This window comes from Aromatoleum tolulyticum, from assembly GCF_900156155.1.
Taxonomy (GTDB): domain Bacteria; phylum Pseudomonadota; class Gammaproteobacteria; order Burkholderiales; family Rhodocyclaceae; genus Aromatoleum; species Aromatoleum tolulyticum.
Genome location: NZ_FTMD01000002.1, coordinates 247152 through 304256, shown reverse-complemented (window position 1 = coordinate 304256; position 57105 = coordinate 247152). Strand labels below are relative to the sequence as shown.

The window sequence follows — 57105 nt, the reverse complement described above, 5'->3', positions numbered from 1 at the left end:
TCAGCTACGACGAAGCCGTCGCGATCACTGCGGAGAAGGTCAAGCATTGCCGGGAAGTCGATCCGGGCGGGCTGGTATTCGCGACTTCGGATTTCACGACGCTGCCGTGGTTCCTCCCTTCGCTGCTGATCTCCTTCGGCAGCTTCAATCACACCTCGGGTGGCCGCGCGTTCTGCGGCAACAACGTGCACCCGGTGCTGCAGCAGGTGCACGGCGGCTTCCACGTCGGCCCGGATTTCCACTTCTGCAACCACCTGATGCTGTTCGGTTCGAACAAGGGGGCGATGTCGAACTGGGCGGCAGTGACGGCGACCCTCGAAATGTCGCGCGCACGCCGGCGCGGCATGAAGCTGGTGGTGGTCGATCCGTGGTGCTCGAATGCGGCGTCGATCGCCGACGAGTGGGTGCCGATCCGTCCCGGCACCGACGGCGCGCTGGTCATGGCGATGATCAACGTCATGGTCAACGAGCTCGGCATGTACGACGTCGAGTTCGTGCGCAAGCTGAGCAACGGCCCCTACCTGATCCGCGACGTCGACGGGCATTACGCACGCGATCCGGCGACGGGCAAGCCGCAGCTGTGGGATACCGCCGACCAGAAGGCCAAGGTGTACGACGATCCGTCGCTCGCGGTACCGGCGCTGGAAGGCAGCTTCGTCGTCGACGGCGAGCCGTGCACGCCGTCCTTCCAGCTACTGAGGAAGCACCTCGTTAAGTTCACGCCGGAGAGCGCCGCCGAGATCACGACCGTGCCGGCGCACACGATCCGCCGGTTGGCGCGCGAGTTCGCGACCGCGGCCTCGGTCGGTTCGACGATCGAGATGGACGGTCACACGCTGCCGCTGCGTCCGGCCTGCGCGCACTGGTACAAGGGCATCAGCCAGCACTCACAGGGCTTCGAGCAGGGCCTGTCGATCGCGATGCTGAACACGATCGTCGGCGCGGTGGACGTGCCGGGCGGGTTGCTCGCCGACACGGTGTATGCGCATCACCCCGAGTTCGCCGAGAACAGCACCTGGATGGGCAACGGCTCGGGCATGCGCGAGCGCGACGGCCTGGTCGCCGCGGGCAAGATCGCGACCTACGGCGACTCGTTCCCGGCGCCTTTCCCGATGAAGGACGTGCCCAACCCGTACAACATGTCGGCGGACTCGCTGGCTGCGGTCGGTTCGTACAACAGCGGCCTGGTGAGCAAGGTCAGCGTGCTGGAGCCGAAGAAGTTCAACGACAAGGTGCCGCACAACCCGATGGTGTATGTGCAGGTGGTGTCGAACGACCTGCTCAACGAGGGCAACCCGAAGCAGCAGGCGGATTTCCACCGGAAATTCGGCTTCCAGCTGTCGATCGTGCCGAACATCGACGAGACCGCCGAGTTCGCGGACATCATCTTCCCGACGCAGACGCAGCTCGAGCGCCTCGACATGGGGGCGAACAACATCCCCGACACGATGGGTTCGACGGCGACCAACGAGTACTGCATCAACCTGCGCCAGCCGGTCGTGCCGACCGACTACAAGCACAACGTCGACATCTGGATCGACATCGCGGAGAAGGCGGGCTTCCTTCCGGCCTTCAACCAGACGGTCAACCAGTTCCTCGAACTGAAGGGCGAGTGGGCACTGGAAGCCGGCAAGAAGTATGACAACAAGGGTCTCATGGAGCGCTGGATCCGCTCGATGACCGCGGGCAAGCTCTCGCTCGAGGACGTCGCCAAGGAAGGGCGCATCCGCTGGGCAAAAACGGTGCAGGAGAAATACCCGCGTCCGTTCTACAAGAGCCGCATTCCCGTGTACTACGAGTACTTCCTCGAGGCGGGTGCGCGCGTCAAGGCGACGACCGACGCGCTCGGCATGGATTGGGACGTGTCGCGCTACAAGCCGCTGGCCGACTGGTATCCGGCACCGGGGCACGGCCGTGCCGAGAACGGCTACGAGCTCTTCGCGGTGAGCTACAAGTGGCCTTTCCTCACCAGCACCTTCTCGAACTTCAACCCTTGGCTCGCGGAGCTGGCGCAGTACCACCCCTACGTCGGCAAGATCATCCTCAACCGCAAGTACGCCGAATCGAAGGGCCTGCGTGACGGCGATCGCGTGGTGGCGGAAAACCTGCGCGGGCGGCGGGTGGAGGGCATCCTGCTGCTCAGCGAGTGCATCCATCCGGAGTGCGTGGGGATGGACCACAACGGCGGGAGCTGGGCGAAGAGCCTGCCGCCGCGGCGCAAGAACACCGGGCCTCACTTCGGCGAGCTGCTCGATTACGACATGAAGAATCTCGACATCATGGACGGCGCTTTCGAGGCCAGTCCGAAACTGCGGGTCACGCGCGTGGGCTGAGGCCCGCTGCGCGGCGACGACGACATAAAGAGATCGAGAAAACTATATCCCCACGGATTGCAGGAGGTTGGTACTGATGGCTCGACTGGGTATGGTCATTGACTTGAAGGTGTGTGTGGGTTGCCATGCGTGCACGGCCGCCTGCAAAGCCACCAACGGCACGCCGCCGGACATCTACTTCGCGCGCGTGCATGAACGGGAGGTCGGCGTCTTTCCGAATGCGCGCCGGGAGTTCCTGCCGGTGCTGTGCAACCACTGCGAAGATCCGCCGTGTGTGCCGGTGTGTCCCACGGGGGCGAGCTACAAGCGCGAGGACGGCATCGTCGCCGTCAAGAGCGACCTCTGCATCGGTTGCCGCAGCTGTGCGACGTCCTGCCCGTACGAGCACCGCCATTACGTGAAGCCGGGCATCCTGGAAACCGGTTACTTCAATGGTGAGCTCACCCTTTACGAAAAGGCGAAGTACAACCGCTGGGACTCAGGCACGGTCATCAAGTGCGACTTCTGCATGGATCGTGTCGACCAGGGCCTGCAGCCGGCGTGCGTCGAAACCTGCCCGGCCGAAGCCCGGATTTTCGGTGACCTCGCGGACCCGGAAAGCGCCCCGAGCAAGCTGCTGAGCGAGCGCGAGTCGTTCACGCTGCTGCCCGATGCCGGCACCAAGCCGAGCGTGCATTACCTCAAGGCCTGATGCGGCCTGCGCCAATCACCTGATCCAAGGGAATCGATGTCATGAGCCTTAAGTACCAGACCGGCGTTCGCTTCAACCATCATCTGGGCCCGCAGGAAACCCTGAGCTTCATGGGCGAGGGGGTCGGCGCGGCGCTGTTCGCGATCGCCTTCTTCACCGGGCAGTGGCTGCTCGCGGGGCCGGGCATCCTGTTCGTGATCGGCGCGGTCGTCGCGCTTCTCGGCCACCTCGGCAACCCGCAGCGCGCATGGCGGGCGGTGACACGGGTGGGCACGTCGTGGGTGAGCCGTGGCACGCTGTTCATCGGCGTCTTCGCCGGGCTCGCGATCCTCTCGGTCGCGGCGGGTTACCTCGGCATGACCGCATTGCAGGGGCCGCTGGCGCTCGCGGCGCTTGTCGTCGCGGTGCCGGTGATGGCCTACGCGGGCATGCTGCTGCGCTCGATGCGGGCGATCCGCCTGTGGCGCGGGCCCTTCGTCCCGCTCGCGTTCGTCGCGCACTCGCTGGCGACGGCGCTGGTTCTCGCGTGGGCAGTGATGCCGCTCCTCGCGGGCGCTGCGGCCGCGCCGTGGCTGCAGCCGGCGGCGATGGTGGCGCTCGTCGCCAGTGCGCTGGTGTCGGTGCTGCACCTCTTGCGCGCGGAACGCAGCGTGGGCGTGCGCGCGTCCTTCGAGCGGATGTTTTCGGGCGACCTGAAGACGAGCTTCCTCGTGGGCGGTTGCATATGCGGCATCGTCGTGCCGCTGGTCGTGATGGCGGTGCTGTCGACGCTTTCCGGCGGTGCGGCGACGGTGCTGATGCTTGCGGTTGCGCTGTGCCGGCTGTACGGCGACTTCGCCTACCGCAACGCGGTGGTGCTGGCCGGCGCCTACGAGCCGGTGATGCCGGACTGGCCGATGCGTTCCTTCACGCCGCCGACGGCGCCTGTCTGCAGCACGGCAGGGCACTGAGCGGCCGCAGACGACTGAATAGGCGGGCGCCGTCCGGCGACCCGCCGCTGTCTTTCGATATGGGTGATCCGGCGGCATCCGGAGGGGGCGGCGTCGTCCGAGGGCGGCGATCGGCTGCTGGCTGCCGCCCGTACGCCCGACAACACCGATGGAGGCATGGATGAAGGCAATTCCCGAAGTGATCGAATCGGCCCGCGTGGCGCATTGGGACGACAGGGCCGACGTGATCGTCGTCGGTTATGGCATCGCCGGCGCGTGCGCCGCCCTGGAGGCGAAGCGCGCGGGTGCGGACGTGCTGGTGGTGGAACGTGCGAGCGGTGGCGGCGGTGCGAGCGCGATGTCGTCGGGCATCTTCTATCTCGGGGGCGGAACGGCGGTGCAGAAGGCGGCCGGCTACGAGGACACGCCCGACGAGATGTACAAGTTCCTGATGGCGAGCACCCGGGCGCCCGACGCGGGGATGGTGCGGCGATTCTGCGACGGGTGCGTCGAGCACTTCGACTGGCTCGAAGCGCAGGGCGTGCAGTTCGAGCGCAGCTACTATCCGGGCAAGTCGGTGTTCCTGAACACGACGGAATGCCTGATGAGCACCGGCAGCGAGAAGGTGTGGCCGTTCCGCGACGTCGCGAAGCCGGCGCCGCGTGGCCACAAGGTTGCGCGGGCCGGTGACGACGCGGGTTCGCAGGCGATGGAGGCGCTGCTTGCGCGCTGCGCGGCGGAAGGGATCCGTGCGGCTTACGACAGCCAGGTCACGGGCCTGGTGATGGATGCGGACGGGCGCGTCGTCGGCGTGCGCGTGAAGCGTTCGGGCGAGGAGATCCACCTGCGCGCACGCCGCGGCGTGATCCTGTCCACCGGCGGCTTCAACCTCAACCGCGACATGCTCGAGGAATACGTGCCGCTGGTGACGGGCAATTCCGAGCCGCTGGGCATTCCCTACAACGACGGCGCCGGGATCAAGCTCGGCGCGTCGGCGGGCGGGGCGACGCAGGCGATGGGCGGGGTGATCGCGACGGCCTCGTTCTATCCGCCGGCGCAGCTGATCAAGGGCATTCTCGTGAATTCGCGCGGCGAGCGCTTCGTGGCCGAGGATTCGTATCACGGCCGCACCGCCGCGCACATCATCGAGCAGCCCGAGTACAAGGCCTACCTGATCCTCGATGCGGAGATCTTCGCCTATCCGGAACTCACCGACTATTCGCACCACACGCTGGTGGACGGCTGGGAGACCGTGGAGGAGATGGAGGTGGGGTTGAAGCTGCCGGAGGGATCGCTGCAGCGCACGCTCGCGGAGTACAACCGCCATGCGGAGAACGGCGAGGATCCGCTGTTCTACAAGCATCCCGAGTGGGTCAAGCCGCTGAACGTCGGCCCGTATGCGGCGTTCGACGTGTCGTTCAACAAGTCGACCTATCTCTTCATCACGCTCGGCGGATTGAAGACGAACGCCGACGGCGAGGTGCTGACGCCGCTCGGCCGGACCGTTGCGGGCCTGTACGCGGCGGGGGCGTGCGTGTCGAGCATTCCACAGGACGGCGAGGGCTACGCGAGCGGGCTGAGCCTTGGGCCCGGGTCGTTCTTCGGTCGCTGCGCCGGACGGCGCGCGGCGGCGGCAACGCCCGTCTGAGTCGCAGCACGGTCGCTCCCTCCCCTTCAAGGGGAGGGTTGGGGTGGGGATGGGTTTAGCAGCTCCGGCAGAAACCCATCCCCCTCCTAACCTCCCCCTTGAAGGGGGAGGAACAATGGACCTTCGGCGGCGGCTGGGGCTGCCCGTGCTTCAGTCGATGATGCGCTGCGGATGCGCGTAGACCATCGCCCGGTCGTCACGGACGAAACCGCACAGCGTGAGGCCGTGGCGCTGCGCGAGTTCGATCGCGAGGGATGAAGGTGCGGAGATCGCGGCCAGCACCTCGAGTCCGGCGCGCACCGCCTTGGCGGCCATCTCGTAGCTCACGCGGCTGGAGATGAAGGCCCCGCAGCCGGCGAAACTCCGCCCGGCGAGGAGGTGGCGGCCGATCACCTTGTCGAGCGCGTTGTGGCGGCCGAGGTCCTCCGCGACTGCGAGCAGCTGCAGGTCCGGCCCGAAGAGGGTCGCACCGTGCGTCCCGCCGGTAGCGCCGAAGACGCGCTGGCGATCCTGCATCGCCGTGCGGATGGTCGCGAGATCTGCGATCCGCAGTCGCAGGTTGCCGACTGGCGGGGCCGTGCAGGTGACGCCATCGAAGAGTTGCTCACGGCCGCCGCACACCCCGCAGGAGCTATTCACGACGACATTGCGGCGGCGCACGTTGGCCTCGTCGGGATGCGTCAGGCGCAGGTTAACGACGTCCGGACGCTCGTGGCAGATCCACATCGCCGCGATGTCGGACAGGCTGTCGATGATCCCCTCGGTGAAGGCGAAGCCCGCGGCCAGTGCCAGCGCCTCGGGGATGTTGCCGTCGGCGAGGACGCCGTCCTGGGCCGTGTAGCCGACGTCGCCCGGGGGTTCGTCGGTCGGCGTCCACATCAGGGAATACGCCCCGATACCCTCGACCTCGATGGTCAGTACATCCTCGCGCACGACCTGGCATTCCGGAATCGTGCGCCGTCCGCCTTCGCCCGAATGGTGCTCGGCAGCCGCAGGGGTGACGCCGAATTGGCGCGGAAGGTGATCTCGCGGGACGTTCATGGGCTCGACTCCAGCGCAATAGATTTGGTGCGTCAATCGCAGCCGGCATGAGGGCGGCTGGTTGAATTCATCTTATCACCAATAGCCGACCGACTGGTCGGGCGCAATGGGTCTTTTTTGTTCGGAGAAATTCGCTCGCGTGCAAAATTGCGGAAAAAACTGCATTGACAACCGACCGGACGGTCGGTACCGTTATCCCCGCTCTGCACAGTCCCATCGGCAGGCAGATTTGCACCGGTACGCAGGGGGCAGGCGGCGCAGGGCTTGCCAATGTCGGGACTCTACAAGAACAGGAGGAGTGACGACAATGGGAGAGTCGGGCGACTGCCTCCGCCATCCGAATGAGGGGATTTCGATGCAATTCGATGATCTGAAGGGCAAGGTGGTCGTCGTGACCGGGGGCAACTCCGGCATGGGGCGTGCGATGGTGATCGGATTCGCGGCGCAGGGCGCCCGGGTCGTGGTTGGGGATCGCGCGGTCGAGCCGGAGCCGTTCAAGGACGCGGCCATCGTGTATCACCAGTGCGATGTGTCGAAGGCGCAGGACGTGAAGGAGCTCGTTGCGGTCGCGACCTCGCGCTTCGGCCGGCTCGACGTCCTCGTCAATAACGCCGGCATCAACGGCCCGCTGATGCCGCTCGCGGAGCTGCAGGACGAGGCCATCGACGCGGTGCTCGGCGTGAATCTCAAGGGCACGCTGTATGGCCTGAGGTACGGCCTGCAGGCGATGGTCGGGCAGGGGGCGGGCGTGATCATCAATATCGCGTCGGTGCAGGGCTTGCGGCCGATCTACGCCGGTGCCGCGATCTACGCCGCGAGCAAGGCGGCGGTGGTGTCGCTGACCCGTTCGGCCGCGCACGAATACGGGCAGTACGGCATCCGTGTGATCGGGGTCGCGCCCGGCCCGATCGATACACCGATGCTGCGCGCGGCCGACGCGACGATGAGCATCGTCAACGCGGTACCGCTGCACCGCATCGGCACGCCGCAGGAGTTGGCCAATGCGGTGCTGTGGCTCGCGAGCGATGCGGCGTCCTATGTGTCGGGCTGCGTGCTGACGGTCGACGGCGCCTTCTTGGCGGCGTAGCGGTATCCGGGGCAGCGGATCGACGGCCGCCCGCAGGGTCGCCTGAAGGCCCATTGATGAATGAGGCGGGCCCGGGATGCGCGCGCCGTTCCACATTTATCCCCTGAAAGCCGTGTCACGCAAGGGTTTCAAGCGTTTTGAAAATCGGTGACAAGATGTTCTTGACACCCGACCGGTCGGTCGATATTCTACTTTCGAACGCGGTCACCCAACTATCCGGAAATGTCACTCCGCCTGGGTGGTGCGGAATCCCCAAGAAGGCGGGTAAGTCTTCGCAAGGCATCGACCGGCCGGTTGGACCGGTCCTCGCGACACCTGCATACCGTGCTCGCGAAGCAAAGCCGGCAAGAGACTTCAGGAGTTGTTGGTTGAAAACAAATGAAGCGCAACTCAAAGGAGGAGTTGGAAGTGAACCGAAATCGCAAATACCGGATCATTCCGCGGCGGATCGCACAGGGGGTGGCTGCCGCGGCCCTGTGCAGCGGCGCCGCGCACGCGTTCGAAATTCCGACCGGAAACGAAAATCTCAACGTTCGCTGGGACAATACCGTCAAGTACAACGCCGGCTGGCGGATCGATGAGCGTGATCGCAAGCTCGGCGATTCCTGGGGCATGCAGGGGGGCGAGCACCGCTTCGACCAGGGCGAGATGGTCACCAATCGTGTCGACCTGCTGTCCGAATTCGACTTCATCTACAACAAGCACCACGGCTTCCGCGTTTCCGGGGCGGCGTGGTACGACGCCGCCTATGACCGCGACGTCGAAGGCAATCCCGCGTATCAGCGCGCGGGCCTCGGTACCGCGTTTCCGCGCAATCGCCTGACCGACTCGGTGGCGCGCCCGTACACCAGTTCGGGTGAGATCCTCGATGCCTTCGTGTTCGGGCGCCTCGAGGTGGGCGGGCGGCCGATCGACATGAAGGCGGGGCGTCACACCGTCTATTGGGGTGAATCCCTGTTCTCGCCGATCCACGGCGTTTCGTACTCCCAGGGGCCGGTCGATTTCCGCAAGGCCCTTGCGACGCCGGGCTCCGAAGCGAAGGAACTGTTCCTCCCGCTCAACCAGCTTTCGTTCGCGGCGCAGGTGACCGACAAGCTGTCGATCGCCGGTCAGTACTTCCTCGAGTGGAAGCCCTACCGGCTGGCCGAGGGCAGCACCTACTTCAACACCTTCGACCCGCTGTTCCAGCGCGGTACCAATTTTCTGGGGATTCCGTACCACGGAAACCTGAAATCCGGTCCGCACGAAATTCCGGACGACACCGGCAGCTGGGGCATCAATGCCAAGCTGGCAACCGATCTCGGCACGTTCGGCGTTTACTATCGCCGCTTCGACGACAAGCTTCCGGCGGTGCTGAGCACCGGGGGAACCTTCGGCGAACTGCACAACGCCTACGCCGAGGACGTCAAGCTGATCGGCGTGAGCATGTCCACACTGGTCGGCGGTACGGCGATCGGCGCGGAAATCGTGCATCGCAAGGATACTGCGCTGAACACCGCCTTCGGTTCGCCGGAAATCGCGCGCGGCGACACGTGGCATGCGCTTGCGAACGCGATCGCGTACATCGGCAAGACATCGGTGTTCGATTCGGCAACCCTGCTGGCGGAACTTACCTACAGCCGTCTTCAGAGCCTCGACAGCAAGACCAAGGCGTTCTACGCCGGTGTCGGCCACGCGTGCGCCGACTCGTTCGGTGGTCGCGGCGGCCGGGACGACGGTTGCTCGACGCGTGATGCCTGGGGCTTCGGCATGACCTTCACGCCGACGTGGTTCTCCGCCCTGCCGCAGACGGACATCACCATGCCGATCCACTTCGACACGGGCATCAGCGGCAACTCGCCCGTTCCGGCCGGGGGTAACGAGGGCAACGGTAGCTGGAGCGTAGGCGTCGGTTTCGATTATCAGGCCCGCTACAAGCTCGATATCGCCTACACGGACTACTTCGGCAGTTACAACAAGGGCCCGAACCCGCTCGCCTTCGTCCCGGGGATCAGCCCCGTCGTGATGGGTACCGCGAGCGGCGGCATGGCGCCGCTGCATGACCGCGGCTGGCTGTCCGTCACGTTCAAGACCACATTCTGAAGATCGACTGGAGATACCTGAAATGATGCTCCGTTCCAAAATTACCTTGCTGGCCGCACTGGTCGCCGCGTACGCCGGCGGGGCCGTCGCTGCCGTAACCGCCGAAGAGGCGAAGCAACTTGGTACCACCCTGCTGCCGTGGGGCGCGGAAAAGGCCGGCAACAAGGACGGCACGATTCCGGAGTGGACCGGCCCGGTAAAGGCCGCCAACTACGACCCGAAGGTGCCCGGCGCGCGTCCCGATCCGTTCGCAAACGAGAAGCCGGTGCTCGTCATCGACGGGAAGAACGTGGACAAGCACGCCGACAAACTCTCCGAAGGCATCAAGGCGATGCTGAAGAAGTACCCCACGTACCGTCTCGACGTCTATCCGACCCACCGTACGGCGAACTACCCGAAGCTCTTCCAGGACAACGCGATCAAGAACGCCACCGCCTGCAAGACGATGGACAAGGAACTCAAGCTCGACGGCTGCTATGCCGGAACGCCGTTCCCGATTCCGAAGACCGGCAACGAGGTGATGTGGAATCGTCTGCTCAAGTACGACAATCATGTGACCGACATCAAGGGTCTTGCCAGCTATCTGGTCGATCCGCAGGGCAACAAGACGGTTGCGGGTGTCTATGACTTCACCGCCTACTATCCGATCTTCGACCCGAAGAAGACGTCCGTGATCGGTCCCAAGGATCCGTACGAGAAGATCCGCATCGACTACTGGAATCCGGCTCGCAAGGCGGGTGAGAAGCTGGTGATTCACGACAATGTGGATATGGTCGACATCGGCCGTCAGGCCTGGTCGTACCTGCCCGGACAGCGGCGCGTGAAGCTGTCGCCCGACGTCGCCTACGACACGCCCAGCCCGACCGGCGGTAGCGCGGCGACGGTGGACGATTCGGCGGTGTTCTACGGCGCGCTCGATCGCTACGACTTCAAGCTGATCGGCAAGAAGGAGATGTACATCCCCTACAACGCCTACAAGGCGCGTGACCTTTCGGTATGCCCGCCGGATACGGTGAACACCAAGCTGCACCTCAATCCGGATTGCATGCGCTGGGAACTGCACCGCGTATGGGTGGTGGAAGCCAACGTCAAGCCGGGCCTGCGCCACATGTATCCGAAGCGCGTCTTCTACTGGGACGAGGATCTGCCGGGGGTCGGCATCGCCGACAACTACGACGTGGCGGGCCAGTTGTACCGGACGACCCACTCCATCCCCATCACCTTCTACGAGGCGCAGGGGCAGGGGCATGCGACCGACCAGTTCGTGACGTATGACCTCACCAACGGGTACTACGGCCACCAGATGTATGCCACCGACGCCAAGGGTTGGGAGGTCGTGGCGCCGAAGCCGGAGCACTTCTTCTCGCCCGAGGCGCTGGCGGGGTCCGGCGTACGATAAGGGCTGTCCGCCGGGCGACGCCTGCAGGGGGCGCCCGGCGGAAGATCGGGACAGGATGGCGGAGACGCAGGTTTTCTCCGTCGATTCATGCGCGATGTAACCGGAAGGGGAAAGCCGTATGGTCAACCGGCGTACTTTCATGCTGCAGGCCCTTGGTACAGCTGCCATGGCTGCAGCGCCACGCTGGGTGGGGGCATTCGTTCACCCGATCGACGAGCCGGCCATGCGCAGCCGTCTGGCGGCGCGCAGCCCGCTGCTGGCGGTGACGGATGCCGGACGGCGTTTCGTCGCCGTCGGTATTCGCGGGCAGGCGGTGCTGTCCGATGACGGCGGGCGCACATGGGCGCAGGCGACGGTTCCCGTCAGCAGCGATCTCGTGGCGGTGTCGTTTCCGACCGAAAAAACCGGCTGGGCCGTCGGTCACGGCGGGGTGGTGCTCAAGTCCACCGATGGCGGAGCGACGTGGGTCAAACAGTTCGACGGCCGGCACGCCTCCGAGGTAGCAGTCGGCTATTTCGAGAAACGCGGTGCTGACGATGCGGCCGCGCAGCAATTGCTCGCCGACGAGAAATCCCTCGTCGATGCGGGCGGCACGCAGCCCTTCCTCGACGTGTACTTCATCAACGAGCAGACCGGCTTCGTCGTCGGCACGTTCAACCGCATCTTCCGCACCGATGACGGCGGCACCACGTGGGTGCCGTGGATGGACCGCACGGATAATCCCAAGGGATTGCACTTCAATGCCATTGCCGGAAGCGGCGGGAACATCTACCTCGCCGGCGAGCAGGGCATGGTGTGGCGCCTCGGACCCGACAGCAAGCGCTTTGTCGCCCTGCCGACACCCTACAGCGGCACGCTGTTCGGTCTGCTGCCGATCTCGCCGACGACGCTGCTGACCTTCGGCATGCGCGGCAGCGTGTTCCGCAGCGAGGATGCGGGGGGGGCGTGGAAGCGCGTCGAGATGGCGAGCCTTGCCGGCGTGACCTCGGGCGCGGTCCTGCCCGACGGCATGGTCGTGCTGGTCACGCAGGCGGGAACGATGGAGGTCAGCCGTGACCAGGGGCGCAAGTTCACGCCGGTCAAACCGGCTCAGCCGATGTCGTATTTCGGTGTGTCGGCCGGCGCCAACGGCCAGGTGATGCTGGCGGGCGCCGAGGGTATGCGTGTCGAGACGGTGCGCTAGACGCCGCCTACGGGCGGAAGAACTGCCATAACAGTACCAGGAAGCGAGGAGTCATGAGCGAGTCGCAAGCACTGCAGGTCATATCCGACCCGAAGGATTTCGACGACAAGTCGGGCAATATCGTCGAACGCCTGATCTTCAACCACCGGCTGGTTCTCGTTGCCATCTGCGTGTTGCTGACAGGATTCTTCGCCTTTCAGATGCGCGGGTTGGTGGTCAGTGCGAGCTTCGACAAGATGCTCCCGCAGAGCCATCCCTATATCAAGAACTACATCGAGAACCGCGGCCAGTTGCGGGGCCTGGGGGATTCGGTGCGGGTCGTCGTGGAGAACACCTCGGGCGACATCTACGATCCCGAATTCCTCGCCACGTTCGCGAAGATCAACGACGAAATCCTCGTCTTGCCGGGGGTGGACCGCGCGTGGATGAAATCGATCTTCACGCCGGTGGTGCGCTGGATCGAAGTCACCGAGGAAGGTTTCAAGGGTGGCCCGGTGCTGCCCACCGATTACAACGGCAGCGTGAAGTCGATCGACGACCTGCGCATCAACGTCGGCCGCGCCGGCGTGGCCGGCACCCTGGTGTCCAACGACTACAGCTCCAGCATGATCGTCGTGCCGCTGCTGCCGGTCGATGCCGCCGGCAACCCGCTCGACTACCACAAGCTGTCGGCCGCGCTGGAAAACATCCGCACCAAGTACACGCAGGCCGCCGACGGCTCCCAGCCGAAGATGCGCATGTACATCATCGGCTTCGCCAAGATGGCCGGCGACCTGATCGACGGTCTGCAGAAGGTGATGACCTTCTTCCTGCTCGCGGCGGCGGTGGCGGCGGTGGTCATCTATATGTTTACCCGCTGCGTGCGCAGCACCGTGCTCGTGCTTGCGTGTTCCCTTATCGCGGTGATCTGGCAGCTGGGCAGCCTGGTGTCGCTCGGCCACGGCCTCGATCCGTTCTCGATCCTCGTGCCATTCCTCGTCTTTGCGATCGGCGTCAGCCACGGCGCGCAGAAGATGAACGGCATCATGCAGGATGTCGGACGCGGCACGCACAAGTGGGTCGCCGCGCGCTACACCTTCCGTCGCCTCTTCATGGCCGGCGTCACCGCGCTGCTCGCGGACGTCGTCGGCTTCGCGGTGCTGATGGTGATCGACATTCCGGTGATCCGCGAACTGGCGATGACCGCAAGCCTGGGCGTCGGCGTGCTGATCTTCACCAACCTGATCCTGCTGCCGGTACTGCTGTCCTACGTCGGCGTCAGCCCCGCCGCGGCGGCGCGCAGCCTTGCCGAGGAGAACGATGAGGAGAAGGGCCGCGGTATCGGTGTCGTCTGGCGGCTGCTCGACAAGTTCACCGAACGTCGCTGGGCGACGGTTGCGGTGGCCGTCAGCGTGGTGCTCGGTGTGCTCGGCTACTACGGCTCGCTCGACCTGAAGGTCGGCGACCTCGATGCCGGCGCGCCGGAACTTCGTCCCGATTCCCGCTACAACCGTGACAACGCCTTCATTACCGGCAATTACCGCATTTCCAGCGACGTGTTCGCCGTGATGGTGAAGACGCCGCCCGACATGTGCCGCGACTGGCAGAACATCGCCGAGATCGACCGCCTGAGCTGGACGCTCGAGCAGGTGCCGGGCGTGCAGCGTTCTACGTCGCTCGCCGACACGGTGCGCTCGTACATCGCCGGTTCGTCGGAAGGCAATCCGAAGTGGTTCACGGTCGCCGACACGCAATCGATCGTCGACGCGCAGATCAACAACGCGCTGGCGTGGAACTCGGAGTTCCTCAACAACCTCTGTTCGCTGAGTCCGGTGCTGGCCTACCTGGCAGACCACAAGGCGGAAACGCTCGACGCGGTGGTGGAGGCGGCGAGTGCATTTGCGGCGAAGCACGACACGGACGAGCGCAAGTTCCTGCTCGCCGCCGGCAGTTCCGGTATCGATGCGGCGACCAACATCGTCGTGCGCGAGGCCAACCGGACGATGCTGCTCTACGTCTATGCGTCGGTGGTGCTGTTGTGCGCAATCGCCTTCCGCAGCTGGCGTGCGGTCGTGGTCGCGGTCCTGCCGCTGATCCTCACCTCGGTGCTGGCGGAGGCTCTGATGGTGAAGCTGGGGATCGGCGTCAAGGTCGCGACCTTGCCGGTGGTGGCGCTGGGCGTGGGCATCGGCGTCGATTACGCGCTCTACCTGCTGAGCGTGCAGCTCGCGCAGCAACGGCTCGGCTACTCGCTGGGCGAAGCCTACCGGCGCGCGGTCGCCTTCACCGGCAAGGTGGTGGCGCTGGTGGGTGTCACGCTCGCCGCAGGGGTCGTCACCTGGGCGTGGTCGCCGATCAAGTTCCAGGCCGACATGGGCATCCTCCTGACCTTCATGTTCCTGTGGAACATGCTCGGCGCGCTGATCCTGATTCCCGCGCTGTCGCACTTCCTGCTGCAGGGCGAGACCCGCGGCAGGGTGACGCGGCCGGACGAGGCGACCCTGCCGGATGAAGCGCCCCTGCGCAAAGAGGCGACCGTGCGCAAAGAGGCGTTGGCCGACGTCTGACGCGATCCATGACGGCCCCGCGGCGGCTCGTGCCGCCCCGGGGCCGCGCCGTCGCGGCAGGTCCTGTCCGCAGGCGCAGGCTGCACAGCCCCGAAAGCAGGCACCGCCGGACCGCGGGTCCGGTGGGCACGACAACGAGAATCATCAAGGAGACCACTGATGGCCGGGCAATTCGAGGGGAAGGTCGTACTGATTACCGGGGCCGGTACCGGCATCGGTTACGCAACGGCGCTGGCGTTCGGGCGCGAGGGCGCACGGGTCGCCGTTGCCGACATCGCGGAAAAGGAAGGCCGTGAAGCCGCGGCGCAGATCGAGGCGGCGGGCGGTGTCGCGCGCTTCTTCAAGGTGGATGTCACCAGTGCGGCCCAGGTTGAAGGCATGATCGCCCAGGTCGTCGAAACCTGGGGGCGCCTCGACGTCATCCACAACAACGCCGGCATCGTGTGCGAGTCCGCGCCGATCACCGAAATGCCGGAGGCCGATTTCGACCGCGTCACCGCGGTCAATCAGAAGGGCGTCTGGTTGTGCATGAAATATGCCATCGCCCAGATGCTGCGGCAGGGCGGCGGCGTGGTGATCAATACCGCGTCGGCGCTGAGCTTCCATGTGCTGGCCGGATCCTCCGCCTACGTCGCGAGCAAGCACGCGGTGGCGGGACTGACCAAGACCTGTGCGGTGGAGTACGGTGGCCGGAATATCCGCATCAACGCGGTTTGCCCGGGTGTCATCAAGACCCCCTTGCTGGAACTCCGTCCCAACGCCGCCGAGCTCGAGCAGAGCCTCCTCGCGCTGCATCCCATCGGTCGTCTCGGCAGCGGCAATGACATCGCCGAGTGCGTGCTGTGGCTCGCCAGCGACAAGGCGGCGTTCGTGCACGGGGCGATGATTTCGGTCGACGGTGGCTGGGGCGCGCTCTAGGCCGCGCCCGACGGGCGGTGTCGGTTCACGGGGCGCCGCAGCCCGCATCGGCCGGAAGGCTTTGCGCCGCGCGCCAGCACGGTTCGCCTTGTCGGACGTCCGCCCGCCACGATTCAATCTTGATGGTTTGCAGACCTTGCGGAGGTAGAGACATGGGCGGCGTTGGCAAGCACGATGTGAGCACATCACCGGCGAGCCGTTCCGTGCCCGCTTGACCGGCCGGGTGTCCCCTCGAGCCGGTATCGGGGGGCTTCCTAGATGGATGCCCCCGATGTGACGGGTCAGTGCACGCGCGCCGCCGGCATCACACTTACCGGCACCGCCGACATCAGCGCGAGCCCGGTCACCGGATCGAAGCGGTAGTCGTCGGCGATCAGGCGCTGCACGTTGATCCCCTTTTCGCGCGCGCCGCCGGGTTCGGATGGATCGCCCCAGCCGTGGGCGATGCCGATCACCCCGCGCGGCAGTTCCGCCGCTGCCGCGACGAGGCCCTCCAGGCTGCCGAAACCGCTCGTCACCACCACCGGATCACCGTCGGCCAGGTCGAGCGCGGTCATGTCTTCGGCGTGCATCAGAACGGGGTTGTAGGGGATGCGGCGGCGCAGGTCGGGCAGGTTCTGCCCCTGGGTGCAGTACACGTCGTCCTCGCGGTAGGTGATCATGCGGAAGGCGTGGTTCTCGCCCGGCTCGTAGCCGCCGCCTTCGCCCCAGAATTCGGCACGTACCTCGCGCAACTCATCGATCACTTCCGGATGGGCGAGCGCGAAGCGCTTGTCGGGGTTGCCTATCATGTTCGGCAGGATGTGCCCGACGCGTGTTTCCCGCTCGCCCCACACGTGCCCTTCGGGATACTTGCGAATCTCGTCGAGGGGGATGCGCGAACCGGCGTTGAGGCCGTTCAACATCTCGTCGGCGGTGGGCTTGCGTTCCATCGAGACGCCGGGGATGCCGAGGTCGACGCCGAGCTGGCGCGCGAGGTCCCAGAAGATCTCGAACTCCTGGAACAAGCCCTCCGGTGGCTGCACCAGCGGCGCCGTGTATTGCGAGAACGGGAAGGGGAAGAAGGCGTCCATCAGGCGCGGCATGTCGGTGCGCTCGTACGGGTGCCGGCAGGCCAGCACGTAATCGGCGAAGCGCGCCGTGGCCGACATGAAGAGCTCGTTGACGACAAGCAGGTCGAGGCTCTTGAGCGCCTTGACGGTTGCATCCTCGTCGGGGAACACCAGCGCCGGATTCCCCCCGTGCACGATCAGGGCGCGAATCTGCCCCTTGCCCGGGGTCAGGATCTCGTCGGTGAGGCAGTTGGCCGGCATCTCCTCGGTGCCCAGCCAGTTGGTCAGGGCGCGGATGCCGCGCACCCGCGAGACGGGGCCGGGGAAGAGCGGCAGGGGGATCGGCTCGGGATTTTCCGGCAACGCCGGCGACAGCACGCCCGGCATCGCGACCATCCCGCCGCGGCGGTCGTAACGCCCGCACAGCGCATTCAGCGTCATCACCAGCTGGGTGGTGAGGTTCTGGTGGCGCGCCATGTGCAGGCCAGTGCCGCTGGTCGCCGCGCCGCTGCCCGCCGAGGCGAAGGTCACGGCCGCTTCCTCGATAAGTTCCGCGGGGACGCCCGTGCGGCGCGCAGCATAGTCCAGGTCGAACGGCGCCACCGCGCGGTGCAGTTCGTCGAGGCCGCTGCCGAAGCGTGCGACGTAGTCCTGGTCATGCAGTTTGCGGTCGAGGATGAGCTTGATCAGCGCGGCGAGCAGCGTGGCGTCCTCGCCCGGCTTGACCTGCAGGTGGATATCGGCCACGCGCGCCACCTCGCAGCGCCGCGGGTCGATCACGATCAGCTTCATGCCGCGCTTGCGCGCGTCGCGCAGCCGCTTCGACGGGTTCGACTGCGGCATCGTCATCAGGTGCGACACCACCGGGTTGGTCGCGACGAACATCGCTACGCCGGCGTGTTCGATGTCGAACAGGCTGAACGGCATCAGCGATCCCCACAGGCGCTGCATCGCGACGACGAGGCTGGGCGAATCCACGGTGTAGGAGGTGTAGAAGCCGCGCGAGCCGATGGCATCGAGCCACTTGCGGATGAACCACGGGCCGGACGCCGACATGCGGTGGCCGGCGTCGCCGGTGTACACCGCGACGGCCTCCGGTCCGTGGCGTGCGATGATGTCGCGCAGCTTCGCCGCAACCTCGTCGAGGGCCTGTTGCGGTGCGATGTCCGCAAAGCCGTCGCCGACCCGTTTCTTGCTGGAGAGCAGCCGCTCGGGGTGATACAGGCGTTCCGCTTCCGCCCGGCCCTTGGGGCAGGTGTAGCCCTGGGAAACGGGATTGTCGCGATCCGGCCGCACCCCGACGACGCGATTCGCATCGGTGTCGACGTCGACCTGGATGCCGCAAAATACATGGCAGAAGCGGCAAAAGGATTTTCGTGTCTCGATCATGCGGCGGTCTCCTTGGGTGGATCGGCGGTGCATGGAGCATCACGGAGCGCAGGCGTTCCGCGCGTTCAGGCCACGTGCGGAGGGAACACCGTCTGCCCCGTCCAGAAGCTGTCTCTGCTGCTCCGAAGGGTTCTCGGAAAGACACGAATCCCAAGTTGCGCTTAAGGGTACAGACCGACCGGTCGGACGTCAAGCTGCCGCGAGGCATTTACAGAAAAAACAGACTATCCCGTTTCTTGTGCACTGCAAAGGCGAATCCTGTGGACGTCCGACCGGACGGTCGGATATTCTGTACATCGAATCCCGGAACCGGGCAGCGTTCGCAATCCGTCGCCGGGCACACGCGAGAAACCACACGGGGGCAGCAAATGGGACGTGTCAGCGGCAAGGTGGCAATCATCACGGGAGGCGCTTCGGGACTGGGCCGGGCGGATGCGGTCGTGCTTGCGCGGGAAGGCGCGAAAGTCGTCGTCACCGATGTCAGCGAGGAAGCCGGGCGCGCACTCGCGCGCGAACTGGACTGCGACTTCCTGCGTCATGACGTGCGCAGCGAGGCCGACTGGCAGGCGGTCGCGGCGCACACCCTCGACCGCTACGGCCACCTCGACATTCTCGTCAACAATGCCGGCATCGTCGTGCCGGCAGACATCGAGACCGCCACGCTGGAGCAGTACCGCCTGCTCAACGCGATCCATGCCGAGGGCACCTTCCTCGGCTGCAAACAGGCCATCGCCGCGATGAAGGCGCGTGGCGGTTCGATCATCAACATCTCGTCGCTGTCGGCCATCCGCGGTTTTCCGGGCGTCATTACCTATGCGGCGGCCAAGGGCGCCATCGCGGCGATGACGCATACCATCGCCGCGCATTGCCGCGACAAGAACTACCCGGTGCGCTGCAACGCGATCCTTCCCGGCATGATCTCCACGCCCCTGCTCGAAGCGGTGACCGGAGCGGGCGTTCCCGGCATCGGTCAGCCCGAGGACGTCGCCAACATGGTGCTGTTCCTCGCCTCCGACGAGTCGCGCCACGTCAATGGCGCCCAGATCGTGCTCGACAACGCGTCGAGCGTCATCGGCGGTGCGGCTTGAGCCGGATCGCGGACCATCGGCCATGCCGCCCAAACCATTCCTGAGGAAGCCGACAACCATGTACAAGATCGCCACGAGTCACGAATTCGATGCCCCCGCCGCGGTGCTGTGGGATTTCCTTCAGGACTTCGCCCACATCGAACGCTGGTGGCCGAGGCACGACCCGGCCGTGCAGATCGATCGGGTGGATATGGAAGGCGAGGGCATCGGCATGATCCGCCACATCTACAACAAGGGCTACGACGCGCCCGTCTCCGAGCGGCTCGATGCCCTCGACCCGCAGAAGCTCACCTACAGCCTCTCGATCGTCGGCAACAAGCCGATGGGGCTCACCCATTATCAGGCCACCGGCCGCGTCGAGGCGCTCCCGGGCGACCGGTCCCGCCTCAACTACGCGAGCGAGTTCATGACCGAATCGGGCAAGCCCGACGATGCCGAGGCGTGGTTGCGCATGGCCTACGAGTTGATGTTCGCGGGCCTTGCGGCCGCCGTGACCCGTCGCGCCGGCCAGTGATCGGCCCGGCGAGGAGACGAACATGAAAGCGCTTCGTTTTGTCGGGGTGGGGCTCCCCCCGGTGGTGGAAGACGTGCCGGTGCCCGTCCCCGGACCGGGTGAGGTCCTGGTCAGGATCGGCGGCGCAGGGGTGTGCCACTCTGACCTGCATGTGCTGGACCATGGCGCGCAGGGCGCGGGCAGCAAGCCCGCGTTCACGCTCGGTCACGAAAATGCCGGCTGGGTGGCGGCGTGGGGATCGGGCGTGCAGGGCCTGCGCGAGGGCGACCCGGTGGCGGTGTATGGCTACTGGGGCTGCGGCCACTGCCGCGCGTGCCAGTCGTCGATGGAGAACTACTGCGAGAACGCCGATGCCGTCCCGCAGGCGGGCGGCGGCTTCGGTCTCGACGGCGGCATGGCGGAATACATGCTCGTGCCCTCGCCGCGGCTGCTGGTGCCGTTGGGCACGCTCGATCCGCGCGAGGCCGCGCCGCTGACCGATGCGGCACTCACGCCGTACCACGCCATCAAACGCGCCCTGCCGCTGTTGACGCCGGACGCCAACGTGGTGGTGATCGGTGTCGGCGGCCTCGGCCACATGGCGGTCCAGTTGTTGCGCGTGATGTGCGGGTCGCGCATCGTCGCGGTGGACCTCGACGACGGGCGCCTCGAACACGCGCGGCAACTCGGCGCCGACCTCGTCGTGAATTCGCGCAACGGCGCGCAGGCGGCCGAGACCATCCGCACCTTCTGCGGGCCGCGACGTGCGGCGCTGGTGCTGGACTTCGTCGGCCTGCAGCCGACGCTCGACCTGGCCGTGCAGCTGGTCGGACGCAACAGCCAGCTCACCGTGGTCGGCGTGGGCGGCGGCGTCCTCCAGTTGAGCCAGATGACCCTGCCTTTCGGCTGCTCGGTAAGCACGCCGTTGTGGGGCTCGCGTGCGGAGCTGCTGGAAGTCATCGCGCTGGCGCAATACGGGCGCATCCACGTCGACGCCCACTATTTCAGCATCGAAGACGGACCGCGCGTGCTGCAGGACATGCGCGCTGGCAAGGTGCACGGGCGCAGCGTGCTGGTGCCCGGCGTGAACTGAGATCCCGCCGGAGCTGCCGTACCGGCCGGATGCCGGACGGCGCCGACCGGGCGCGGAAAATCCATGAACAGCGAGGAGACGACATTGAAACTTCAGAACAAGGTGGCTATCGTGACGGGCGGCGGCTCGGGCCTCGGCCGGGCGATGTGCATCCGCCTCGCCCGCGATGGTGCACGCGTGGTGGTGGCCGACCTCAACCTGGCTGCGGCGCGCGACACGGTGGCCGCCATCGCGGCGGAGCAGGGCGAGGCGGTCGCGATGCAGGCGGACGTGGCGCGGCGCGAGGATGTGGAACGGGTCGCGCGGGACACGGTTGCGCGTTTCGGCGCGATCGACGTGTTGGTGAACAACGCCGGCATCGTCGGTGAGTTCGTCAAGACGGCGGAAGTGAGCGATGAATCCTGGGACCGCGTGCTCAACGTGAACCTCAAGAGCATCTTCTTCTTCTGCCGCCAGGCGATTCCCCAGATGCTCAAGCAGGGCGGCGGCGTGATCATCAACATCGCGTCGACGGCCGGGTTGGTCGCCACGACCGCGGGCATCGAATACACGGCGGCCAAGCACGCGGTCGTGGGGATCACCAAGGAGATCGCCTACGAATACGGCCAGCAGAACATCCGCGCCGTGGCGATCGCCCCGGGCGTGATCATGACGCCGATGATCGAGAATCTGCCGAAGGAATTCCTCGACGCCAGCGCCGACTTTCAGAAGCAGCTGCGCGCGCCTTCCGGGCGGCCGGGCCGTCCCGAGGAGGTGGCCTCCGTGGTCTCCTTCCTCGCCAGCGACGACGCGAGTTTCATCCACGGCAATACCCTCGCCGTGGACGGCGGCTTCACCCTGTTCTGACACCGCGAAAGGGACTTGCAACCATGACAGACGTGACAGTGGAAACCCTGCTCGAAGAGAAGCGCATCGAGCGCGTGCTGGTGCGCTACGCGCTGGCGCTGGACGAGCATGACTGGGCCGGCCTCGACGAGGTTTTCGTGCCCGAGGCGACGGCGTGGTACCAGGGGATCGGCGACTTCTCCAGCCGCGACGCGATTCGCGACATGATCTCCGGCGTGTTGCAGACCTGCGGGCGAACCCAGCACTTGCTGGGGAATTTCCGTATCGCCGTCGATGGCAACAAGGCGACGGCGAAATGCTACCTGCAGGCGATCCATGTCGGCCTGGGGGCGCTGGCAGCGCAGACCATGACCGTGTGGGGGGAGTACAGCGACCGGCTGGAGCGTCGCCCCGAGGGATGGCGCATCGTGCATCGCGAGCTGGCGATGTTCCAGACGGCTGGCGATATCGGACTCGGCGCGACCGGCGCGGACTAGCGGGCGCCTGACGCCGCGGCCCGCAGTGGGTCGCGGCGCCACTTTGGGCGCGATTACAGCTGGACGATGCACTTGCCGCGGCTGGCACCGGAGAGCATGTCGCAAAACGCCTTCGGCGTCTCGGCGATACCGTGGCGGATGTCGACGACGCTCTTCAGCCGGCCGTCGCGCAGCCACTGCGACAGGTCGCGCACCGCCTCCGGGTAGCGCGCGACGTAGTCGGAGAACATGAAGCCGGCGGCACTCGCGCGTTTGACGATGAACTCCCACATGTGGAACATGCCGGATTCGCGGTCGTTGTGGTCGTAGTCGGCGATGGCGCCGCACAGCACGACGCGCGCACCGAGCTTCATGTGGCGGACGGCCTCGTCGAGCATCGCGCCGCCGACGTTGTCGAAATACACGTCGAAACCGTCCGGCATCGTCTCGCGCATGGCGGCGGCGAGACCCGCGGGATCGCGGTGGTTGATGGCGGCGTCGTAGCCGAGCTCGTCGGTGAGCCAGCGGCACTTTTCGGGCGAACTGGTGATGCCGACGGTGCGGCAGCCGAGAATCTTCGCGATCTGGCCGACCACCGAACCGACCGCGCCGCCGGCCGCACTCACCAGCACGGTGTCGCCGGCGCGCGGCCGGCCGACGTCGAGCAGGCCGAAATAGGCGGTCATGCCGGTGGGGCCGAGCGCGGCGACGAATTCGTGCAACGGGAAACTGCCGTCGTGTTCGAGTTTTTGCGCAAAGTCCGAACCGTCCAGCGCGCTGAACTCTTCCCATGACGCGCGCGCCAGTACGAGGCTGCCCACGGGAAAGTCTGCGTGCAGCGACTCCGTGACATGGCCCAGCACGATGCTTTGCACCGGCGCGCCCAGTGCCATCGCGCTGAGGTAGTTGTCGTCGGCGCCTGCGTTCATCCACTTGCGGAAACCCGCGTCGAGCGAAAAGCATGCATTCCTGAGCAGAAACTGACCCGCCCGGATTTCCGGCATGGGGGAGGCGGCGAGCGCGAAATCGCTTTCGCGCAGTGCGCCGTCCGGTCTTCGTTGCAGCAGGATCTGCCTGTTTTCGCCGCGGGTCATGGGGTTTCCTCCTGAAGGGGTGTTCGATGCGTGACGCCGTCGGGGCGTAACGGAAGTCCGTTCTGTTTATGCGCCCGACCGGACGGTCGAGATTATGTCACGAAGCGGCGAAGGCGGGTGTGTTCGCCGCGGGCGAAACGGGTATGTCGGATTTCAGGAGTGTAGCGGGCCCGGTGGCAGGCAGGGCCTTCTGCCGACGCGGGCGGCGGCAGATGCCCCGCCGTCGCGGTAGTTCACGCGAAGCGGGCGCCGCGGGCGTTGAACCAGAAGCGTACCGTGGCAGCGAGGCGCAGCAGGTTGAGGTGGATCATGATCCACGGCGTCTCGGTCGCCGGATAGCGCGCGATCACTTCCTGGTCGAGGAGGTCGATCCAGCGGCTCTTGGCGTGGCTCCAGTACGCGGACGACGGCTCCGGTCCGACGGCGCTGCGCGCTTCGGCGCAGGCCTGTTGCCACAGGGCGAGGGTGCGTTCCTGGCTGACGTCCCACTTGCTTGCCAGCCACGGCAGTATCATCGGTGCATTCATGGCGAAAGTTCCAGTCATCAATGTTTGTATGGTGCGACGCAGCAATCAAATTGTCAACGTAATGCATTGATGTTGAATGGTCTGTGTTCCTTGGCGCAAAGATGATTGGTGCGAGGCCGCAATGAGTTTCCGGCGGACTTCGGAGCCTGCGGCGGGACATTGACAGTCCGTCGGCGGGGGTTATAATTCGTGCATCGACCGACCGGTCGGTTCCATTGTCCGCGGTGCGCTACCATGTCGCTCCGGGGGCGGTGTCGCGATTCGGTTTCGCAGGGGCCTGCGGGGTCGCGGATACCCGGCCGGCCGTCCCGTGTGCAGGCACCGGGCGGGCCTGGCCATTTCGTACGACGACTGGAGGAGTAAGCATGAATGATGCGGTTAGCGGGAAGGTGTCGGTCGGCGATGACGCCCTGTCGCCAAGGACCCGGCGCTTTCTGACGGAAACGCGGCTCGGCCATCTGATCGATGGCGAGCTGGTGCTCTCCGCCGATGGCGCCACGATGCCGGTCATCGATCCCAACACCGGCCGGGAGTTCGTCCGCGTGGCACAGGGCAGTGCCGTGGAGGTGGACCGGGCGGCGCAGGCGGCGCGCAGGGCCTTCGAGGACGGCCGCTGGCGCAACCTGCCGCCGATGAAGAAGGAGGCCGTGCTGCGGCGGCTCGGTGCGCTGCTCGAGGAGCACCGCGAGGTGCTGATGGATCTCGACATGCTCGACGGCGGCATCATCCGCGCGCAGACGCCTTTCTTCGTGCAGTTCGGCATCGACGTCACCAACTACTATGCCGGCTGGCCGAGCAAGATTGAGGGGGCGATGTCGCCCACCGGCTCGAACCTGGTCGTGCAGCAGGTGCGCGAGCCGGTCGGCGTGTGCGGCGTGATCATGCCGTGGAATGCCCCGTCGGCGGTGCCGCTGGGGGTGGTTGCGCCGCTCGCGTGCGGCAACTCGGTGGTGCTCAAACCGGCCGAGCAGACGCCACTGACGGCCTTGCTGTTCGGCATGCTGTGCATGGAGGCGGGCGTGCCGGCGGGCGTGGTGAACGTCGTGCAGGGGCTCGGCCACACCGTCGGCGCTGCGCTGGTGGACCATCCGGAGGTCGATTCGATCAGCTTCACCGGTTCGGTTGCGACCGGCAAGCGCATCCAGGCGGCCGCGGCGGCGCGACTGAAGCGCGTGTCGCTGGAACTCGGCGGCAAGAGTCCGCAGCTGGTCTTCGCGGATGCCGACATCGAACGGGCCTCGATGGCTGCGGCGTGGGCGGTATGGGGCCATTCGGGGCAGATCTGCACGGCGGGATCGCGCGTGCTGGTGCACCGTTCGATCCACGACGAGTTCGTTGCACGCATGGTCGAGGCGTCGCGGGCGCTGAAGGTCGGCTCGTGCTTCGACGCCGACACGCATGTCGGCCCGGTGATCTCGCAACAGCAGCTCGACCAGGTCAGCCGCTACGTGGAGATCGGCAAGACCGAGGGGGCGACGGTCGCGCTCGGCGGCCGGCGGCATGATGCCGACGGGTATTTCTTCCAGCCCACCATCTTCACCGGGGTGCGCAACGACATGACCATCGCGCAGGAAGAGATCTTCGGCCCGGTGATGGCGGTGATTCCCTTCGACTCCGACGACGAGGCCTGGGCGATCGCCAATGCCACCGAGTTCGGCCTGGCTGCGGGCGTGTGGACGCGCGATGTGGTGCGTGCGCACCGGGCCTCGCAGCGCCTCAAGGTCGGCACCGTGTGGGTCAACGCCTACCAGCTCAACGAGACATCGGTTCCTTACGGCGGGGTGAAAGCCTCGGGCTTCGGCCGCAGTCTCGGCGCAGTGTCGATCGAGGAGTTCACGCACGTCAAGAGCGTCTGGTTCAATCTCGACTAGGCGTCCCGGGCCCGTTCGGGCCTTTGCGGGTGCCGGCCTTCACCGCGCGGCACCCGCGTTGAAACTTTTCTTTCGGGGGGATGTTGTGACCACGCAAAACCGGTTGCTGGGTTCGCCGCTGCTCAGGCGCATCGCGCCGCTCACGCTCGGCGGCTACGCGCGCTTCAGGCGGGTGATCGAGGAGGACGGCGCGCTGCCGGCGAGGATCAAGGTGTTGTTCGTCGCGGTGGCGGCGACCACCAAGGGTTACCGCGAAATGGCTTCGCGCGAGCTCGCGCGCGCGAAGGAGCTGGGCCTGACTTTCGAGGAGGCGTCGTCGGCAGCGATCGTGCTCAGCAGCGTGCGCGGCGAGGGCGCGGCGCTGTCCTTCATCGACGCGCTCGAGGCCGTCTATCCCGGCGAGACGGGCGGGGACGAGCCGCTGCGCGAGATCGATGTGGCGCCCGGCGAAGCCGAGAAGAACTTCCTCGCGTATTTCGGTTCGATGCCGCCCTCGCTGGGCAAGCTCGCCAGCCTGCTGCCGCTGGGAGCCGACGCGTATTACCTGATGCGCGAGGGCACCATCAACGGTACGCGACTCGGGCCGAAGTACTCGGAGCTGCTGCTGGTGGCGGTGCTGGTCGCGGACTACAGCCCGCTCGCGGCGGTGCACATCCGGGGGGCGCGCACCGCGGGCGCGAGCGAACAGGAGATCGCCGAGGCGGTCGTGTGCACCGTGGCGACCAGCGGTCTGTCGGGGTGGGTCAGCGGCGCGACCGCAATGGACGCGCCGGCCTGATCAACGCTTGTTGAAGCCGTCGAGGAGAATCTGGCACATCGACTTGGCCATTTTCTCCGGCGGCACCTCGTCCGCCATGCGCGGGTACCATTTGTAGGCCCAGTTGCACATGCCGACGAAGGTGAGGGTGGCCAGCTCGGGATCCATCTCGCGGAAGTGACCCTTTGCGATCCCGTCGCGGATGATGTTGGTGATGCGCGTGAAGTACTCGCGCCGCCGGTGCCGCATCTCGGCGCGCTGCTTGTCCTCCAGTTCGGCGTAGTGGTCCATGAAGGCGCGCACGTAACCGGGGTGCAGCGCGATCTCGCGCAGCGTCGAGGCGCAGGCGCTTTCGAGCAGCTCGACCGGCTGCGCGTCGCCGTGCTGCGCATCCCCCTGCAGGCCGCCGATCATCGCGTCGATGTGCAGCTGGTGCATTTCGTAGAGGATGTCGCCCTTGCTGGCGAAATAGTGGTACAGCGTCGGCTTGCCGAGGCCGACCTCGTCCGCGAGCATCTGCATCGAGGTGCCGTGATAGCCGACGCGGTCGAACAGCGAGGCGCAGGCCGCGATGATCTCGTGGCGCTTTTCGTCATGTGCCGCCGTCGTGGCGCGGGCGCGCTTCTTTTTTGGCGGCTCCGCCGGCTTGACTGGACTTTTCATATGACTCCCGTGAATCCCGTGTGAAGTGTTGCCGCGGGACGGATTCCGGATTTGCCGCCCCGCGCTGCCGATCCGCCTCCTCTGCGGGCTAGCCGCCGAGACCCAGCTCGGATGCGACCATCCTGGACAGGCGTTTCTTGTCGATCTTTCCGGTTGTCGTATACACGAAATCCGGCACCACGAGCAAATGCTCCGGCCATTTCTTCTTCGACAGGCCGATCGTTGCGAGGTGGTCCTTGATCTCCTCCAGCGTGGGCGCCTGATGACCGTCACGGATCGCGCACACCGCGCAGGCCTGCTCGCCGAGGCGTTGTTCGGGCACCGCGACGACGGAGGTCTGGGCGATCGCGGGATGGCGCAGCAGGGCCGCCTCGACCTCGGCGGGGTCGATGTTGTAACCGCCGCGGATGATCTGGTCCTTGATGCGCCCGACGACCTTGAGGTAACCGTCGGCATCGCAGATGATCTCGTCGCCGGTGAGGAAGTAGCCGTCATCGGTGAGGCGGTATTCCTGGTCGCCGAGGCCGCGGCAATAGCCGAGGAACAGCGACGGTCCGCGCACCCCGGCCTGGCCGCGCTGTTCGCGCGGCAACATCCGTTGTTCGCCATCGAAGGCTTCGTCGCGGGTGCCGGGGAAGGGCTTGCCGTCGGAGTGGCACAGGCGCTCTGGCGTGTCGTCGGGCCGCGTCGAGGCATGCCCCATGCATTCCGACATGCCGAACATGCGCAGCGCGCTGATGCCGAGCAGGTCCTTCGCGTCGCGGATCAGCTCGGGCGTCATCGCGCTGCCGCCGACGCCGAGCACCTTGAGCGGACTGGGCCGTGTCCAGCGGCCGCTGCGGGCCACCTCGATCAGGGTTGCGAGGTGCGTGGGCACGCAGATGCCCCAGCGGCAGCCGTATTCCTCGATCCTTTTCAGCGTTTCCAGTGCGTCCCACGGATCCACGATGACCAGCGGGTGGCCGAGGGCCAGCGCGAAATGCGCGGTGAAGGTGAAGCCGGGGGCGCTGCCGAGGGGCACGACGCCGAGGATGGCGTCGTCCGGCGCGAGGCCGGCGATCTGTTCGCAGGCGCGCACCGTGTAGTTCATCGCTGCCGACGAGTGCATCACGCCCTTCGGCACGCCGGTGGTGCCGGAGGTGAAGCCGATCATCGCCGTCCGTGCATCGCGTTCGTCGGCGCCGTGCTGCGCTTGGGGCCCGCGGTACTGCAGGTGCAGACCGGGTACACCGGGGATGGCTTCACCGTCGCTGTCGCGGATCACCGCGACATGACCGAGGCGTTCGTCGAGCACCGCCCGTTCCGCGGCGCCGAGATCGGGCGTGAACGGGCAGATGACCGCCTGCGCGGCCGAGATTCCCAGCGCGGCAGCCAGTACCGGGGCGTTCTTGCGCCCCTGCAGCATGATGCGGTCGTGCGGACGCACGCCGGCCGCGAGCAGGGCCGCGGTGACGGCTTGCGCCATCGTGCGGAGTTCGCCGCGGCTCCAGCGGCGTCCGTCGGCGCCGACCACGGCCAGCGCGTCCGGGGCGGCCTCGGCCAGCGCCGAGAACTGCCGCCACAGCGATGCGTCGGTCCAGGTCAGGCCGTCGGCGGAGAATTGTGCGGGGCTGCGGTTAGGCAATCGACTGCCCTCCATCGACAAGGAAGGTTTGGCCGGTGATGAAGCTCCCGGCGTCGGACACCAGCAACGCCACGGTCGGAGCAACCTCCGCCGGCTTGCCGAAGCGGCGCAGCAGGATGCCGTCGAGCAGCTTCTGCTGGATGGCGTCCGTCAGTGTTTCGGTCATGCCCGTCTCGACCGAGCCCGGCGCGACCGCATTGACGCGGATACCGTGATGCGCCCACTGCGCCGCGAGGTCGCTGGTGAGGTGCACCATGGCGGCCTTGGTCGTCGTGTAGGGCACGACCTGGCCGGCGTCCGGCCGGTAGGAGAGGAAGGCGCCCACCGAGGCGATGTTGACCATGCAGCCGCCGCCGTTGCCGATCATGTGGCGGGCGGCATGGCGGCACGCGAGGAAGGTGCCGGTAAGGTTGACGTCGACGACCTTGCGCCAGCCCGACAGCGGGATTTCCTCGGGCAGCCCCCACCACGAGGCGCCGGCGTTGTTGATCAGGATGTCGAGACCGCCCAGCTGCTCGACCGTCGCCGCGACGGCTGCTTCGACTTCCTCTTCCTTGGCGATGTCGCAGCGCAGGCCGATGGCCTGGGTCGAGAAGCGTTCGGCGATGCTCGCCGCCATGTCGGCGCATTCCTGCTGATGACGCGAGGCCAGCGCGACCTTGCAGCCGAGGTCGGCGAGGGTCGCGGCGATGGCCTCGGCGAGTGCGCCGCGGCCTCCGGTGATGAGTGCGACCTTGCCGTCGAGGCGAAACTGGCGGGCGACGAAGCCCGGGGAGAAGTTTTCGCTCACCTTGTTGTCCTTGCGATGCCGGTTTTTCAGGCGTCCTGTGCGGCGAGGAGATCGAGCTCCTCGGTGATCAGGGCGATCCGTTTTCCTTTCATCTTGCCGACGTGGGCCACCGCGGCGGCCCACTCGGGGGAATGAAGTGCCGCATCGAGCACTTCGCGCGAGGCGAAGGTCAGCACGGCATGGCCATCCCAGGCGGGCCCTTCCGGGTGATCGTAGTCGAACGTCACCTCGCCGTGGCGGTAGGCGGCGAGGCCGGGGAGCTTCTTCGCGTAGTCCGCGTGCTCGCTGCGCCACCAGGTGGTGAATTGCTCGCGCGACCACTCGGGGGGGCGGGTCGCCAGGATGACCAGGCTTGCTGACATGTGCCTATGTGCCTCCGCGGATTAGCGACCGGTCCACTTCGGAGCGCGCTTGTCGAGGAACGCGCGCACGCCTTCCTTGGCGTCTTCCGAGTGATGGACCACGTTGCAGGTCATGGTTTCGAGGGTGATCAGGGAGTCGGTGTCCGCGTCGAGGCCGCGGTTCAGCGCCATCTTGGTCATCCACATGCAGAACGGGCTCTTGTCGATCAGCGGGGCGCAGAAGTCCTGGATCAGCTTGTCGAACTCGGCCTGCGGGGCGGCGGCGTTAACCAGGCCCCAATCGGCGCACTGCACGCCGGTGAGCAGCTTGCCGGTGAGCATCAGTTCCTTCGAGCGGCGCATGCCGATCATGCGCGGCAGGCGGTAGATCGGGCCCGCACCGCCGAACAGCGCGCGGCGGATGTGGAAGTCGCCGATCTTGGCTTCGTTGGCGGCGAGCGCGAAGTCGCAGGAGATCATCAGCTCGAAGCCGCCGGCAACCGCGAAACCTTCAACGGCCGCGATGGTGGGCTTCTTCATGTTGAAGATCTTGTCGAAGGTGCGTGCGGAATCGATCGCCAGTTGCAGCGAGGTCGTGGTCTCCTGCAGCACCGGGCTGACCAGCAGGTCGAGGTCGGCGCCCGAGCAGAAGGTGTTGGCGCGGCCGCGGAACACGACGGCCAGGGCTTCCTTGTCCTCGGCGGCGCGATCGACCGCCTTCTCGAGTTCCTTCAGCAGCTGGGGGCTCACGCAGTTGCGCTTGTGCGGGCGATTGAGCCAGATCGTGGCAACGCCGTTGGGGGCAACTTCGTACTGAATGACGTCCTTTTCCAATTCCATGGCTGTATCCGCTCCTGTGTGAATTTGAAGTCGAGCCCGGGGTGGCCCCGGGCTTCATTTAGCACCCGACCGGTCGGTCGGCTAAGTGAAACCTTACCACGGCAACGATATTTGTCAATGCCATGTTTTCAGAAAATTTCGAACAGGCCTGCCGCGCCGATACCGCCGCCGACACACATGGTGACGACGCCGTATTTTGCCTTGCGGCGGCGGCCTTCGAGCAGGATGTGGCCGGTCATGCGCGCGCCGGACATGCCGTAGGGATGGCCGATGGCGATCGCGCCGCCGGAGACGTTGAGGCGCTCGTCGGGGATGCCCAGCGTGTCGCGGCAGTACAGTACCTGCGACGCAAAGGCCTCGTTGAGTTCCCACAGGTCGATGTCCTCGACCTTGAGGCCCGCCTGCGCCAGCAGCTTCGGTACCGCGAGCACCGGGCCGATGCCCATCTCGTCGGGGCTGCAGCCGGCGACCGCCATGCCGCGATAGCGCCCGAGCGGGGTGAGTCCGCGTCGCGCCGCTTCGCCGGCTTCCATCAGCACCAATGCCGCGGCGCCGTCGGAGAGCTGCGAGGCGTTGCCCGCGGTGACGTAGCGGCCTTCCTTGAGGACCTGGCCGCCGTTGAACACAGGTTGCAGCTTGGTGAGGTCTTCCAGCGTCGTCTGCGGTCGGTTGCCTTCGTCGCGGTCGAGCGTGACGGTCTCGAACACGGTGTTGCCGCTCGCCTTGTCGAAGCGCGCCATGATGGATTCCATCGGCACGATCTCTTCGGCGAAGCGCCCTTCGGCCTGCGCGCGGGCGGTGAGCTGCTGCGAGCGCAGGGCGTATTCGTCCTGGCGCTCGCGGCTGATGCCGTAGCGCTGCGAGACGATCTCGGCGGTTTCGAGCATCGACATGTAAAGCGCCGGGACGTTTTCGTCGAGCACCGGGTCCTTGATGCGGAACATGTTGTAGTGCTCGTTCTGCACCAGCGACACGGATTCCACGCCGCCGGCGACCGCGACCTTCATGCCGTCGACAATGATCTGTTTGGCTGCCGTGGCGATCGCCATCAGGCCCGAGCCGCACTGGCGGTCCACGGTCATGCCGGGCACGCTGACCGGCAGTCCGGCGCGCAGCGCGGCTTGGCGGGCGACGTTGAAGCTGGTGGTGCCCTGCTGGATCGCGCAGCCCATCACGACGTCGTCGACGGCGTCGGATTCGACCTTGGCGCGGTCGAGGGCGGCCCGCACGACGTGCCCGGCCAGGGCCTGGCCCTGGGTGTTGTTGAATGCACCGCGATAGGCCTTGCCGATCGGGGTGCGGGCGACGGAAACGATTACCGCGTCACGCATCTTGTGCGCTCCCTGTAGTGGTTGGTGGGTGAGGAAGAGTGTGGGCCGGTGCGCAACCGCGGCTCGGCGCGGCATCCCAGTCGCCACCCGCTGCGGCGGCCCGCGCGAGCAGCGGCGAGGGCGTCCAGTAGTCGCCGTGCTGGCGGTGGTAGGCGGCGACGGCGTCGCGGATCGAGGCGAGTCCCGCTTCGCGCGCCCACCACATCGGGCCGCCGCGCGTGGCCGGGAAGCCGTAGCCGTTCACGTAGACGAGATCGATGTCGCCGGCGCGCAGCGCGACGCCTTCGTCGAGGAGGCGGGCGCCTTCGTTCGCCATCGCGCACAGCAGACGCTGGAGGATCTCGGCGTCGGGGATGTCGCGGCGTGCGATGCCGAGCTCGGCCGACACGCCGACGATGAGGCTCTCGATCTCAGGGTCGGGGATGGGCGTGCGGCCGTCGTAGAGGTAGTAGCCGCGGCTCGTCTTCTGTCCGAAGCGGCCCATCTCGCAGATGCGATCGGCGATCGGCGAATAGCGCAGGTGGGCGGGGCGTGTGGTGTTTTCCTGCTGCCGGATGCGCCAGATGACGTCGAGGCCGGCCATGTCGCGCATCGCGAAGAGGCCCATCGGAAAGCCGAACTCCGTCAACACGCGGTCGATCTGCCACGGCGTGGCGCCTTCTTCCAGCAGGAAGTCGGCTTCGCGCCCGTAGGCGGCGAGGATGCGGTTGCCGATGAAGCCGTAGGCGTTGCCGGAAACGACCGCGATCTTGCGCAGCTTGCGTGCGACGGCCATGGCGGTCGCGAGCGTCGCCGCGCCGGTGCGTGGGCCGCGCACGACTTCGAGCAGGCGCATGACGTTGGCGGGGCTGAAGAAGTGCAGGCCGAGCACGCTTTGCGGGCGCGAGGTGACGCCGGCGATGGCGTCGACGTCGAGTGTCGAGGTGTTGGTCGCGAGGATCGCGCCGGGTTTGGCGACGGCATCGAGGCGGCGGAACACCGACTGCTTGATCGCCAAATCCTCGAACACCGCTTCGACGATGAGGTCGGCGTCGGCCAGCGCGGCGTCGTTCGTCGTCGCGCTGATGCAGGCGAGGGCGGCGTCGGCACGTGCCTGCGGCATGCTGCCGCGGCTCACGGAGGTGGCGTAGTTGCCGGTGATCGTCTTCAGGCCGCGCGCGAGGGCTTCGTCGGAACTGTCGAGGAGGGTCACCCGCAGGCCGGCGTTGGCGAAGCTCATCGCGATACCGGCGCCCATCGTGCCGGCGCCGACCACTCCGACCGTCGCGACCGGCGCGGGCGCCGCGGTGACGTCCGGCAGCTTGCCGGCCGCGCGTTCGGCAAAGAACAGGTGGATCAGCGAGCGGCTCTGGTAGCTGCGCTCGCATTCGCTGAAGGCGTCCTTCTCGAGGCGGAAGCCTTCGTCGAAGCTCAGGCGGCAGGCGGCTTCGACGCAGTCGACGATCTTCCACGGCGCGAGCTGGCCTTTCCACTTGCGCGCGTTCTTCTTGCGGAAATCGTCGAAGAGCGCGGGATCGATATCGCGGATCCTGTCGGTCGATTCGGTGAGATCGCGCGCGGGCAGGGCGCCGCCGACGACATCCTGCGCCATCGCGAGCGCGTCTTCGAGCAGCGTGCCTTCGGCGATGCGGTCGATGACGCCCCATTCATGCGCCTGGAGGGCGGCGACGGGGTTGCCGCTGGTCGTCACTTCGAGCGCGACCGCGGGCCCGGCCATCCGCGGCCACCATTGCGTGCCGCCACCACCGGGCATCAGGCCCAGCTTGACCTCGGGCTGGCCGATCTGCGCGTCCGGGCTCGCAATGCGCCACTGGCATGCGAGGGCAAGTTCGAGTCCGCCGCCGAAGGCGGTGCCGTGGATCGCGGCGATCACGGGTTTGGGGCTCGCCATCAGCGTGTCGATGATCGTATACAGCGTGGGTTCGTCGTAGGGCTTGCCGAAATCGTTGATGTCGGCACCGGCGACGAAGGTGCTGCCGCCGCCGACGATCACCAGCGCCCGCACCTGCGGGTCGGCGAGGCTGCGCCCGATGGCCGCCAGCAGGCCGCTGCGGACGGCGAGGCTCAGGGCATTGACCGGCGGGTTGTTGACGGTCGCCACCGCGATGTCGCCGTGGAGCGCATAGGCGACGGCGGAGGTCTGCGCGGCGTCCTGCACGCAGCCTTCGGCGGGGGCGCTCATTGGGCCTCCAGCAGCACGCCGGCACCCATCCACGCGGCGATGCCGGCGCAGGGGACCGCGCACAGAATGGCCTCGGCGAGTTCCTCGTCGGTCGCGCCGACCGCGCGCGCGGCGCGGATGTGGGTGGTGGCCATCGGGCTGTAGTCGGATGCGAGCACGGTGACCAGCATCAGTTCGGCGGCCTTGCGGTCGAGCTGGTTGCAGTCGATGGTGCCCTTGCGCATCAGGAAGTAGCCGTCCGCTCCCTTGGGTGCGAGCCTGAGCAGCGTCGCCAGTGCAGGCGGGATGGTGCCGAAGTAGGCCTTGAAGTTCGCCTCGGCTTCACCGGGGGCGGCGCGCACCAGCGGCGCATCCGCTGCGGTTGCCCGTAGTTGCGGGTACACGGCGCGGAGCAGGGTGTCGAATGCGAGTGCCGCACCTTCGCCACGCAGGCTGCTCAGCAGGATCAGTCCGCTGGCCGCCTCGTTGAGCGGCAGGCCGCGCGCCGCGGCGCGTTCGAGCTCGCTGCGCGCGAGCTCCGTGTAGCCGCGGTTGCAGGCCGCGACCGCGGCAAACAGGCACTTCAGTTTCGCGGGCAGCGCACCATCGGCTTCGATCACCTCGCGGAACAGGGCATACCCGGAACGCGTGAAGGGTGCGAGCTGTTTCAGTAGCTCCGACTGGAGCAGGGCATTCGGTTCCGTCAACTTGGGTCTCCCGGTGTGTGGTCAGGTGCGGACTGGGTCGCTGCCGCGTACAGGCGGTTTCGCCCGGCCGTCGATCAATGGCAGGTTGGCAGTCCGCAGGAGGTTGGACAAGTCCCTTTACGCAAAAGCCTACCGACCGGGCGGTCGAGTGTCAATGAGCAGATGCTCGACGGGATTTTTGCGGATGCGACCCAACGCGGGTCGCATTTTTCATGTTGACAGCCGACCGGTCGGTCGATTACCTTTGCCCGAACGGCTGGTGCTTTGCCTTGGCCACATGCGGGATTTCGATCGACCGAACGTGCGGGCGAGTTGTGCGGGCAAGCCGGTGCAGTCGATCAGTTCCGGCAGTGGCGGGACGGGAAGGAAAAACGCGGGTTTTCGTGTCCACATGGCGGAGACCCAGGGTAGCGCCAATTCGCATCTTCGCGGTGCCAACGACGGATAAAAAATGCCATGGGTGAAATAGCAAACAGCGCGATACAACTGGATGCCGTGGTCGGCGAGTCGCCTGCGGGTGTCGAGCCCAAGGCCTATATCGGCGAGGTCGGCGACATCCGCCAGGTCGCCCGGATCGACGAAGGTCGCCTGCAGGAGTGGTTGCGCGAGCACTTGCCGGATTTCCGTGGGCCGCTGACGGTCCGGCAGTTCCAGGGAGGGCAGTCGAACCTGACCTATCTGCTCGAGACGCCGCAGACCAAATACGTGCTGCGTCGTCAGCCGCTCGGCGTGCTGCTGAAATCCGCCCATGCGGTGGACCGCGAATTCCGCGTCATCGACGCCCTGTCGCACATTCCGGGCTTTCCCGTGCCGCAGCCCTTCACGCTGTGCGAGGACCGCGAGGTGCTGGGCAGCATGTTCTATGTCATGCGCCATGTGCCGGGGCGGATCTTCTGGAACTGCCGCATGCCGGACCTCACGCCGCAGGAGCGCGCGGCGGTGTTCGACTCGGCCAACGAAACCCTCGCGCGGCTGCACAAGGTCGATTACGCCGCGCTCGGCCTGTCGGATTTCGGCCGACCGGGAAATTACTTCGAGCGCCAGATCTCGCGCTGGTCGCGCCAGTACGACCAGTCGCGCATCGAGACGATTCCCGAAATGGATTGGCTGATGGCCTGGCTGCCGTCCAACGTGCCGGAAGAAGACGGGCTGTCGTCGATCATCCACGGGGATTACTCCTTCCACAACCTGCTGATCCATCCCACCGAACCGCGGGTGGTGGGGGTGGTGGACTGGGAACTGTCGACGCTGGGTCATCCGCTCGGCGACCTGATGTATCACACCATGGAGTGGTACCGCCCGCCCGGTGTCGATGCGCGCGGTACGCTGCAGGACGCCGATCTCACGGCGCTGGGGATCCCGACGCTGACGGAATACATCCGACGCTATTGCGAGCGCACGGGCTTCAAGGTCGACGCGACCCTGCCTTTCTACCGCGCGTTCAACCTGTTTCGCACTGCGGCGATCCTGCAGGGCATCGCCTTCCGCCTGCAGGAAGGCAATGCCGCATCGGCCAATGCCGCGGAGATCACCGCCAACATCCGTCCGTTGGCGAAGGCGGCGTGGCGGTTCGCGAACGGGGGCGGCGGCATCTGAAACGGGCGGGGTTGCGGTAATGTGCGGCGCCGACACGACGGACGGGACGTGACAGTGAGCGAAGACCTCCAGCGCAGATACACGCTGCTCCTGCTGTTCCTCGTGTCGATGTTCAATTACGTCGACAGGACGATCATTTCGATCCTGCAGGTGCCGATCAAGCGCGACCTCGGCCTGTCGGACGCCCAACTGGGGGCGCTCACCGGCCTGTCCTTCGCGATCGTCTATTCGACGCTGTCCCTGCCCGTGGCGTACTGGGCGGACCGTAGCAACCGTGTCCGCATCATCGCCGCTTCGCTCGCGCTGTGGAGCGTGATGACCGCGCTGACCGGGCTCGCCGCGGGCTTCGCCGCCCTCGTGCTGCTGCGCATCGGCGTGGCGGTGGGCGAGGCGGGAAGCGTGCCGTCCACCCATTCGATCGTGGCCGACCTGTACGCCCCCGCGCGCCGCGCGACGGTGCTCGCCCTGTGGGGGCTGTCGCTGCCCGCGGGCATGGCCTTCGGCTATGTCGTCGCCGGTCAGCTGGAGGCGGCGGTCGGCTGGCGCGCCACGTTCGCGATCGTCGGCATCGCCGGGGTCGCGCTGGCGCCGCTGGTATTCCTGTCGATGCGGGAGCCGGTCAGGGGGCGTTTCGATCCGCCCGCGCAGCAGGTGCCGCCGGCACACGGCATGGCCGAGGTGGTCCGTCATCTGTGGGGGCTGCGCACCTTCCGCTACATCATTCTCGCCGGCGCCTGCCAGGCCTACGCGCAGTACTCGGTCATGAACTGGAATGCGCCCTTCTATGGCCGCGTGCATGGCATGCCGCTCGCACAGATCTCGCTGTACCTCGCGCTGCTCAACGGCCTCTGCAGTGCGGTCGGCATGTACGCCGGGGGGCGGCTGTCGGATCATATGGGGCAGCGCGATCCGGGCGGCCGCCTGCGGGTCGTGGCGGTCGCGCTGATCGCGATGACGCCCTTCGCCCTCGCGCAGTACCTGACCTCCTCGGCGGCGCTGTCGCTCGCTTTCGGTGCGGTTGCCTCCACACTGATGATGTTCTACTTCGGCCCGATCGTCGCCGTGCCGCAGTTGCTGGTGCCCTCGTCGATGCGGGCATTCACGTCGGCAGTGGTGATCCTCACCTTCAACCTGCTGGGCCTCGGGCTCGGCCCCTTCGTGACGGGACTGCTCAGCGACCTGCTGGCGACCCGTTACGGCATGCAGACCGAATCGATTCGCTATGCGATCTGTTCGGCGACCCTTTTTTCACTCGTGGCCGGCGGCCTCTTCTGGCGGGCGGCAAGCCACCTGCAGCGGGAGACGCCGCGGGCGCGTCCGCATCCGACTGTGACCATTGCGCAGGAAATGTCATGACCGATCCGATCACCGAAGCCCGCCAACGGGCCGAAGGACTCAAGGCGGCGATCCGCAGCTTTTACGACGGGGTGATGCCCGCGGACCTGAAGCGCAAGTCGCGGCTGCATCAGGTGCTGGACAAGGATGACTACGTCCGCTGGATGCGCCTGCTCAACGATCAGGGCTGGGCCGTCGGGCACTGGCCGAAGGAATATGGCGGCCAGGCGTGGTCGCTGCTCGAGCGCTTCGCCTTCGAGGACCAACTCGCACGGCTCGGCTGTCCGTGGGTGATCCCGTTCGGCGTCAAGTACGTGGGGCCGGTGATCTATGCCTTCGGTTCGCCGGAGCAGAAGGCGCGCTTCCTGCCGCGCATCGCGACCACCGATGACTTCTGGGCCCAGGGGTATTCGGAGCCCGGCGCGGGCTCCGACCTCGCGGGCCTGCGCACCGAGGCGATCCGGGAAGGCGGCCACTATGTCGTCAACGGCCAGAAGGTGTGGACGACCTACGCGCAATGGGCGGACTGGCTGTTCTGTCTCGTGAAGACGGCGCGCGGCGAGCAGGCGCAGAAGTCCATTTCCTTCCTGCTGATCGACATGCGCAGTCCGGGCGTGACCGTGAAGCCGATTCCGACCATGGACGGCTATCACCACGTCAACGAGGTGTGGCTCGAAAACGTCCGTGTTCCCGCCGAAAACCTGGTCGGGGCCGAAGGGGAGGGGTGGACCTACGCCAAATACCTGCTCAAGAACGAGCGCACCGCGGGTGCCATCGTCGGCATGGCATGGCACGCGCTGGAGCGTCTGAAGAGTCTGGCGGCAGAGGCGGCGCCCGCCTCGCGCGACCGCCTCGGAACCCGCATCGGCGAGCTCGAGCTGCGCTTCATGGCACTCGAAGTGGCGTCCTACCAGGCGGTGGAGTCGATGATGCGCGGCACCGAGCACGGCGCCGAGGCCTCGTTGATCAAGCTGCGCGGCACCGAACTGTACCAGCACATCGCCGAAGCGGCGGTCGACACGCTGGGCCTGGCGGGCGTCGCCTGGGATGCGGCGGCCCTGCATGCCGCAGCGCCGCCGCCGCTGGGGCCGGAGGACGCCGGTGGCATCATCAAGGATCATCTCTACAACCGCGCCGCGACGATCTTCGGCGGCGCCTCCGAGATCCAGCGCAACATCGTTGCCAAGGGAGTGTTGGGGCTATGAACATGGATCTGGAAACGGCCGCGATGCTGCGCGACAGCGCGGCGCGTTATGCGGCGGACAATTACGGCTTCCTGCAGCGTCACGCCGTGCTTGGCGAGGCCACCGGCTACAGCGCCCGCGCGTGGCGCGATTACGCCGACCTGGGCTGGCTGGCGCTGCGCCTGCCGGAGGCCCACGGCGGTCTCGACGCCGATCCGCTGGCGGTGGGCGCGCTGATGGAAGTGGTGGGCAGCCGCCTGCTGATGGAGCCGGTGCTGGCCAGCGCCATCGTCGGTACCGGGTTGCTGGTGAAGCTCGGCAGCGAGGCGCAGCAGGCGGCGCTGTTCCCGGGGCTCGCCGACGGCTCGCTGCGGCTGGCCTTCGCCGATGCCGAGCCCGGCGACAGCCCCTGCCGGGTGCGCGGCGGGCGCCTGTCGGGCAGAAAGATATCGGTGCTGCACGGCGACGTCGCCGACCACCTGATCGTCTCCGCGCTGGATGGCGCCCACGGCGGCAGGCGGCTCTACCTCGTCGATCCCGCGGCGGGGGAAACCGAAATCACGCGCTACCGGCTCGTGGATGGCCGAGGGGCGGCGAACCTGCATTTTGCCGGTGCGCCCGCCGAGCTGCTCGGTGCCGACGCGGCGGCGGTCGAGGCGGCCCTTGCCGAGGTGCTCGACGAGGCGGCCGCGGCGGCCTGCGCCGAGGCGCTCGGAGCCGTGCGCGTGCTGGTCGCGACCACCTGCGATTACCTCAAGATCCGCAAGCAGTTCGGACGCGCCATCGGCACCAACCAGGCTCTGCAGCACCGTGCCGTCGATATGTTCCTGTTGCAGGAAGAAGTCGCCGCATTGACCCTGGCGGCGCAGCAAGCGCTCTGCCGGCCGGCCGCGGAGCGGGCGCGCGTGGTCAGCGGTGCGAAGGCCTACATCTGCAACGCAGCGCGCCACGTGGCCAACGAGGCGGTGCAGATGCACGGCGGCCTGGGCGTCACCGAAGAACTGGACGTGAGCCACTATTTCCGCCGCCTGATGGTCAATGCGGCGTTGTTCGGCAGCCGCGACGAGCATTTTGCCCGTTTCGTCGCGGCCGGCCGGAACGGGGTGGCAGGGGGGATGCACACATGAGCACCTTGAATGTCGCAGGACTGTTCGACATATCGGGAAAGATCGCGCTGGTCACGGGCGCTTTCAGCGGCCTTGGCCGCGACTTCGCCGAGGCACTGGCGGGCGCCGGGGCGGTGGTCGTCCTCGCCGGCCGGCGCATCGACCAGGGGCGCGACGTCGCCGCAGCGCTGGTTGCGGCCGGACACCAGGCGCATGCGGTGGCCATGGACGTGACGCGCGCCGAAAGCGTGAGCGAGGCCCTGGCGTGGATCGTCGCCAACGTCGGGGTGCCCGACATTCTCGTGAACAATGCCGGCGTGACCCTCACGAAACCGCTGCTCGATGTCGACGAGCAGGACTGGGGCAGCATCATGGACGTCAATCTCGACGGTTCGTGGCGGGTCGCGCAGGGCGTGGCGCGGGCGATGAAGGAGGCCGGCAGGGCCGGCAGCATCATCAACATCGCCTCGATCCTCGGTTTGCGCGTGGCGCAGCAGGTGCCGGCCTACGCGGCATCGAAGGCGGCGCTGATCCAGCTCACGAAAGCCATGGCGCTGGAACTCGCCCGCTACGGAATTCGTGTCAATGCGCTGGCGCCGGGCTACGTCGAAACGCCGCTCAACCGGGATTTCTTCGCCACCGAGGCGGGCAAGGGTCTGATCAAGCGCATTCCCGCGCGCCGGCTCGGCCAGAGCGCGGAACTGGTCGGCCCGCTGCTGCTGCTGGCTTCGGCTGCTTCCTCCTACATGACCGGCGCGGTGCTGGTGGTCGACGGCGGCCATACCGTGAATACGCTGTGACAACCCGCTGACAGGCGACAACAGGAAAAGGGAGCAAGGCATGGGTGACAAGGTCATCGTCGAGCAGCACGGCGCGGTGTTGCGCATCGTGCTCAACCAGCCGGAGGCGATGAACGCCATCGGCCCGGAAATGGCCAGCCGGTTCGCCGGCATCGCGGCCGACGCCGCCGCGGATGCGGCAGTGCGCTGCGTGGTCGTTACCGGGGCCGGACCGCATTTCATGGCCGGCGGCGACATCCGCTATTTTTCGGAGCTGCTCGCGCTGCCTGCCGCGGAGCGCGACGCGAAGCTCGGGGCGCTGGTGAGCGACGTCGGACGCGCCGTCACGAGCCTGCGGACGATGGCCAAGCCGGTAATCGGCGCGGTGCGCGGTGCCGCAGCCGGATTCGGCTTCTCGCTGATGTGCGCCTGCGATGTCGTGATCGCCAGCGACACCGTGAATTGCAAGCTGGCCTATGGCCAGCTCGGTGCCTCGCCCGACGGCGGTGGCAGCTACACCCTGCCTCGGCTTCTGGGCGTGCGTCGGGCGATGGAGCTGGCCCTGCTGGACGAGCGTATCGACGCGCCGCGCGCGCTGGAACTGGGACTCGTGAGCCGGGTCGTGGCCGATGCGGAACTCGATGCCGCGGCCCTCGCGCTGGCCGCACGCCTCGCCGCGCAGCCGACGGCGGCGCTGGGACGGACCAAGCAGCTGTTCTACGGCTCGTTCGAGAAGGACCTCGCCGGCCAGATCGACGCCGAACTGCAGGCCTTCCTCGCCGCAGCCGGCTCGCACGATTTCTCCGAGGCTGTGACCGCCTTTCTCGGCCGACGCAAGCCGGAATTTCGTGGCAGTTAGCGACCCGGCGGAGGGCGTCGGTGCGGCCGTTGCGCCGCGCATGGGGCCGGCCGAATTCGTCGCCTTCGTCGCGCTCAGCCTGGTCGCCGGCGCGGTGGCGGTGGACATGATGCTGCCCGCGCTGCTGCCGCTCGGCGAAGACCTCGGGTTGGCGGATTCGAACCGCGGCCAGGCGGTGATCGCGGTTTTCGTGCTCGGCGTCGGCGCATCGCAACTCCTGTTCGGTCCGCTCAGCGACCGTTACGGCCGCCGCCCGCTGTTCATCGCCGGCGTGCTGCTCCTCGTCGCAGGCAGTGCCGCCGGCGCACTGGCGCAGGACTTCCAGGCGCTGCTTGTGGCACGTCTGCTGCAGGGCATCGGCGCGGGCGCGCAGCGCGTGGTGACCTTCTCGGTCGTGCGCGACCTCCATGCGGGCCCGCAGATGACGCGGGTCATGTCGCTGGCGATGGCGGTGGTGCTGCTCGAGCCGATCGTCGCGCCGCTGCTCGGGCAACTCATCCTGCTGTTCGCCTCGTGGCGCTGGATCGTTGCGGCGGTGGCAGTGGTCGGGGGCATTTCGCTCGGCTGGGCGCTGTGGCGCCTCGAGGAGTCGCTGCCGGTGGCGCGGCGCCGTTCGCTCTCGCCGCGCTCGCTGGCGGCCGCTTACCGGACGGTCGTCCGCACCCGCGTCGCCTTCGTCTGCATGATCGTATGCGGCCTCGTGATGGGGGCGCATCTCGGCTTCCTGTCCTCGGCGCAGGCGATCTTCCAGCGCACCTTCGACGCCGGTCTGCACTTTACGCCGCTGCTGGCGCTGGTCTCGCTGGCGATGTCCGCCGCGGCCTTCGCCAACGCGCGCCTCGTGCGCCGTTTCGGCAGCGCGGAGCTGATTCGCGCGGCGCTGTACGTCCTCGTCACGGTGAGCGCGGTCGCGCTCGTGCTGGCCGTAGCCGGCCGCATCACTCTGCCGGTGTTCCTCGCCGTGCAGGCGTGCAACATGTTCGTCTTCGGCATGCTGCTGCCCAACCTCACCGCGATGTCGATGAGTCCGCTCGGCAGCATCGCCGGCACCGCGTCGTCGATGTTCGGCTTCGTATCGATGACCGTCGGCGCGCTCCTCGGCGGGCTGGTCGGGCAATTCTTCGACGGCACGCTGCGCCCGGTGCTGGGGGCGTACGTGATCCTGGGCGTCACGGCGCTGCTGGTGTTGCGGCAGCTCGGCGGGGAGGAGGAAGCGCCTGTTGGGCACAGTGCAAAAAATGAATTGACAGTCGGTGACTGCTGAATCATTATTCGAAACAGGACAGTTTGTTTTTAGGTCGACCCGCAGCGCGGGCAGGACCTGATTCCTCAACCGATTCAAGGCCTGTTCCATGATCCGTGCGATCCACCACGTTGCCATTTCGACGCCCGACCTGAGACCGATGTGCGATTTCTATTGTGGTCTGCTCGGATTCGAGGAGATCTCGCGCACGGCATGGCAACCGGGTGAGGCGAAGATCGACCGCGTCATGGCGCTGACCGCCACCGCGGCAACGGCCGTGATGCTGCAGCGCGGCCCGACCTGCATCGAGTTGTTCCAGTTCGCCTTCCCGGCCCAGGCGCCGAAAGGCGGCGGCGACCGCCCCGTGAATCGCTACGGCATCACCCACCTGTGCTTCGATGTGGCGGATGTCGACGCCGCCTACCAGCGCATGGTCGATGCTGGCGTTCGCTTCCACTGCCCCCCGCAGGATTTCGGCAGCGTGCGCGCTACCTACGGGCGGGATCCCGACGGCAACGTGTTCGAGCTGCAGGAGCTCACCGGGCAGCCCGGATTCGCCGCATCGCCGCAGTAAACAAAACAGAACAGATTGCTTGGATAGGTCCGGGCACGATCTGCCCGTTGCCGGAGGGAGCAGCGCATGTCGTTCAGTGGCCCGATTGAAGACCGTCTCGCGATTCGCGAAGTGATCGAGCAATACGCAGACGCGGTGATGCAGCGCGACGCCGTGGCGTGGGCCGGGGTGTGGGCCGAGGACAGCGAATGGCGCCTGCCCGAGTACCCGGGGCTCGAATGCTTTCGCGGCCGCGACGAGATCGTCGCCGGCTGGATCCGCTCGATGGGCGACTACCCGGGCCTCGCCTACATCGCCACGCCGGGAGCGATCCAGGTCGACGGCGACCGCGCGACGGCCCGCACCTACACCTCGGAGGTGTTCCCGCATCCCGACGGGCGCGTGCTGCGCCTGCGCGGCCAGTATGACGACGAGTTGGTGCGGATCGGCGGCCGGTGGCTATTCACGAAACGGGTTTACAAGACCATTCGGGCCGACTGAACGGCACCGGCGGGCGGGGGAGCGACATGGGACGACTTGCGGGTAAGGTGGCGCTGGTGACCGGCGGCACCGCGGGGATCGGGGCTGCGACGGTGGAGCGCTTCCGCCGCGAAGGCGCCAGCGTGGTGTTCACCGGCTCCAACGCCGGGCGCGCGGCCGCCCTGTGCGAGGCCACCGGGGCGATCTTCCACGCCCACCACATCGATGACCGCGCCGGCTGGGCGCCGCTGATGGAAATGATCCGCGACCGGCTCGGGCGCCTCGACGTCGTCTTTGCCAATGCCGGCGTGGAAGGCGCGGACAGCAACATCGAGGACATCGACGTCGGGGCGTGGGACCGGATCATCGACGTGAACCTCACCGGCACGATGCTGACGTGCAAGCACGCGGTCGCCGCGATGCGCGTCAACCCCGGCGGCCCCGGCGGCTCGATCATCATCAACTCGTCGATGAACGGCATCCTGGCCCTGCCGCGCAACGTCGGCTACAGCGTCGCGAAGGGGGCGCAGCGCCTGCTCGCGAAGTCCATCGCGATGCACTGCGCCGATGCCGGCCTGAACATCCGCTGCAACACCATCCATCCCGGCGTCGTCGAAACGCAGATGATCCGCGAGGCGATGGCGGGTGCGCCCGATCCGGCGGCCGCGCGGGCGCAGCTGTGCGGGCTGTCGCCGCTGCGGCGGATGGGCTCGGTCGAGGAGATCGCCGGACTGGTGACCTACCTCGCCAGCGACGAGGCGGCCTTCGTCACCGGTGCCGAATATCTGATCGACGGCGGCTCCACCGCCGGGCTGCGGGGGGTGTGAGCGATGCCGACCGTCGCCGATGCCACCGCGATCCTCGCCCGCTTCATCACCGACCAGACGGGGGCGCCGGCCACGGTCAGCGGTCTCGAACGCATGCCTGGTGGTTTTTCCTACGAAACCTGGCGCATGCGCGCGAGCTGGGTCGAGGCGGGAGGCCCGCGTAGCGCGCCGCTGATCATGCGCAAGGCGCCGCGCGCCGGGCTGCTCGAACCCTACGATGCCAGCGTCGAATTCCGCGTGCTGCGGGTACTGCAGGATTCGGGAGTGCCCGTGCCCAGGGTGTACTGGTGCGATGCGGGCGGCGAACTGTTCGGCACCTCGTTCTACATCATGGAATTCGTCGACGGCGATGTGCCGCTGCCGTGGAGCGACATCCTGCCCGAGGCCTCGCGGCCGGAGGTGCACCGCCAGTTCGTCGATGCGCTGGCGAAGCTGCACACCTTCGACTGGGAGGCGCACGGCTTGTCCTTCCTCGGCGTGCCCGCCGACCGCGGCGATCCGGCGGCGTTGGCGCTCGACCGCTGCGAGGAGGTACTCGACCGCATCCGCCTGCGGCCCTATCCGGTGCTGCGCGAGGTCATCGCGTGGCTGCGCGCCAACCGCCCGCGCAGCCCGCGCCTGTCGCTGATCCACAACGACTACCGCATGGGCAACTTCGTCTGGCGCGAGGGCCGCATCCGCGCCGTGCTCGACTGGGAGCGCGTGTTCATCGGCGATCCGATGGCGGACATCGCCTTCACGCGCATCCCGGCGCTGGCGGGCTGGTGCAGCGTCAGCGGGGAGATGGCGGAGCGCTACACGCAGCAGTCGGGCATCGCCGTCGACGAGGAACGCGTGCGCTACTGGACGCTGCTCGAAACGCTCAAGGCCGACCTGGTCGGGCTGACCGGGCTGAAAGTCTTCGCCGATGGCCGCTCGTCCGACCTGCGCCTGCTGCAGATCGGGCGCAACGTACTCGCCAACAACATACCCGCCGAAGCCGCGGCGATAGGACTGGGAGCATGATCGAACAGACCGTTCCGCTGCAGCAGCTCACCGCCGGCATGGCCGCCTGCGTGCGCGAGTGGATCCTGCCGCATCTTTCCGACGCGATGGCGCGCATCCAGGCCGAGCAACTGGTGACGCTGCTCGAAGACCTGCCGCGCATCGTCGCCCCGGCCGCGCTGGCGCGCATCCGCGCCGACAGCGACGAGGCCCGCGAGCTGCTGCGGCGCTGCGGTGCCGAGGCACCGCCGCCGGCGGACGCTTTCCACGTCGACGCCCTGATGGCCGAGAACGCCGCGCTCAAGGAGCGTCTGGAGGCGCTTGCGGCGCGTTGCCGCAGCGCCGGCGACGCCGCGGCCGGTGAAACGCTGCGCGACATCCAGCGCTTCTTCGTGCGCAGCGCGCGTCGCGAAGGGGAGGGGGTGACGGTGCAGTTGTTCGAGGAAATGACGACTCGCGACCGCGAGGGCAAGCAGCATCTTGCCGCGGACGCGGCAGCGTAATCGCGGCAGCGCAAGGAGAGACAGGCATGGCGAAGATGCGATCGGTCACCCTCGTGGCCCCGCGCAGGTTCGAGATCGTCGAGGTCGACAAGCCCGAGGTCGATGACGATTCCGTGATCGTGAAAGTCGAGGGGCACGGGATCTGCGGCAGCAACCTGCATTTTTGGCATGGCGGCGGTTCGGCCAATGCGATGTGCTGCTATCCGATGCCGGGTGCTGCCGGGCACGAGTTCGGCGGCGTCGTCACCGAAGCCGGCCGCAACGTGCGCCGCGTCAAGGTCGGCGACCGCATCGCGGTGGACTTCTTTCACAGCACCGCGTGCGGCGTGTGTCCGTATTGCACGGCGGGCTGGCCGAACCAGTGCACCGGTCGCGCTGCCCATGCGACGGGCGGCTACGTCGATTACCTGAAGCTGTCGGAACGCGGTCTGCATATCCTGCCCGACACCATCGCGACGCACGCGGCCGCGATCGCGGAGCCGGCGGCGGCTCCCGTCAGCGCACTGCGGCGCGCCGGCCTGCGCGGCGGCGAGCAGGTGGTGGTGCTCGGCGCGGGCGTGCTTGGCCTCGCGGCTGTCGGCGCGGCGAAGGCGATGGGTGCGGGCCGGGTGATCGTTACCGCCAAGTACGACCAGCAGGCGCAGTTCGCGCAGGCCTTCGGCGCCGACGTGGTGGTGCGCGGCAGCGGTGACGCCTCGGTCGAGGAGATTCGCTCGCACCTCGACGGCGGCGCTGCGGACATCGTTGTCGAGACCGTAGGCGGTCACGCGCCGACGCTGGGCCAGGCCACCGACATCGTGCGCCCGCGCGGCGAGGTACTGGTGCTGGGGTTGTGGGAGGAACTGGTGCCGGTCGACTCGTGGAAATCGGTGCTCAAGGACGTGACCTACCGTTTCTGCCTGACCTACGGGACGCAGGGATTGAAGACCGACTTCGGTTACACCGTCGACCTGATGGGTTCGCGCAAGGTGCCGATGCAGGATCTGGTGACGCACGTGATGCCGCTGGAGCGGATCGGCGAGGCCTTTGAAGTGGCCGCCGACAAGAGCCGTGGCGCGATGAAAGTAATTCTTGTCCCCTAGGAATACCACGATGACGAACGAGCTGGATGCGCTGGCCGCGCATTATTTTCAGACTGCCTGGGTGGTGCGCGACCTCGACGCCGCGGAGGAGTGGTTCGGGCGGGTGATGGGCGTGCCGGCGTGGGCTCGCTTCGACGTCGTCCTCGGCGAGGAGAGCCGCTACCGCGGCCGGCCGGCCGATTCGGCGATGCGCCTGTCGCTCGGCTATGCCGGCGAGGTGCAGGTCGAACTCATCGAATCGCTGCGCGGGCCCAGCATCTACACCGAATTCCTCGATCGCAAGGGCCCCGGCCTGCACCACGTCGCGTTCGCGGTGCCGGATTTCGACGCCACCGTCGCGCGCCTGCGCGAGCAGGGTTTGCCGGAACTGTCTTCGGGCGTTCTCGGCGGCGGCAGTGTGAAATTCGCATATTTCGACTGCGAGGAGGCGGGGGCGTCGGTCATCGAGATTCTCGGCTTCGATGCCGCGACGACGGACGCGATGGCGCAAATGAAGGCTGCGGCGTATGCCGCCCGGCCCGGCGCTGCGGCGGCAGGGGCGATCGCCGCACGAATCGGTTAGCGGCGGCGGACATTGCAAGGGAGACGAGGATGCCGGCGGAGGAGTTCGACGTGGGAATTAAGGCCAGGGAAGCAGGTGAGGACGGCGCAGCGGCGCCTGCCGGTCGCGGACGCGCAGGGCGTGGCGGGGCCGGCGCGGTTGCGGTTCCGGTGGCGGAGACGCGTCCTGCGGGCCGCAGCCGTCGGCCCACGCGCGCCGAGCGGGCGTCGAGCGTGCGCGAGGCGATCTTCCAGGCGGCCGCGACGGCGGTCGGCGAGCACGGATACTGGGATACCTCGGTCAACCGCATCACCGAGCTGGCCGGCATCGCGCAGGGCACCTTCTACCACTACTTCGAGTCGCGTCAGGCCCTGATGGACGAATTGCTCACCCATGTCGGCATGGACCTGCTGAAGGCGATGGGCACCGCGGTGATGGGGGCGAGCGGTTTCTACGAGATCGAGGAACGTGGCTACCGCGCCTTCTTCGAGCACATGCGCAAACACCCGTGGCTGTTCCGCGTGCTCAACGAGGCCGAGGTCGCCGCGCCGATCGCCTACAGCAAGTATGTCGCGGTGACCACGGCGCACTACATCGCGTCGTTGCGACGCAGCGTCGAGGCCGGCGAGATCGCCAACTACGGCGAGGCGGAACTGGAGGCGCTGGCGCACATGCTGATCGCGGCGCGCACCGCGCTGTATCGGCGCTATTACCGCAGCACGCGGGTGTCGCGGCGGCAGATCGATGCGGCCGTCGCGGTGTACATGAAGCTGGTACGGGGCGGCGTGCGCTAGCGCGGCGCGTGCCGGGCGGCGCGCGATTGCGATCCCGGATGAATCATGAATCAGTAATCACGGAACGGGTTGGCCGCGGGCGGCGCAACCCGGGAACCATGCGGTGCGGGGCCGGTGCCTCGCACCACGAATATTGACCACTAGGAAAGCCTGTCATGACCGTAAATGCCGACGACGAGTACCTGCACTTCGCCCCCGCGGGCAGCGACGCCCTGTTCAGCGACAACTTCTGGTTCTCGATCTGCGACCGTGAGGCCGACATCTTCGGCGTCAACCACCTCCACGTGAGCAACAAGGGCTATGGCCGCTTCAGCACGATGATGGTCATTGACGGCGTCGCGCAGCCGTGGGCGAACAAGGTGCCGTTCGCGGCCGACGCGCCGCGCAAGTTCGACAAGCTCGTCGGCGGGCACATGAGCTATCAGGTCGTCAAACCCCTGGAGCAGATTCGCATCCAGTTCGATGGCCCGAAGTACGGCTTCGACCTGCTCTACACCGGGCGCTTCCCGGTCTTCGACTACAAGGACTGCCACGGCGGCAATCCGCTGACGAGCGCGGACACCTACAACTACGGCGGCCACTACGAGCAGGGACTGTTGTGCACCGGCGAGTTCGAGGTACGCGCCGGCCCGCGCCGCGGCCGCCGCCAGATCAACTCCTGGGCGCACCGCGACCACTCGTGGACCAACCGCTTCGGCGGCGAGACGCCGTGGGAGCTGCCGCCGCTGTCCTACCAGGACAGCCTGTTCCACTTCTGGCCGTCGATCCAGACCGAGCGCTTCCACCTCAACGCCTTCGGCTGGATGAACCCCGACTTCGTCGTGCCGCACAAGGGCGCGCCGCGCTTCGGCGGCTTCCTGTCCGACGCGAGCGGCAGCCGTCCGATCGAAGGGGCGAGCTGCATCATCCGCACCGAGGACGACCGCCGCACCGCGATGAGCTTCCTCTACGAGCTGACCTTGCCCGGCGGCGACGTCATCCACGTGCGCACCGGGCGCAAGCATGCGCACACGATGAACGGCCTGATGCGCGGCGAGAACGACGCCGAATGCACGCTCGACTGTTACGAGTCGTTCTTCGACTTCGAGATCGTCGAGACCGGCGAGCGCGGCTACGGCTGCGCCGAGTACTCGATCCTGCATCCGCAGCCGCGCTGGCGCTACTGAGGCGAACCGGCGTGGCACCGGTGTCGCCCGCAGCGGGCCGAAGTCGGGCCGCGGGAGGCGCGGGCTGCGAACGGGGAACGACGGACTGAACAGCGATCGGGGAGAGCGGGATGGAACGTGATTTCGATGTCATCGTGGTCGGAGGCGGCGGCGCGGGCCTGTGCGCGGCGATCGAGGCACAGGGGGCCGGTGCGTCGGTGATGGTGCTCGAAGCCGACAAGCACGTCGGCGGCGCGACGCTGCAGTCGGGCGGGGTGTTCTATGCGGCCGGCACGAGCGTGCAGAAGGCCCGTGGCATCCAGGACACGGCCGATGCGATGTACGAGTACGTGATGAACCTCAACCAGTGGGAGTTCAGCCCGGCGATCCTGCGGCTGCTGTGCGATCACGGCCCCGAGGCGATCGACTGGCTGATCGGGCACGGCGCCGAGTTCCCGCCCGAGTGGCTGATGTGCTCGGGCGTCGATTCGGTGCCGCGCGGCCATCCGAGCCGCGGCGGGGCGGGCAGCGTAGGCGAGACGATCGTGCGCGCCTTCGAGGCCCGCGGCATCGAGACCGCGGTCGCGACGCGCGTCGAGTCCCTGATCGTCGAGGACGGCCGCGTTGTCGGCGTGCGCGCCGCCGGTGCCGAGCTGCGCGCGGGCGCGGTCGTCGTCACCACCGGCGGCTTCGGCAACAGCCGCGAGATGCTCGAACGCTACTGGCCAAGCATGGCCTACCACGGCGACCGCGTCTACGCGGTGCATTGGCACGCGCCCTTCATCCTCGGCGACGGGTTGCGGATGGGCGAGGAGGTCGGCGCGAACATCGTCGGTTTCGATACCGGCCTGCCGCTGCCCGCGTCGGGCGCCGCCGGGCGCGTCGTGGAGCCCTTCCTGCCGCCGTGGATCGTCCTCGTCAATCGCGAAGGGCGCCGCTTCATGGACGAGACGGTGACCTACAGTGTCTCGGGCTACATCATCAACAGCCAGACCGACCGGCGGGCGTTCGCGATCTTCGACGAGCCGACGCTCGCGACCGCCAGCGTCGACACCGCGTATTCGGATCCCTACCACTCCGAACTCGCGGCGACGACCTGGGACCACCAGACGATCCGCAACCGGATCGAGAAGGGTGAGGTGTTCGTCGCCGACTCGATCGACGCGCTCGCGCGCAAGCTCGGCGTCGACCCGATCAGCCTCGGCGTGACGGTCGAGAACTACAACGCCGATTGCGACCGCGGCATCGACGGCGAATTCCTCAAGCAGGCCGAGCGGCGCTTCGCCGTCCGCAAGGCGCCGTTCTACGCGATCGAGGTGCGCGCATCGGTGATCGGCTGGACCAGCTGCGGCCCCGAGATCGACAGCCAGTGCCGCGTGCTCGACAAGCACCAGCGCCGGATCCCCGGTCTGTTCGCAGCCGGTGAAGTGGTCGGCGCGGTGCAGGGCAAGCGCTACGCGGGCGGCGGCCTGAGCATCGCCAACGCAGTCATCCTGGGGCGGCTCGCGGGGCAGAACGCTGCGCGTGCCGCGGCGCAGTAAAGGTCGGCGCAGCGCGGTCGCCCGCGCACGCCAAGCGGGACTGGAGGGGAACAGGGCATGGGCAAGCTCGACGGCAAGACCGCCGTGATTACGGGTGGCAGTTCCAACATCGGCCTGGAAATCGGCCGCCGCTTCGCCGCGGAGGGCGCGCGGGTGGTAGTCGCCGCGCGCGATGCGGCGCGGCTCGCGAAAGCGGTCGAGGTGATCGGGCACGGCGCGACCGGCGTGGTCGTGGATGTCGCCGACGAGGCGCAGGTCAGGGCGCTGTTCGAACCGCTGGCACGCGTCGACCTGCTCGTGACCTGCGCCGGCGGCTGGGTGTTCGGTGCCATCGACGAGCTGCCGCCGCAACATTGGGTGGAGCTGTTCGCCGGGCGCTTCTTCGGCCAGATGTACGCGTGCCACTACGCCGTGCCGAAGATGCCCGCCGGCGGTTCGATCATGCTGTGCTCGGGTATCGCGGCGAAGGCGGCGATCCCGAACTACGCCGGCGGTTCGGCGCTGTGCGGCGCGGTCAATTCGCTCGGGCGCCAGCTCGCGCTGGAGCTCGCGCCACGCGAAGTCCGCGTGAATGTGCTGTCGCCGGGGCTGATCCTGACGCCGGAGGAGCGCGAACGCGCGGTGGCCGGCCAGGCGCCCGACGACATCGTGCGGCGCGGCTTCATCGATTCGCGCATCCCGCTGAAACGGGCCGGCAGCGCCGGCAGCATGGCCGACGCGGCGATGTTCCTCGCGGATTGCGACTATGCGACGGGCATGGTGATGGATATCGACGGGGGCTGGACCACGCTGTAGCGACAGTGGCGCGCGGCGGTGTATTTTTATTGAGGAGCGGAAGGCATGGGCAGCGTTGCGGGGAAGGTGGTGGTGGTGGTGGGGGCCGCGGGGGCCGACAACATGGGGCAGGTGATCGCGCGCCGCTTTGCGCGCGAAGGGGCGAAGGTGATGGTGGCCGGCCGTCACGCCGCGCCCCTGCAACAGCTTGCCGAAGAGGTCGGTGGTGCGTATGCATTGTGCGACATCACGCGCGAGGCGGACATCACGGCGCTGATCGATGCCACCGTCAAGCGTTTCGGGCGGCTCGACGTTGCCATCAACGCCACCGGTTACGGGCTGCTCAAACCGTTTCTCGATACCACGCACGAGGACCTCGACTACATGAACGCGGTGCAGTTCACCGGACCGTTCCAGTTCATGCAGGCGGTCGTGCGGGCGATGACGCAGGGCGGGTCGATCATCCAGATCTCGTCGGCGACGGCGACCATCATGCTCGACAATCATGCCGCCTACATGGGCACCAAGGCCGGCATCGACCACGTCATCCGCTGCGTCGCCAACGAGTTCGGCGAACGGGGCATTCGTGCCAACTCCATCTCGCCCGGGATCACCGACACGCCGATGGCAGCGTCGGCTTTCGCCAGTCCGGCGCTGGTCGAACTGTTCCGGCGCGAATATCCGCTCGGCCGCGTCGGCACCGCCGACGACGTCGCCGACGCGGCATTGTGGCTGGCATCGGACGAATGCTTCGTGACCGGCCAGAACCTGCAAGTCAATGGCGGGCTGACCTTGCGGCGCAATCCGCGCATGAGCGAGATCGCCGCAGTGCTCGCGGACGGGACCGGCGCGTCGCGCTGACCAGGCGTTTGCGCAGGCCGGCATGCGGCCGGCGGGGAGGGGAGATGCGCGCAGCAGTATTCCGTGAGGCGGGGCGGCCGCTCTGCATCGAGACCGTGCCGGACCCCGTTCCCGGGCCTGGCGAGCTCGTGGTGCAGGTCGGCCGCAGCGGCATTTGCGGCACCGATCTGCACCTGACCGATGTGCGGGATCCGAAAGTGCCGCCGGGCACGGTGCTCGGTCATGAATTCGCCGGCATCGTGGCCGGGCTCGGCGCTGGTGTCGAGCGTTTCCGGTGCGGCGACCGGGTGTTCGTGCTGCCGTTGCGGGGCTGCGGGCAGTGTGCCAGCTGTCTCGCCGGCGAGCCGGCATGGTGCGCGGCCGTGCAGCCGTGCTACGGCGGCTTTGCCGACTACGCGGTGGTCGCGGAGAGTAGTTGCTTCGCGCTTCCCGAGGCGCTGTCGCTCGCCGACGGCGCACTCCTCGAGCCGCTGGCGGTAGCCTTGCACGCGGTCGCCGCGGCAGGCATGCGGCCGGGTGCGCGGGTGCTGGTGCAGGGCGCCGGACCGATCGGTCTCGGCGTCGTGTTCTGGGCCCGCCGGCTGGGAGCGGGCCACATCACGGTCGTCGAGGGGGCTCCTGCGCGTGCGGCGCTCGCGTTGCGCATGGGCGCATCAGTTTGCATCGCGCCCGGTGATTGCGAGCGCGATCCGGCCGCGTTTGCCATGGGAGGCGCCGCGGACCCCGAAGCTCCGGAGCTCGTGTTCGAGTGCGTCGGCAAGCCGGGACTGGTCGCGCAGGCCATTGCACACGTGCGCCCGCGCGGAACGGTGGTTTCGGCCGGGTTCTGCATGAGCGCCGACACGTTCGTCCCGGCGGCCGCTAACGTCCGGGAGGCGCGCCTGCTCTTCCCGCTCGGCTACAGCGCGAGGGATTTCGCCGTGTGCGCGGAAGTCCTCGCCGCGGGCGCGCCGGAAGCGCGGCTGATGGTCACCGCGACGGTCCCGCTCGGACAATTGCCGCAGGTTTTCGAGCAGCTGCGCAGCGACCGGACGCAGTGCAAGGTAATGGTGGCGCCGTTGGAGGGCTGATGCCCGCGCCAGGATCCGGATCGTGAGGGGCCGGTTGGTGGCGAGCGCGTCCGCGCCTGCAAAAATACACGACCGACCGGTCGGATTGGATATAATCCGTCGGCAGGGGTTTTCGGCGCCGCAGGCAGTTGTGTGGCCGTCACCCCCGCACCGGACAGAACTTTGATGAGGCGCCGGTCGCCGCGACCGGACAGCGACGGAGAAATGACATGTTGAACCGCAGGGTGGTGCTGAATTCGCGTCCGACCGGGGTGCCGATGCCGGAAAACTTCCGGCTCGTCGAGGAGCCGGTGAGGGAACTGGCCGACGGGGAGGTGCTGATCGAGAACAAGGTTTTCGCCATCGATCCGGCCACGCGCGGCATGCTCGACGACCGCGAGAGTTACATGAAGCCGGTCGAGATCGGCGGCCTGATTCCGACGATGGTGCTGGGCCGCGTCGTGAAGTCGCGCAATCCCGCCTTCCGCGAGGGCGACTACGGCCGCGGCTATGTCGGCTGGGAGCGGTATTCGATCCTCGACCCGTCGAACATCGCGATGGAGAACCTCCGCGTCGACCCGCAGATCCCGCTCTCCGCCTACATGGGCGCGCTGGGCTGGTCGGGCATCACGGCCTACATCGGCCTGCAGAAGATCGGCGAGATGCGTTCCGGCGAAACCGTGGTGGTGAGCGCAGCGGCCGGGGCGGTCGGCAGCGTCGCCGGGCAGATTGCAAAACTGCGCGGCAACCGCGTCGTCGGCATCGTCGGCAGTGTCGACAAGGCGGACATCGTCACCGGTCTCGGCATGGATGCCGCAGTGAATTACCGTGCCACCGACGACCTCGCCGGGGCGATACGCGCGGCCTGCCCGGGCGGGGCGAACATCTACTTCGACAACGTCGGCGGGCGGGTCCTCGACACGATGTTGCCGCTGATGGCCGATTTCGGGCGCATCGTCGTGTGCGGCATGGTCGCCAACTACAACAATGCCGGCGATCCCTATCCGCTGCGCAACCTGTGGCAGGTGCTGGTGCATCGCATCACGATGCGCGGCTTCCTCGCCTTCGAGCACCCCGAGATTCTCGCCGAGGCCGAGGAGAGTATCGCCGGCTGGATCAAGTCGGGGCAGCTGAAGGCGCTCGAAAACGTCACCACCGGTCTGGAGAACACGCCGGCCGCCTTCATCCGCCTGATGTCGGGCGAGACCACCGGCAAGACGGTGGTGCGCCTCGACGACGACGTGGCGACGCTGGGCGCCTGACCGGTCTCTGCCGGTCGCTGCGTGCGCCTCGTCGCCCGGCAGTTCTCGTCGAAGCTTTGCCGTTGGGCGGCCCGGTGCCGCCGAATGGCATCTTTTCCGCGGCTTCGGACGCCAGTGAGCGGTCGGGGACGGAACTCGACCGGCGGCGGTGACTTGTTGGGACAGCCAAACTGGCTTAACATGCGTAAAACAAACAAAACGGTATTGTTTGTGTTAGCCCCCGTCGCCGTGGTGCCGGCTAGGTAGCCGGGCCGGCGGCGAGGCAACATCGTCATAACGCATACGCGAGGCAGGCGAAGATATGTCGCAACGTGAAGTAGTCGTGGTGGGAGCCGCGCGCACGCCCATCGGAACCTATGGCGGGTCGCTGAAGGACATTCCGCTCGGGGATCTCGCCACCGTCGCCGTGAAGGCCGCGCTGACGCGCTCGGGCGTGGCGCCCGATGCGATTGGGCATGTCGTGATGGGCAACGTCATTCCGACCGAGCCGCGCGACGCCTACCTGAGCCGCGTCGCGGCGATCGATTCGGGCATTCCGGATACCGTGCCGGCCTTCAACGTGAACCGTCTTTGCGGATCGGGCCTGCAGGCGATCGTGTCCGCCGCGCAGGCCATCCGCCTGGGCGACTGCGATATCGCGATCGGCGCCGGCGCCGAATCCATGAGCCGCGGACCCTACACCGTGCCGAACCTGCGCTGGGGTGCGCGCATGCTCGATGCGCGTCTCGTCGACTACATGAACGGCATCCTGCACGACCCGTGGAAGCAGCTGCACATGGGCATCACCGCGGAAAACGTCGCCGAGCGCTACGGCATTTCGCGCGCGATGCAGGACGAGTTGGCCTTCGAAAGCCAGCGCCGCGCGGCTAACGCGATCGCTAACGGCTACTTCCGCGATCAGATCGTGCCGGTCGAGGTGAAGACCAAGGGCGGCACCGCGCTGTTCGACACCGACGAGCACGTCCGTACCGGCATGACGATGGAAGCGCTGGCGTCGATGAAACCGGCATTCAAGAAGGACGGCGGCACGGTCACGGCGGGCAACGCGTCCGGCCTCAACGACGGCGCGGCCGCGGTGGTGCTCGCGGAAGCGGGCCGTGCCGCAGCGCTGGGCCTGAAGCCGCTGGCCCGGCTGGTGGGCTATGCGCATGCCGGCGTGGAGCCGCTGTACATGGGCATCGGGCCGGTTCCGGCGACGCGCATGGTGCTCGAGCGCACCGGCATCCGCGCGGAAGACATCGACGTGATCGAGGCCAACGAGGCCTTCGCCGCTCAAGCCTGCGCGGTGACGCGGGAGCTGGGCCTCGATCCGGCCAAGGTGAATCCGAACGGTTCGGGCATCTCGCTCGGCCATCCGGTGGGGGCCACCGGGGCAATCATCACCGTCAAGGCCATTCACGAATTGCACCGCACCGGCGGCCGCTATGCGCTGGTGACGATGTGCATCGGCGGCGGGCAGGGCATCGCCGCCATCTACGAACGCATCCCGGCATGAAGCTCGGCTGCAACCAGCCGATCGGCCCGCTCGCGCTGGCCGACCTCATCGGCCTCGACACGATGCTGTCGGTGATGGAGATGTTCCACGCCGGCTTCAACGACCCGAAATACCGGCCCGCGCCGCTGCTCAA

The 57105-nt window shown here is 67.3% G+C and carries 51 protein-coding genes and 1 pseudogene (1 of these 52 cut by a window edge); 40 read left to right on the top strand and 12 right to left on the bottom strand.

Annotated elements, in window-relative coordinates; genetic code table 11:
• The 4 genes from BW991_RS04030 to BW991_RS04015 all read left to right on the top strand — a co-directional run.
• Nucleotides 1-2333, top strand: the 3' portion of a protein-coding gene (locus BW991_RS04030; protein ID WP_139335893.1) for a molybdopterin-dependent oxidoreductase. It extends 277 nt beyond the left edge of the window; only the last 2333 of its 2610 coding nucleotides appear in the window; its start codon lies off the left edge, out of view; its stop codon occupies nt 2331-2333.
• Nucleotides 2334-2409: 76 nt separating this feature from the next.
• A complete protein-coding gene (locus BW991_RS04025; protein WP_076600795.1) occupies nt 2410-3024 on the top strand; it encodes a 4Fe-4S dicluster domain-containing protein in 615 nt (204 codons plus the stop codon).
• Nucleotides 3025-3065: 41 nt separating this feature from the next.
• Nucleotides 3066-3974, top strand: a complete 909-nt coding sequence (locus BW991_RS04020) for a DmsC/YnfH family molybdoenzyme membrane anchor subunit (RefSeq protein WP_076600794.1) — start codon at nt 3066-3068, stop codon at nt 3972-3974.
• A gap of 160 nt (nt 3975-4134) precedes the next feature.
• A complete protein-coding gene (locus BW991_RS04015) occupies nt 4135-5601 on the top strand; it encodes an FAD-binding protein (protein ID WP_076600793.1) in 1467 nt (488 codons plus the stop codon).
• A gap of 150 nt (nt 5602-5751) precedes the next feature.
• Here the strand turns inward: BW991_RS04015 and fdhD are convergent, their stop codons facing one another.
• Nucleotides 5752-6642, bottom strand: a complete 891-nt coding sequence (fdhD, locus tag BW991_RS04010; protein WP_076600792.1) for a formate dehydrogenase accessory sulfurtransferase FdhD — start codon at nt 6640-6642, stop codon at nt 5752-5754.
• Nucleotides 6643-6997: 355 nt separating this feature from the next.
• Here fdhD and BW991_RS04005 point away from each other — a divergent pair, with 355 nt between their 5' ends.
• The 6 genes from BW991_RS04005 (at nt 6998) to BW991_RS03980 (ending at nt 15857) form a co-directional block, all read left to right on the top strand.
• Nucleotides 6998-7729 (top strand): SDR family NAD(P)-dependent oxidoreductase, encoded by a 732-nt coding sequence (locus BW991_RS04005; protein WP_076600997.1) that lies wholly within the window; start codon nt 6998-7000, stop codon nt 7727-7729.
• A gap of 408 nt (nt 7730-8137) precedes the next feature.
• Entirely contained in the window at nt 8138-9811 is a 1674-nt protein-coding gene (locus BW991_RS04000; RefSeq protein WP_244551604.1) for a DUF1302 domain-containing protein, read from the top strand.
• 22 nt (nt 9812-9833) lie between these two features.
• A complete protein-coding gene (locus BW991_RS03995) occupies nt 9834-11210 on the top strand; it encodes a DUF1329 domain-containing protein (protein ID WP_084204947.1) in 1377 nt (458 codons plus the stop codon).
• Between the two features lie 223 nt (nt 11211-11433).
• Nucleotides 11434-12393 (top strand): WD40/YVTN/BNR-like repeat-containing protein, encoded by a 960-nt coding sequence (locus tag BW991_RS03990; protein ID WP_244551603.1) that lies wholly within the window; start codon nt 11434-11436, stop codon nt 12391-12393.
• A gap of 53 nt (nt 12394-12446) precedes the next feature.
• Nucleotides 12447-14939, top strand: coding sequence for an efflux RND transporter permease subunit (locus tag BW991_RS03985; RefSeq protein ID WP_076600790.1), 2493 nt, complete (start codon nt 12447-12449; stop codon nt 14937-14939).
• A 159-nt stretch (nt 14940-15098) separates the two neighbouring features.
• Entirely contained in the window at nt 15099-15857 is a 759-nt protein-coding gene (locus BW991_RS03980; RefSeq protein ID WP_076600789.1) for an SDR family NAD(P)-dependent oxidoreductase, read from the top strand.
• 281 nt (nt 15858-16138) lie between these two features.
• Here BW991_RS03980 and BW991_RS03975 read toward each other — a convergent pair whose 3' ends face one another.
• Nucleotides 16139-18298, bottom strand: a complete 2160-nt coding sequence (locus tag BW991_RS03975) for a molybdopterin-containing oxidoreductase family protein (RefSeq protein WP_076600788.1) — start codon at nt 18296-18298, stop codon at nt 16139-16141.
• Between the two features lie 368 nt (nt 18299-18666).
• On the opposite strand from BW991_RS03975, the gene BW991_RS03970 reads away from it, so the two are divergent.
• From BW991_RS03970 to BW991_RS03950, 5 genes are all read left to right on the top strand, one after another.
• Nucleotides 18667-19386 carry an SDR family oxidoreductase gene (locus BW991_RS03970; protein ID WP_076600787.1) on the top strand — a complete coding sequence of 240 codons (720 nt, stop codon included), beginning with the start codon at nt 18667-18669 and terminating at the stop codon, nt 19384-19386.
• Nucleotides 19387-19444: 58 nt separating this feature from the next.
• Nucleotides 19445-19900: an SRPBCC family protein gene (locus BW991_RS03965; RefSeq protein WP_076600786.1), complete on the top strand. Its 456-nt coding sequence runs from the start codon at nt 19445-19447 to the stop codon at nt 19898-19900.
• A gap of 22 nt (nt 19901-19922) precedes the next feature.
• Nucleotides 19923-20972: an alcohol dehydrogenase catalytic domain-containing protein gene (locus tag BW991_RS03960; protein WP_076600785.1), complete on the top strand. Its 1050-nt coding sequence runs from the start codon at nt 19923-19925 to the stop codon at nt 20970-20972.
• 84 nt (nt 20973-21056) lie between these two features.
• On the top strand, nt 21057-21818 hold the full coding sequence (locus BW991_RS03955) for an SDR family NAD(P)-dependent oxidoreductase (protein ID WP_170879041.1): 762 nt from the start codon (nt 21057-21059) through the stop codon (nt 21816-21818).
• A gap of 23 nt (nt 21819-21841) precedes the next feature.
• Entirely contained in the window at nt 21842-22294 is a 453-nt protein-coding gene (locus tag BW991_RS03950; RefSeq protein ID WP_076600783.1) for a nuclear transport factor 2 family protein, read from the top strand.
• Nucleotides 22295-22347: 53 nt separating this feature from the next.
• On the opposite strand, the gene BW991_RS03945 is transcribed toward BW991_RS03950, so the two are convergent.
• Together BW991_RS03945 and BW991_RS03940 are read right to left on the bottom strand one after the other, a co-directional pair.
• Nucleotides 22348-23367 (bottom strand): NADP-dependent oxidoreductase, encoded by a 1020-nt coding sequence (locus tag BW991_RS03945; RefSeq protein ID WP_076600782.1) that lies wholly within the window; start codon nt 23365-23367, stop codon nt 22348-22350.
• Between the two features lie 233 nt (nt 23368-23600).
• Nucleotides 23601-23894 (bottom strand): hypothetical protein, encoded by a 294-nt coding sequence (locus tag BW991_RS03940; RefSeq protein ID WP_076600781.1) that lies wholly within the window; start codon nt 23892-23894, stop codon nt 23601-23603.
• Nucleotides 23895-24259: 365 nt separating this feature from the next.
• On the opposite strand from BW991_RS03940, the gene BW991_RS03935 reads away from it, so the two are divergent.
• Together BW991_RS03935 and BW991_RS03930 are read left to right on the top strand one after the other, a co-directional pair.
• On the top strand, nt 24260-25765 hold the full coding sequence (locus BW991_RS03935) for an aldehyde dehydrogenase family protein (RefSeq protein WP_076600780.1): 1506 nt from the start codon (nt 24260-24262) through the stop codon (nt 25763-25765).
• Between the two features lie 85 nt (nt 25766-25850).
• On the top strand, nt 25851-26543 hold the full coding sequence (locus BW991_RS03930) for a carboxymuconolactone decarboxylase family protein (RefSeq protein WP_076600779.1): 693 nt from the start codon (nt 25851-25853) through the stop codon (nt 26541-26543).
• Here the strand turns inward: BW991_RS03930 and BW991_RS03925 are convergent, their stop codons facing one another.
• The 8 genes from BW991_RS03925 to BW991_RS03890 all read right to left on the bottom strand — a co-directional run bounded on the left by BW991_RS03925 (nt 26544) and on the right by BW991_RS03890 (nt 34979).
• Nucleotides 26544-27185 (bottom strand): TetR/AcrR family transcriptional regulator, encoded by a 642-nt coding sequence (locus BW991_RS03925; protein ID WP_076600778.1) that lies wholly within the window; start codon nt 27183-27185, stop codon nt 26544-26546.
• An 88-nt stretch (nt 27186-27273) separates the two neighbouring features.
• Entirely contained in the window at nt 27274-28809 is a 1536-nt protein-coding gene (locus tag BW991_RS03920) for a class I adenylate-forming enzyme family protein (RefSeq protein ID WP_076600777.1), read from the bottom strand.
• Nucleotides 28802-29599 carry an SDR family NAD(P)-dependent oxidoreductase gene (locus tag BW991_RS03915; protein WP_076600776.1) on the bottom strand — a complete coding sequence of 266 codons (798 nt, stop codon included), beginning with the start codon at nt 29597-29599 and terminating at the stop codon, nt 28802-28804. Before BW991_RS03915 ends, BW991_RS03920 begins: the two co-directional genes overlap by 8 nt.
• Before the next feature lie 26 nt (nt 29600-29625).
• Nucleotides 29626-29961 carry an EthD domain-containing protein gene (locus tag BW991_RS03910; protein WP_076600775.1) on the bottom strand — a complete coding sequence of 112 codons (336 nt, stop codon included), beginning with the start codon at nt 29959-29961 and terminating at the stop codon, nt 29626-29628.
• Between the two features lie 21 nt (nt 29962-29982).
• Nucleotides 29983-30780, bottom strand: a complete 798-nt coding sequence (locus BW991_RS03905; RefSeq protein WP_076600774.1) for an enoyl-CoA hydratase/isomerase family protein — start codon at nt 30778-30780, stop codon at nt 29983-29985.
• 128 nt (nt 30781-30908) lie between these two features.
• A complete protein-coding gene (locus BW991_RS03900) occupies nt 30909-32111 on the bottom strand; it encodes an acetyl-CoA C-acyltransferase (protein WP_076600773.1) in 1203 nt (400 codons plus the stop codon).
• A complete protein-coding gene (locus tag BW991_RS03895) occupies nt 32104-34293 on the bottom strand; it encodes a 3-hydroxyacyl-CoA dehydrogenase NAD-binding domain-containing protein (RefSeq protein WP_244551602.1) in 2190 nt (729 codons plus the stop codon). The genes BW991_RS03900 and BW991_RS03895 overlap by 8 nt, the downstream gene beginning before the upstream one ends.
• Nucleotides 34290-34979: a carboxymuconolactone decarboxylase family protein gene (locus BW991_RS03890; protein ID WP_076600772.1), complete on the bottom strand. Its 690-nt coding sequence runs from the start codon at nt 34977-34979 to the stop codon at nt 34290-34292. Before BW991_RS03890 ends, BW991_RS03895 begins: the two co-directional genes overlap by 4 nt.
• Before the next feature lie 456 nt (nt 34980-35435).
• Here BW991_RS03890 and BW991_RS03885 point away from each other — a divergent pair, with 456 nt between their 5' ends.
• The 23 genes and pseudogenes from BW991_RS03885 to BW991_RS03775 all read left to right on the top strand — a co-directional run.
• The gene (locus BW991_RS03885) at nt 35436-36575 is read left to right on the top strand and encodes a phosphotransferase (protein ID WP_076600771.1); all 1140 of its coding nucleotides are present in this window, start codon (nt 35436-35438) and stop codon (nt 36573-36575) included.
• Between the two features lie 54 nt (nt 36576-36629).
• Nucleotides 36630-37931 (top strand): spinster family MFS transporter, encoded by a 1302-nt coding sequence (locus BW991_RS03880; protein WP_244551601.1) that lies wholly within the window; start codon nt 36630-36632, stop codon nt 37929-37931.
• Nucleotides 37928-39115 (top strand): acyl-CoA dehydrogenase family protein, encoded by a 1188-nt coding sequence (locus tag BW991_RS03875; RefSeq protein ID WP_076600769.1) that lies wholly within the window; start codon nt 37928-37930, stop codon nt 39113-39115. Before BW991_RS03880 ends, BW991_RS03875 begins: the two co-directional genes overlap by 4 nt.
• Nucleotides 39112-40221, top strand: coding sequence for an acyl-CoA dehydrogenase family protein (locus BW991_RS03870; RefSeq protein ID WP_076600768.1), 1110 nt, complete (start codon nt 39112-39114; stop codon nt 40219-40221). Before BW991_RS03875 ends, BW991_RS03870 begins: the two co-directional genes overlap by 4 nt.
• The gene (locus tag BW991_RS03865; protein ID WP_076600767.1) at nt 40218-41000 is read left to right on the top strand and encodes an SDR family NAD(P)-dependent oxidoreductase; all 783 of its coding nucleotides are present in this window, start codon (nt 40218-40220) and stop codon (nt 40998-41000) included. Before BW991_RS03870 ends, BW991_RS03865 begins: the two co-directional genes overlap by 4 nt.
• Before the next feature lie 40 nt (nt 41001-41040).
• Nucleotides 41041-41838, top strand: a complete 798-nt coding sequence (locus tag BW991_RS03860) for an enoyl-CoA hydratase/isomerase family protein (RefSeq protein ID WP_076600766.1) — start codon at nt 41041-41043, stop codon at nt 41836-41838.
• The gene (locus BW991_RS03855; protein ID WP_076600765.1) at nt 41828-43102 is read left to right on the top strand and encodes a multidrug effflux MFS transporter; all 1275 of its coding nucleotides are present in this window, start codon (nt 41828-41830) and stop codon (nt 43100-43102) included. Before BW991_RS03860 ends, BW991_RS03855 begins: the two co-directional genes overlap by 11 nt.
• 88 nt (nt 43103-43190) lie before the next feature.
• A complete protein-coding gene (locus BW991_RS03850) occupies nt 43191-43655 on the top strand; it encodes a VOC family protein (protein WP_076600764.1) in 465 nt (154 codons plus the stop codon).
• A 66-nt stretch (nt 43656-43721) separates the two neighbouring features.
• Nucleotides 43722-44135, top strand: a complete 414-nt coding sequence (locus tag BW991_RS03845; protein WP_076600763.1) for a nuclear transport factor 2 family protein — start codon at nt 43722-43724, stop codon at nt 44133-44135.
• 26 nt (nt 44136-44161) lie between these two features.
• Nucleotides 44162-44941, top strand: coding sequence for an SDR family NAD(P)-dependent oxidoreductase (locus tag BW991_RS03840; RefSeq protein ID WP_076600762.1), 780 nt, complete (start codon nt 44162-44164; stop codon nt 44939-44941).
• 3 nt (nt 44942-44944) lie between these two features.
• The gene (locus tag BW991_RS03835; RefSeq protein ID WP_076600761.1) at nt 44945-45946 is read left to right on the top strand and encodes a phosphotransferase family protein; all 1002 of its coding nucleotides are present in this window, start codon (nt 44945-44947) and stop codon (nt 45944-45946) included.
• Entirely contained in the window at nt 45943-46428 is a 486-nt protein-coding gene (locus BW991_RS03830; protein WP_076600760.1) for a hypothetical protein, read from the top strand. The genes BW991_RS03835 and BW991_RS03830 overlap by 4 nt, the downstream gene beginning before the upstream one ends.
• 26 nt (nt 46429-46454) lie before the next feature.
• Entirely contained in the window at nt 46455-47510 is a 1056-nt protein-coding gene (locus BW991_RS03825) for a zinc-dependent alcohol dehydrogenase (RefSeq protein WP_076600759.1), read from the top strand.
• Between the two features lie 10 nt (nt 47511-47520).
• Nucleotides 47521-48072: a VOC family protein gene (locus BW991_RS03820; RefSeq protein ID WP_076600758.1), complete on the top strand. Its 552-nt coding sequence runs from the start codon at nt 47521-47523 to the stop codon at nt 48070-48072.
• 50 nt (nt 48073-48122) lie between these two features.
• A complete protein-coding gene (locus BW991_RS03815; RefSeq protein WP_170879040.1) occupies nt 48123-48845 on the top strand; it encodes a TetR/AcrR family transcriptional regulator in 723 nt (240 codons plus the stop codon).
• A 155-nt stretch (nt 48846-49000) separates the two neighbouring features.
• Entirely contained in the window at nt 49001-50011 is a 1011-nt protein-coding gene (locus tag BW991_RS03810) for a hypothetical protein (protein WP_076600757.1), read from the top strand.
• 110 nt (nt 50012-50121) lie between these two features.
• Nucleotides 50122-51531: an FAD-dependent oxidoreductase gene (locus BW991_RS03805; protein WP_076600756.1), complete on the top strand. Its 1410-nt coding sequence runs from the start codon at nt 50122-50124 to the stop codon at nt 51529-51531.
• 57 nt (nt 51532-51588) lie between these two features.
• Nucleotides 51589-52326 carry an SDR family NAD(P)-dependent oxidoreductase gene (locus BW991_RS03800; protein ID WP_076600755.1) on the top strand — a complete coding sequence of 246 codons (738 nt, stop codon included), beginning with the start codon at nt 51589-51591 and terminating at the stop codon, nt 52324-52326.
• A gap of 45 nt (nt 52327-52371) precedes the next feature.
• Nucleotides 52372-53166 carry an SDR family oxidoreductase gene (locus BW991_RS03795; protein ID WP_076600754.1) on the top strand — a complete coding sequence of 265 codons (795 nt, stop codon included), beginning with the start codon at nt 52372-52374 and terminating at the stop codon, nt 53164-53166.
• 44 nt (nt 53167-53210) lie between these two features.
• The gene (locus BW991_RS03790; protein WP_076600753.1) at nt 53211-54236 is read left to right on the top strand and encodes an alcohol dehydrogenase catalytic domain-containing protein; all 1026 of its coding nucleotides are present in this window, start codon (nt 53211-53213) and stop codon (nt 54234-54236) included.
• 209 nt (nt 54237-54445) lie between these two features.
• On the top strand, nt 54446-55477 hold the full coding sequence (locus BW991_RS03785) for an NADP-dependent oxidoreductase (protein WP_076600752.1): 1032 nt from the start codon (nt 54446-54448) through the stop codon (nt 55475-55477).
• Between the two features lie 301 nt (nt 55478-55778).
• On the top strand, nt 55779-56972 hold the full coding sequence (locus BW991_RS03780; protein WP_076600751.1) for an acetyl-CoA C-acyltransferase family protein: 1194 nt from the start codon (nt 55779-55781) through the stop codon (nt 56970-56972).
• A pseudogene (locus BW991_RS03775) lies at nt 56966-57105 on the top strand (3-hydroxyacyl-CoA dehydrogenase family protein); the annotation flags it as partial. The gene BW991_RS03780 and the pseudogene BW991_RS03775, both read left to right, overlap by 7 nt.

What these genes read in the sequence shown, in the direction of transcription:
- fdhD (WP_076600792.1), bottom strand. Translation starts at nt 6,642, where the DNA reads ATGAACGTCCCGCGAGATCACCTTCCGCGCCAATTCGGCGTCACCCCT.
- BW991_RS03895 (WP_244551602.1), bottom strand. Translation starts at nt 34,293, where the DNA reads ATGAGCGCCCCCGCCGAAGGCTGCGTGCAGGACGCCGCGCAGACCTCC.
- BW991_RS03875 (WP_076600769.1), top strand. Translation starts at nt 37,928, where the DNA reads ATGACCGATCCGATCACCGAAGCCCGCCAACGGGCCGAAGGACTCAAG.
- BW991_RS04015 (WP_076600793.1), top strand. Translation starts at nt 4,135, where the DNA reads ATGAAGGCAATTCCCGAAGTGATCGAATCGGCCCGCGTGGCGCATTGG.
- BW991_RS03780 (WP_076600751.1), top strand. Translation starts at nt 55,779, where the DNA reads ATGTCGCAACGTGAAGTAGTCGTGGTGGGAGCCGCGCGCACGCCCATC.
- BW991_RS03900 (WP_076600773.1), bottom strand. Translation starts at nt 32,111, where the DNA reads ATGCGTGACGCGGTAATCGTTTCCGTCGCCCGCACCCCGATCGGCAAG.
- BW991_RS03820 (WP_076600758.1), top strand. Translation starts at nt 47,521, where the DNA reads ATGACGAACGAGCTGGATGCGCTGGCCGCGCATTATTTTCAGACTGCC.
- BW991_RS04005 (WP_076600997.1), top strand. Translation starts at nt 6,998, where the DNA reads ATGCAATTCGATGATCTGAAGGGCAAGGTGGTCGTCGTGACCGGGGGC.
- BW991_RS03825 (WP_076600759.1), top strand. Translation starts at nt 46,455, where the DNA reads ATGGCGAAGATGCGATCGGTCACCCTCGTGGCCCCGCGCAGGTTCGAG.
- BW991_RS03885 (WP_076600771.1), top strand. Translation starts at nt 35,436, where the DNA reads ATGGGTGAAATAGCAAACAGCGCGATACAACTGGATGCCGTGGTCGGC.
- BW991_RS04025 (WP_076600795.1), top strand. Translation starts at nt 2,410, where the DNA reads ATGGCTCGACTGGGTATGGTCATTGACTTGAAGGTGTGTGTGGGTTGC.
- BW991_RS03785 (WP_076600752.1), top strand. Translation starts at nt 54,446, where the DNA reads ATGTTGAACCGCAGGGTGGTGCTGAATTCGCGTCCGACCGGGGTGCCG.
- BW991_RS03790 (WP_076600753.1), top strand. Translation starts at nt 53,211, where the DNA reads ATGCGCGCAGCAGTATTCCGTGAGGCGGGGCGGCCGCTCTGCATCGAG.
- BW991_RS03860 (WP_076600766.1), top strand. Translation starts at nt 41,041, where the DNA reads ATGGGTGACAAGGTCATCGTCGAGCAGCACGGCGCGGTGTTGCGCATC.
- BW991_RS03940 (WP_076600781.1), bottom strand. Translation starts at nt 23,894, where the DNA reads ATGAATGCACCGATGATACTGCCGTGGCTGGCAAGCAAGTGGGACGTC.
- BW991_RS03925 (WP_076600778.1), bottom strand. Translation starts at nt 27,185, where the DNA reads ATGAAAAGTCCAGTCAAGCCGGCGGAGCCGCCAAAAAAGAAGCGCGCC.
- BW991_RS03865 (WP_076600767.1), top strand. Translation starts at nt 40,218, where the DNA reads ATGAGCACCTTGAATGTCGCAGGACTGTTCGACATATCGGGAAAGATC.
- BW991_RS03870 (WP_076600768.1), top strand. Translation starts at nt 39,112, where the DNA reads ATGAACATGGATCTGGAAACGGCCGCGATGCTGCGCGACAGCGCGGCG.
- BW991_RS03810 (WP_076600757.1), top strand. Translation starts at nt 49,001, where the DNA reads ATGACCGTAAATGCCGACGACGAGTACCTGCACTTCGCCCCCGCGGGC.
- BW991_RS03835 (WP_076600761.1), top strand. Translation starts at nt 44,945, where the DNA reads ATGCCGACCGTCGCCGATGCCACCGCGATCCTCGCCCGCTTCATCACC.
- BW991_RS03845 (WP_076600763.1), top strand. Translation starts at nt 43,722, where the DNA reads ATGTCGTTCAGTGGCCCGATTGAAGACCGTCTCGCGATTCGCGAAGTG.
- BW991_RS03975 (WP_076600788.1), bottom strand. Translation starts at nt 18,298, where the DNA reads ATGATCGAGACACGAAAATCCTTTTGCCGCTTCTGCCATGTATTTTGC.
- BW991_RS03905 (WP_076600774.1), bottom strand. Translation starts at nt 30,780, where the DNA reads ATGGAATTGGAAAAGGACGTCATTCAGTACGAAGTTGCCCCCAACGGC.
- BW991_RS03800 (WP_076600755.1), top strand. Translation starts at nt 51,589, where the DNA reads ATGGGCAAGCTCGACGGCAAGACCGCCGTGATTACGGGTGGCAGTTCC.
- BW991_RS03950 (WP_076600783.1), top strand. Translation starts at nt 21,842, where the DNA reads ATGACAGACGTGACAGTGGAAACCCTGCTCGAAGAGAAGCGCATCGAG.
- BW991_RS03830 (WP_076600760.1), top strand. Translation starts at nt 45,943, where the DNA reads ATGATCGAACAGACCGTTCCGCTGCAGCAGCTCACCGCCGGCATGGCC.
- BW991_RS03965 (WP_076600786.1), top strand. Translation starts at nt 19,445, where the DNA reads ATGTACAAGATCGCCACGAGTCACGAATTCGATGCCCCCGCCGCGGTG.
- BW991_RS03935 (WP_076600780.1), top strand. Translation starts at nt 24,260, where the DNA reads ATGAATGATGCGGTTAGCGGGAAGGTGTCGGTCGGCGATGACGCCCTG.
- BW991_RS04020 (WP_076600794.1), top strand. Translation starts at nt 3,066, where the DNA reads ATGAGCCTTAAGTACCAGACCGGCGTTCGCTTCAACCATCATCTGGGC.
- BW991_RS03805 (WP_076600756.1), top strand. Translation starts at nt 50,122, where the DNA reads ATGGAACGTGATTTCGATGTCATCGTGGTCGGAGGCGGCGGCGCGGGC.
- BW991_RS03970 (WP_076600787.1), top strand. Translation starts at nt 18,667, where the DNA reads ATGGGACGTGTCAGCGGCAAGGTGGCAATCATCACGGGAGGCGCTTCG.
- BW991_RS03910 (WP_076600775.1), bottom strand. Translation starts at nt 29,961, where the DNA reads ATGTCAGCAAGCCTGGTCATCCTGGCGACCCGCCCCCCCGAGTGGTCG.
- BW991_RS03945 (WP_076600782.1), bottom strand. Translation starts at nt 23,367, where the DNA reads ATGACCCGCGGCGAAAACAGGCAGATCCTGCTGCAACGAAGACCGGAC.
- BW991_RS03985 (WP_076600790.1), top strand. Translation starts at nt 12,447, where the DNA reads ATGAGCGAGTCGCAAGCACTGCAGGTCATATCCGACCCGAAGGATTTC.
- BW991_RS03850 (WP_076600764.1), top strand. Translation starts at nt 43,191, where the DNA reads ATGATCCGTGCGATCCACCACGTTGCCATTTCGACGCCCGACCTGAGA.
- BW991_RS03840 (WP_076600762.1), top strand. Translation starts at nt 44,162, where the DNA reads ATGGGACGACTTGCGGGTAAGGTGGCGCTGGTGACCGGCGGCACCGCG.
- BW991_RS03960 (WP_076600785.1), top strand. Translation starts at nt 19,923, where the DNA reads ATGAAAGCGCTTCGTTTTGTCGGGGTGGGGCTCCCCCCGGTGGTGGAA.
- BW991_RS03980 (WP_076600789.1), top strand. Translation starts at nt 15,099, where the DNA reads ATGGCCGGGCAATTCGAGGGGAAGGTCGTACTGATTACCGGGGCCGGT.
- BW991_RS03995 (WP_084204947.1), top strand. Translation starts at nt 9,834, where the DNA reads ATGATGCTCCGTTCCAAAATTACCTTGCTGGCCGCACTGGTCGCCGCG.
- BW991_RS03795 (WP_076600754.1), top strand. Translation starts at nt 52,372, where the DNA reads ATGGGCAGCGTTGCGGGGAAGGTGGTGGTGGTGGTGGGGGCCGCGGGG.
- BW991_RS03990 (WP_244551603.1), top strand. Translation starts at nt 11,434, where the DNA reads ATGCGCAGCCGTCTGGCGGCGCGCAGCCCGCTGCTGGCGGTGACGGAT.